The 45,138-nt window shown below is 73.6% G+C and carries 41 protein-coding genes; 17 read left to right on the top strand and 24 right to left on the bottom strand.

What is annotated here, in order from left to right; translation table 11 throughout:
- From PV410_RS17590 to PV410_RS17550, 9 genes are all read right to left on the bottom strand, one after another.
- Positions 1–313: 2-oxoglutarate dehydrogenase E1 subunit family protein (locus PV410_RS17590; protein WP_500325559.1), on the bottom strand; the 313-nt coding region annotated here is incomplete at its 3' end.
- A gap of 204 nt (positions 314–517) precedes the next feature.
- A complete protein-coding gene (locus PV410_RS17585) occupies positions 518–1,615 on the bottom strand; it encodes a HAMP domain-containing sensor histidine kinase (protein ID WP_500325557.1) in 1,098 nt (365 codons plus the stop codon).
- Entirely contained in the window at positions 1,612–2,358 is a 747-nt protein-coding gene (locus PV410_RS17580) for a response regulator transcription factor (RefSeq protein ID WP_500325555.1), read from the bottom strand. Before PV410_RS17580 ends, PV410_RS17585 begins: the two co-directional genes overlap by 4 nt.
- Before the next feature lie 61 nt (positions 2,359–2,419).
- Positions 2,420–3,103, bottom strand: a complete 684-nt coding sequence (locus tag PV410_RS17575; protein ID WP_500325553.1) for a spermidine synthase family protein — start codon at positions 3,101–3,103, stop codon at positions 2,420–2,422.
- 45 nt (positions 3,104–3,148) lie between these two features.
- A complete protein-coding gene (locus PV410_RS17570; protein ID WP_500325551.1) occupies positions 3,149–3,760 on the bottom strand; it encodes a hypothetical protein in 612 nt (203 codons plus the stop codon).
- 31 nt (positions 3,761–3,791) lie between these two features.
- A complete protein-coding gene (locus PV410_RS17565) occupies positions 3,792–5,117 on the bottom strand; it encodes a hypothetical protein (RefSeq protein WP_500325549.1) in 1,326 nt (441 codons plus the stop codon).
- Complete coding sequence (locus PV410_RS17560; protein ID WP_500325547.1) at positions 5,114–5,899, bottom strand: ABC transporter ATP-binding protein; 786 nt, start codon at positions 5,897–5,899, stop codon at positions 5,114–5,116. Before PV410_RS17560 ends, PV410_RS17565 begins: the two co-directional genes overlap by 4 nt.
- A complete protein-coding gene (locus tag PV410_RS17555) occupies positions 5,896–6,786 on the bottom strand; it encodes a zf-HC2 domain-containing protein (protein WP_500325545.1) in 891 nt (296 codons plus the stop codon). Before PV410_RS17555 ends, PV410_RS17560 begins: the two co-directional genes overlap by 4 nt.
- Complete coding sequence (locus PV410_RS17550; protein ID WP_500325543.1) at positions 6,780–7,346, bottom strand: RNA polymerase sigma factor; 567 nt, start codon at positions 7,344–7,346, stop codon at positions 6,780–6,782. Before PV410_RS17550 ends, PV410_RS17555 begins: the two co-directional genes overlap by 7 nt.
- Before the next feature lie 183 nt (positions 7,347–7,529).
- On the opposite strand from PV410_RS17550, the gene lon reads away from it, so the two are divergent.
- Entirely contained in the window at positions 7,530–9,971 is a 2,442-nt protein-coding gene (gene lon, locus PV410_RS17545; protein ID WP_500325541.1) for an endopeptidase La, read from the top strand.
- 284 nt (positions 9,972–10,255) lie between these two features.
- Positions 10,256–10,684: a MarR family winged helix-turn-helix transcriptional regulator gene (locus PV410_RS17540; RefSeq protein ID WP_499516945.1), complete on the top strand. Its 429-nt coding sequence runs from the start codon at positions 10,256–10,258 to the stop codon at positions 10,682–10,684.
- A 40-nt stretch (positions 10,685–10,724) separates the two neighbouring features.
- Here PV410_RS17540 and PV410_RS17535 read toward each other — a convergent pair whose 3' ends face one another.
- Positions 10,725–11,570: a hypothetical protein gene (locus PV410_RS17535; protein WP_500325539.1), complete on the bottom strand. Its 846-nt coding sequence runs from the start codon at positions 11,568–11,570 to the stop codon at positions 10,725–10,727.
- A 357-nt stretch (positions 11,571–11,927) separates the two neighbouring features.
- Between PV410_RS17535 and PV410_RS17530 the strand changes: the two genes are divergently transcribed.
- The 5 genes from PV410_RS17530 (at position 11,928) to PV410_RS17510 (ending at position 17,375) form a co-directional block, all read left to right on the top strand.
- Positions 11,928–14,522: a sensor histidine kinase gene (locus PV410_RS17530; protein WP_500325537.1), complete on the top strand. Its 2,595-nt coding sequence runs from the start codon at positions 11,928–11,930 to the stop codon at positions 14,520–14,522.
- On the top strand, positions 14,522–15,037 hold the full coding sequence (locus PV410_RS17525) for a roadblock/LC7 domain-containing protein (protein WP_500325535.1): 516 nt from the start codon (positions 14,522–14,524) through the stop codon (positions 15,035–15,037). The genes PV410_RS17530 and PV410_RS17525 overlap by 1 nt, the downstream gene beginning before the upstream one ends.
- On the top strand, positions 15,037–15,462 hold the full coding sequence (locus tag PV410_RS17520; RefSeq protein WP_499513934.1) for a DUF742 domain-containing protein: 426 nt from the start codon (positions 15,037–15,039) through the stop codon (positions 15,460–15,462). The genes PV410_RS17525 and PV410_RS17520 overlap by 1 nt, the downstream gene beginning before the upstream one ends.
- A 1-nt stretch (position 15,463) precedes the next feature.
- A complete protein-coding gene (locus PV410_RS17515) occupies positions 15,464–16,066 on the top strand; it encodes a GTP-binding protein (protein ID WP_499513935.1) in 603 nt (200 codons plus the stop codon).
- A gap of 73 nt (positions 16,067–16,139) precedes the next feature.
- Positions 16,140–17,375: a styrene monooxygenase/indole monooxygenase family protein gene (locus PV410_RS17510; protein WP_500325532.1), complete on the top strand. Its 1,236-nt coding sequence runs from the start codon at positions 16,140–16,142 to the stop codon at positions 17,373–17,375.
- Positions 17,376–17,668: 293 nt separating this feature from the next.
- Here PV410_RS17510 and PV410_RS17505 read toward each other — a convergent pair whose 3' ends face one another.
- On the bottom strand, positions 17,669–18,295 hold the full coding sequence (locus PV410_RS17505; protein WP_500325530.1) for a DUF4328 domain-containing protein: 627 nt from the start codon (positions 18,293–18,295) through the stop codon (positions 17,669–17,671).
- A gap of 243 nt (positions 18,296–18,538) precedes the next feature.
- Here PV410_RS17505 and PV410_RS17500 point away from each other — a divergent pair, with 243 nt between their 5' ends.
- Positions 18,539–19,963, top strand: coding sequence for a selenium-binding protein SBP56-related protein (locus PV410_RS17500; protein WP_500325528.1), 1,425 nt, complete (start codon positions 18,539–18,541; stop codon positions 19,961–19,963).
- A 13-nt stretch (positions 19,964–19,976) separates the two neighbouring features.
- Here the strand turns inward: PV410_RS17500 and PV410_RS17495 are convergent, their stop codons facing one another.
- The 7 genes from PV410_RS17495 to PV410_RS17465 all read right to left on the bottom strand — a co-directional run bounded on the left by PV410_RS17495 (position 19,977) and on the right by PV410_RS17465 (position 26,779).
- Complete coding sequence (locus tag PV410_RS17495; protein WP_500325526.1) at positions 19,977–20,996, bottom strand: zinc-dependent alcohol dehydrogenase family protein; 1,020 nt, start codon at positions 20,994–20,996, stop codon at positions 19,977–19,979.
- 88 nt (positions 20,997–21,084) lie between these two features.
- Positions 21,085–21,669: a TetR/AcrR family transcriptional regulator gene (locus PV410_RS17490; RefSeq protein WP_500325524.1), complete on the bottom strand. Its 585-nt coding sequence runs from the start codon at positions 21,667–21,669 to the stop codon at positions 21,085–21,087.
- Between the two features lie 101 nt (positions 21,670–21,770).
- The gene (locus tag PV410_RS17485) at positions 21,771–22,919 is read right to left on the bottom strand and encodes a C40 family peptidase (protein WP_500325522.1); all 1,149 of its coding nucleotides are present in this window, start codon (positions 22,917–22,919) and stop codon (positions 21,771–21,773) included.
- Between the two features lie 126 nt (positions 22,920–23,045).
- Positions 23,046–24,635, bottom strand: a complete 1,590-nt coding sequence (locus PV410_RS17480; RefSeq protein ID WP_500325520.1) for a chitinase — start codon at positions 24,633–24,635, stop codon at positions 23,046–23,048.
- Positions 24,636–24,789: 154 nt separating this feature from the next.
- On the bottom strand, positions 24,790–25,056 hold the full coding sequence (locus tag PV410_RS17475; protein ID WP_500325518.1) for a DUF8847 domain-containing protein: 267 nt from the start codon (positions 25,054–25,056) through the stop codon (positions 24,790–24,792).
- A 34-nt stretch (positions 25,057–25,090) separates the two neighbouring features.
- Positions 25,091–25,846 (bottom strand): TetR/AcrR family transcriptional regulator, encoded by a 756-nt coding sequence (locus tag PV410_RS17470; protein WP_499513944.1) that lies wholly within the window; start codon positions 25,844–25,846, stop codon positions 25,091–25,093.
- 30 nt (positions 25,847–25,876) lie between these two features.
- Positions 25,877–26,779, bottom strand: coding sequence for an AurF N-oxygenase family protein (locus PV410_RS17465; protein ID WP_500325516.1), 903 nt, complete (start codon positions 26,777–26,779; stop codon positions 25,877–25,879).
- A gap of 52 nt (positions 26,780–26,831) precedes the next feature.
- Here PV410_RS17465 and PV410_RS17460 point away from each other — a divergent pair, with 52 nt between their 5' ends.
- On the top strand, positions 26,832–27,914 hold the full coding sequence (locus tag PV410_RS17460; protein WP_500325514.1) for a ferritin-like domain-containing protein: 1,083 nt from the start codon (positions 26,832–26,834) through the stop codon (positions 27,912–27,914).
- Between the two features lie 18 nt (positions 27,915–27,932).
- Here the strand turns inward: PV410_RS17460 and PV410_RS17455 are convergent, their stop codons facing one another.
- Positions 27,933–29,396 (bottom strand): penicillin-binding transpeptidase domain-containing protein, encoded by a 1,464-nt coding sequence (locus tag PV410_RS17455; RefSeq protein ID WP_500325512.1) that lies wholly within the window; start codon positions 29,394–29,396, stop codon positions 27,933–27,935.
- The gene (locus PV410_RS17450) at positions 29,393–30,802 is read right to left on the bottom strand and encodes an FtsW/RodA/SpoVE family cell cycle protein (protein WP_500325510.1); all 1,410 of its coding nucleotides are present in this window, start codon (positions 30,800–30,802) and stop codon (positions 29,393–29,395) included. Before PV410_RS17450 ends, PV410_RS17455 begins: the two co-directional genes overlap by 4 nt.
- A gap of 87 nt (positions 30,803–30,889) precedes the next feature.
- On the opposite strand from PV410_RS17450, the gene PV410_RS17445 reads away from it, so the two are divergent.
- From PV410_RS17445 to PV410_RS17435, 3 genes are all read left to right on the top strand, one after another.
- Entirely contained in the window at positions 30,890–31,585 is a 696-nt protein-coding gene (locus PV410_RS17445) for a pentapeptide repeat-containing protein (RefSeq protein ID WP_500325508.1), read from the top strand.
- Between the two features lie 58 nt (positions 31,586–31,643).
- Positions 31,644–32,231 (top strand): pyridoxamine 5'-phosphate oxidase family protein, encoded by a 588-nt coding sequence (locus PV410_RS17440; RefSeq protein WP_500325506.1) that lies wholly within the window; start codon positions 31,644–31,646, stop codon positions 32,229–32,231.
- A 137-nt stretch (positions 32,232–32,368) separates the two neighbouring features.
- Positions 32,369–33,556, top strand: coding sequence for a transglycosylase family protein (locus tag PV410_RS17435; protein WP_500325504.1), 1,188 nt, complete (start codon positions 32,369–32,371; stop codon positions 33,554–33,556).
- A gap of 296 nt (positions 33,557–33,852) precedes the next feature.
- On the opposite strand, the gene PV410_RS17430 is transcribed toward PV410_RS17435, so the two are convergent.
- Positions 33,853–34,293 carry an SRPBCC family protein gene (locus PV410_RS17430; protein ID WP_499513952.1) on the bottom strand — a complete coding sequence of 147 codons (441 nt, stop codon included), beginning with the start codon at positions 34,291–34,293 and terminating at the stop codon, positions 33,853–33,855.
- A 47-nt stretch (positions 34,294–34,340) separates the two neighbouring features.
- Complete coding sequence (locus PV410_RS17425) at positions 34,341–35,375, bottom strand: ATP-grasp domain-containing protein (RefSeq protein ID WP_500325502.1); 1,035 nt, start codon at positions 35,373–35,375, stop codon at positions 34,341–34,343.
- Between the two features lie 283 nt (positions 35,376–35,658).
- Here PV410_RS17425 and PV410_RS17420 point away from each other — a divergent pair, with 283 nt between their 5' ends.
- Positions 35,659–36,648, top strand: a complete 990-nt coding sequence (locus tag PV410_RS17420; protein ID WP_500325500.1) for an alpha/beta fold hydrolase — start codon at positions 35,659–35,661, stop codon at positions 36,646–36,648.
- A gap of 64 nt (positions 36,649–36,712) precedes the next feature.
- Here PV410_RS17420 and PV410_RS17415 read toward each other — a convergent pair whose 3' ends face one another.
- Entirely contained in the window at positions 36,713–38,251 is a 1,539-nt protein-coding gene (locus PV410_RS17415) for an MFS transporter (protein WP_500325498.1), read from the bottom strand.
- Entirely contained in the window at positions 38,248–38,655 is a 408-nt protein-coding gene (locus tag PV410_RS17410; RefSeq protein WP_500325496.1) for an antibiotic biosynthesis monooxygenase, read from the bottom strand. The genes PV410_RS17415 and PV410_RS17410 overlap by 4 nt, the downstream gene beginning before the upstream one ends.
- Positions 38,656–39,067: 412 nt before the next feature.
- On the opposite strand from PV410_RS17410, the gene PV410_RS17405 reads away from it, so the two are divergent.
- The 4 genes from PV410_RS17405 to PV410_RS17390 form a co-directional block, all read left to right on the top strand.
- Complete coding sequence (locus PV410_RS17405) at positions 39,068–40,360, top strand: NAD(P)/FAD-dependent oxidoreductase (RefSeq protein ID WP_500325494.1); 1,293 nt, start codon at positions 39,068–39,070, stop codon at positions 40,358–40,360.
- A 15-nt stretch (positions 40,361–40,375) separates the two neighbouring features.
- On the top strand, positions 40,376–40,642 hold the full coding sequence (locus PV410_RS17400; protein ID WP_499513958.1) for an acyl carrier protein: 267 nt from the start codon (positions 40,376–40,378) through the stop codon (positions 40,640–40,642).
- Positions 40,626–41,519 carry a thioesterase domain-containing protein gene (locus tag PV410_RS17395; protein WP_500325492.1) on the top strand — a complete coding sequence of 298 codons (894 nt, stop codon included), beginning with the start codon at positions 40,626–40,628 and terminating at the stop codon, positions 41,517–41,519. Before PV410_RS17400 ends, PV410_RS17395 begins: the two co-directional genes overlap by 17 nt.
- 36 nt (positions 41,520–41,555) lie before the next feature.
- Positions 41,556–45,138, top strand: a 3,583-nt coding sequence (locus PV410_RS17390) for a beta-ketoacyl synthase N-terminal-like domain-containing protein (protein WP_500325490.1), incomplete at its 3' end; no start/stop codon positions are given.

The raw sequence follows: 45,138 nt of genomic DNA, 5'->3' as shown, positions 1-45,138 counted from the left end.
GCGCGGCGGCGGGCGTCACGGGCGCCGGGGCCGGAGCGGCCGGTGCGGGGGCAGCGGGCACGGCCGGAGCGGCCGGAGGCGCTGCGGGGGCCGCCTGAGGCTGGCCCGAGGCGACTGCGGAACCCGTATCCGCTCCCGGCTTGTAATCGGCGAAGAAGTCCCACCAGGCTCGGTCCACCGAGTTCGGGTCCTGGAGGTACTGCTGGTAGATCTCATCGACAAGCCACTCGTTAGGCCCGAAGCCCGCGGCAGGGCCCTGGCCCTGCCCATCGGTTTCGGTCGGGACGCTCGAGCTACTGGGGTGTGGCGACACGGCGGCAACCGCCCTCTTCCGCTTCACAAGGTGATGGACAGCGGAAATAAAGGCTACGCCTACCTGAGCGTTTCCCGCAGGCGGGGAGGCCAGTCGTCGCCTAAGTCACATCGGAAAGGCGGTTTCGGGGCGGAGTTTGGCGGGAATGGGGACCTGAATCGACTGGTCCGGTTGCCTCTGGCAACGTCCGCCCTGGCGGGAGCGTCAAGCCGACGCCGTCGCCGACCCTGGGAGGGTGACGCGGATCCGGCAGCCGCGGGGGGACTCGGCCACCGCGATGCGTCCGCCGTGGAGGTCCACCGCCCAGCGCGCGATCGCCAGTCCCAGCCCCGTCCCGCCGTCGCCCGGTCCCGCGGTGCCGCGGTTGAACCGCTCGAAGACACGGGTGCGCTCGGCCTCGGGTATGCCGGGGCCCTCGTCCAGGACCTCCAGGTCGAGGCTGCCCGGACCGGTGCCGCGCCGGGCCCGGACGGTGACCCGGCCGCTGGGCGGGCTGTGCTTGACGGCGTTGTCGATCAGGTTGGCGACCACCTGGTGCAGCCGCTCCGCGTCCGCGTACGCGGTCAGCTCCGGCGGTGAGACGTCCAGGTGGAGGTGGACGTCTTTGCGCGCCCGGCCGCCGTGCGCCCTGGCGTCCTTCAGGCCGAGGCCGGCCGTCTTGATCACGGCCGACAGGTACGGCCAGACCTCGAAGCGCTTGGCGTCCAGCGGCACGATGCCGTTGTCCAGGCGGGAGAGGTCCAGAAGGTGGGCGACGAGCAGGCTCAGCCGCTCCGCCTGCTGCAGCGCGGTGCGCATCGTCTCCGTGTCGGCCTCGGAGACCCCGTCGACGACGTTCTCCAGGACCGCGCGGAGCGCCGCGATCGGGGTGCGCAGCTCGTGTGAGACGTTCGCCACCAGCTCCTTGCGGTGCCGGTCGACGGCCTCCAGGTCGGCGGCCATCCGGTTGAAGGTCTCGGCCAGTTCGCCGACCTCGTCGCGGCGCACCGCGGTGACCCGCCGGCTGTAGTCGCCGCGCACCATGGCGCTGGCGACCGAGGTCATCTCGCGCAGCGGCGCGGTCAGCCCGTGCGCCACCAGCTGCGAGATCAGCAGCGAGGCGATGATCGAGAAGATGGTGATGATCCGGATCTCGGTCGCGGAGTGCATCGCCACGAAGATCAGGCCCGTGGTGATCAGCACGGAGGCGAGCACCAGGTACTGCAGCGCCGCCTTGATCGACCGGAAGGGGTCGTACGGCCTCAGCGCGGCCCAGGCACGTTCCCGCAGCTTCGGCGGGCGCGGCGCGCTGTAGGGGCTCACGGCGTGGGCGTCTCGAGCGCGTAGCCGACGCCGTGCACGGTACGGATGCGCTCCGCCCCGATCTTCCGCCGCAGCGCCTTGACGTGGCTGTCGACGGTGCGGGTGCCGGAGGCGTCCGCCCAGTCCCAGACCTCGGCGAGCAGCTGCTCCCGGGAGAGCACCGCGCGCGGCTGCTGGGCCAGGCAGACCAGCAGGTCGAACTCGGTCGGGGTGAGGTGCACGTCGGCGCCCCGGACCCGGACCCGCCGCTGGGCGTTGTCGATCTCCAGGTCGCCGAGCTGCATGTTGGCGCCGCGCGGGTCGCGGGCGGCGATCGTGGCGCGCTCCACGCGGCGCAGCAGCACGTGCACCCGGGCGACCAGCTCGCGCAGCGAGAAGGGCTTGGTCATGTAGTCGTCGGCGCCCACGCCGAGCCCGACCAGCATGTCGGTCTCGTCGTCGCGGGCGGTCAGCATCAGCACCGGGACCGGCCGCGAGGCCTGCACGCGGCGGCAGACCTCCAGGCCGTCGTACCCGGGGAGCATGACGTCGAGGACGAGGAGGTCGGGCTGCCAGGAGGCGGCGGTCTCCACGGCGGCGGGGCCGTCGCCCGCGGTGCGGACCTGGAAGCCCTCGGCCCGCAGGCGTGCCGCGATGGCGTCGGCGATCGTCGCGTCGTCCTCCACCACCAGCACGCGGCGCTGCGCACCGGGGGTGGCCGCCACCGCTGCGGCGTCGGCGGTCGTCGGCTGTGTGCTGTCCATGTGGGGTCCCCCATGGTCGTTTGCGTTGCGCAGCAGCGTACGGGGCGGGACGGCGACGCGGCTATGCGGGTTTGATTGCCAGGTGCACGACATCCGGAACGCCCCGATTCACCGGGATCTCGATGGTCCGGACCTGCGTGAACTGCGCCGACCTCAAGGCGTCGTCGAACGCGGCGGACGGCTGCGCAGACCATACCGCCAGTACGCCGCCGGGTTCGAGCCGCTCCCTGCAGGCCGCCAGACCCTCCGGTCCGTACAGCCCCCCGTTGCCCTCGGTGACCGTCCAGTCGGGGCCGTTGTCGATGTCCAGGCACAGCGCGTCGTACGTCACGTCCGCCTCCCGCACGTACGCCACCAGATCGCCCTCGACGACGCTCACCCGCGGGTCCTCGAGCGCGTGCTCGGAGAAGTCTGCCAGCGGGCCCGCGTGATGCCAGTCGATCACCGCCCGCTCCCGCTCGGCCACCGCGATCCGCGCCCAGCGCGGCTCGGCCGCCGCCCGCGCGAGCGAGAAGCCCACCCCGAGGCCGCCGATCAGCACCGACAGCTCCGCCCGGTCCGCCGGGAGGGCGTCCAGCGCCGCGTCGACCAGCAGCCGTTCCGAGCGGCCGTCGGAGGTGTCCATCAGGAAGGTGCCGTTGGCGATGATCTCGTAGCGGCCGCCCCTGCGCCGGAGCGCGACCTCCCCGTACGGCCCGTCACGACGGTCGAGCGTGACGGGCCGTTCCTCTTCGTTCGCGTCCATGGACCCAGGGTAATGAGATGACCCCTCCGGGCCGGACGGGGTTTTTCACCCGCAGCCGCCCGGGGCCGTCCCCCGGACGGCCACCAGCGCGACGCCGCCCGCGAAGAGGACGGCGGCGGTTGCCCAGGCCGCGGGCTGGGCGCCCGGCTGCATCGACCAGGCCCACACCGCGGCCGCCCCGCCCGGGGTGCGGGGAGCCGCGAGGTAGACGCTGCCGCCGTAGAGCACGGGCGGCAGCCAGCTCAGCCGGGCACCCAGGACGGCGGCGCCCGCGGCCGCGAGACCGGTGAAGCCGAGGACGCCCCGGACCATCGTCGGGGCACCGAAGCGGTCCGGGTCCCCGGGGACCGCTGCGCCCAGCCAGAGCACCGCAGGCCCGGTGAGGGCGAGCAGGTGCACGGCCCGCCACCGCCACCAGGGCAGCGGGGCGCCACGGTCCACTTCCCCGGAGTGGGTGTGGAGGGAGATCCCGGTGACGGCCGCCGCGAGGACCGGGGCGAGGACGACCACCGGGACGCGGGCGCCGGTGTCGAAGAACGGCCGGCTGACCAGCCAGTCCGCGCCCCAGCGGGAGGCGGCGAAGAGGACGGCCAGCGCGGCGGCGGCGCCGGGCAGACCGCGTGAGCGGACATAGAGGGGCAGAAGGGTTGGCGTCATCGTGAGGGCTCCTCGACGGGTCCGGTGGGGGTCACGGCGCCGGGACCCCGCCGACGTCGCAGGCCCGGACGCCGGCCAGGTAGCGGCCGAACCAGGCACGGCGGTCGGCGGCCGTCATGGCGCGCAGGCGCTGCGCCGCCGCCCGCGCGAGGCGGTTCTCGGCCTGGCCGGCGGGGAAGAGGGGACGCCCGAGGCGCAGCCACTCCTGGGCGGCGTACTCGTTGGCGTAGGCGCGGTCTCCGGCTCGGTCCCCCTCGCATGCGGCCGAGGAGGAGACCGCGTACACGAGGTCCCGGTAGAGCATGCCGTCGTCGCCCAGGCGGCCTCGGAAGACGCCGCCGTACAGCTGGAACCGGACCTCCCCGGGCGGCGCCGTCTCCGACGATCCCCCCTCGCGGTACCGGACGGGCGCCCCCGGGGCGCCGTCCAGCCGGGCGTCGACGCGGTCCACCACCGCGCGCACCGCGGGCAGGGCCGAGCCGTGCGCCGCGCGGACGCACACCGTGGGGGTGCCCCGGTCGCAGACGAGCGCGGACGCGGCGGGGTCGGGCCGCCACAGGTCCGCGCCGCTCCGGTACAGGACGGACGCGGCCGCGACGGCGACGACCAGCGGCAGGACGGCGAGCACCCGCCGCCTGGCGTGACCGGCCAGCAGCGCGGCGGCGGCCGTTCCGGCGAACCACACCGCCGCGAGAGGGGCGGCCCACCACACCGGGGCGTCACCGGAGGGGCCGGCGTACGCGGGGCTGAGTACCGTGGCCCCCGACTCGCCGTAGGCGCCGATGCCGAGCAGCAGATACCCGGCGACCGCGAGCAGCGGTGCCGCGAAGCGCCAGGGCAGTGCCCGCCCCGCCGCGAAGCCGAGCGCGCCCAGGGCCCCGAGCGCCACCGCGTCCGCGGCCGGCCGGTCCCACGCGGGGTGCCCGTGGGACGCGTACGGAAGGACCAGCGCCAGGCACACGCCGACCGCCGCCAGATAGCCCAGCACCGGCCAGGCCATCGACGGCAGGGCCGCGACCAGCGCCCTGCGCAGCGGCGGCCGCGCGGCCGAGGCGAGCAGGTCGCCGGTGCCGCGCCGCCGCTCGCGGCCGCCCTGCCAGCAGCCGGCGGCGAGGGCGAGCGGACCGCCGAGGAGCAGGCCCGCCTCACGCAGCGCGCCGTGGAGCACCGCCCAGTCGTCACCCAGCGAGTACCGCCTGGCCAGGACGGTGACGAGGACGCCGCCGGCCACGGCGGCCCCCGTCCACGCCCCGAAGCCGCGGAGCAGCTCGGTGCGGTGGACACGGTGAACGCGGTGGACACGGGGCGCGGCGGGAGGCGCCGGGGGAGCGGTGGCCAGGGTGCCCGGGGCGCTCATACGGCGGCCTCCCGGACGCCGGAGGCCGCACCGCGGTGACGGCGCAGCGCCGCCGTGTAGCCGCGTTCGATCGGGCTGTCCCCGGCCGCGTCGTCGTCCCCGGCCGCGGCCAGCTCCGCCGCGGTGCCGCGGAAGGCGGTCCGTCCGCCGTCGAGCAGCGTCACCTCCGTGCAGGCGGTGGCCACGTCCTCGACGAGATGGGTGGAGACCAGGACGGTCGCCGTGGCGCCCACTTCCCTGAGCAGGGCGCGGAACTGCACCCGCTGTTCCGGGTCGAGACCGGCGGTCGGCTCGTCGAGCAGCAGCAGGTCGGGGTCGTTGACGATGGCCTGGGCGATACCGACCCGGCGCACCATGCCGCCGGACAGGGTCCTGATCCTCACGTCGGCGCGCCCGGCGACGCCGACCCGCTCCATCGCGCGGTCGACGGCCGCCGGCACCGCGGCCTTGGGCATCTCCTTCAGCCAGGCCACGTACGCCACGAACTCGCGCACCGTGAAGCCCGGGTAGTAGCCGAACTCCTGCGGCAGGTAGCCCAGGCGCCGCCGGATCGCGGTGCGTCCGGCCTGCGTCGCCGGGTCGTGGCCCAGCAGCTCCAGGCGGCCCGACCGGTACCCGGCCACGGTGGCGAGCACCCGGATCAGCGAGGTCTTCCCGGCGCCGTTGGGCCCGAGCAGTCCGTGGACCCCGCGCCCGACGCGCAGGTCGAGGGCGTCCAGGGCGGTGGTCCGGCGATGTCTCACGGTCAGACCGTCGAGGGAGACGGTCGGCTCGGTCGTCATGGGCGCTCCAGGTGGTCGAAAGCGGTACGGCGAAGGGTCAGGAGAAGGGCGCAGGCGGCGCCGGCCGCGGCCCAGGCGGGCTGCGCGGCGGGGGAGAGCAGCAGGGGCGCGGACCCGGTCGGGAGCCCGCAGAGGACGACGGCGCACAGCCAGCCGGCCGTCACCACGGCGGCGGCCCGGTGGCAGCCGGTCCAGCTGCCCAGCGCGAGCGTGGCCCCGGTCAGCACGAGCCCCGGCAGCAGCCACGCCACCGCGGCGCCCGTGCCCGCCAGGACGCCTCCGGCGGCGGTCAGCAGCGGCACGGACACCGCCAGCACGGCTGCGGTGCGCGTGAGCAGCAGCCGCAGCCCCCCGGAGGGCGTCGACGCGGCCAGTTCGTGGGCCGGGTCGCCGTACCTCCCGTACGCGAGGGCCACGCCCACCGGCGGCAGCGCCGGGGCGAGCAGCAGAAGCCAGGGGCGTCCCTGCGGCGCCCCGCCCAGACGCGTCAGGGCCACGGCCACCGCCAGCGTCAGCAGCACCGACGCCACCCAGGCCGGACGCAGCGTGCGCGCGGACCGGACGGCGGCGCGCCAGGGCCGGGCCCCGGCCGCCCGCGCGAGCGGCGGTTCCGGGGCGGGCACGCTGCCCGTGGCCGCGGTGAGCACCGCGGCCCGGACCCCGGAGAGGACCGCTCCGCCCTCGCCCGCCCTGGCCAGCGAGGAGATCCGGGCGGCGCAGGCCGCACAGGACTCCAGGTGCTTGTCCACCGACCAGGCGGCGGGGTCGGCGAGCGTGCCGTCGGCGTAGGCGGCGGCCGTGCCGTCCGGCACGTGCCAGCCGGTCCGGTCCGCCTGCGGGGTTCCGGGGGTGCGCCACGCGAGGCGTCCCCGGGCGGGGGTCAGCATGCGGCTCCTCCTGCGGTGCCGAGGGCGGCGAGGGCGGCGCGCAGTTCGCGGCGCGCCCGCGAGGCCCGGGTCTTGACGGTGCCTTCGGGTATCCCGAGCAGGCGCGCGGCCTCCCGCGTGGTGAGGCCGTCGATCACGGTCGCCCGCAGGACGGCCCGCAGTTCGGGGGAGATCCGGTCGAGCGCGGCGCCGACGTCGCCGTACTCCAGGCCGGCGAGGACGTGCTCCTCGGCGGAGGGGGTGGTGCCGGCCTCCTCCGCGGCCAGGAGGTCGCGGGTGCCGGCCCGCACCGCGGCGCGGCGGGCGTCCGCCAGCCGCCGGGCGGCGATCACCCACAACCAGCCGCCCGCGGCTCCGCCGCCGTGGGTGCCCGCCGAGCGCCAGGCCGCCATGAAGGTGTCCTGCAGCACCTCCCGGACGGTCTCCGGGTCCGGGCAGCGCCGCGTGAGCCGGGCGTGCAGCCATCCGGAATGGCGGTCGTACAGATCGGCGAGGGCCTGGGTGTCGCCCCGGGCGATCGCGCGCATCAGCGCGTCGTCCCCGGGCGGCTCATGGCTCATGGGGCGGAAGAGTCTCACGCCCCTCTATCGCCGCCGCCCCCGCGAACGGTTCTCGGGGGCGGCGGAGGAGGCGCGCACCGTGCGGCGCGGCCGATCGCTCAGAGCGAACACGGCTCGGGGAACACCAGGGGCATCAGATGCATTGAGTCTGCATAGCTCAACTTGATTGCTTAGGGAGAGATAATGGCTCAATCGTCTTCGTCGGCGTTCGCGCCGCTCACCCTGCCCGTGCTGCCCCTCGACGACTCGGTGGTCCTGCCCGGCATGGTCGTGCCGGTGGACCTGACCGACGCCGAGGCGCGCGCCGCGGTCGAGGCGGCGCAGGCCGCCCAGCGGTCCGGTCGGCCCGGACTCGGCAACAAGCCGCGGGTGCTGCTCGTTCCCCGGGTGGACGGGGACTACGCGGGCGTGGGCACGCTGGGCACCGTCGAGCAGGTGGGACGCCTGTCGGACGGCGATCCCGGTGCCGTGATCCGCGCGGTGAGCCGCGTGCGCATCGGCGCCGGCACGACCGGCCCCGGCGGCGCCCTGTGGGTGGAGGGCACCGAGCTCTCCGAGACCGCACCGGCCGAGGCCCCGGGCACCGTCGCGGAGCTCATGAAGGAGTACAAGGCCCTGGCCACCAGCTGGCTGCGCAAGCGCGGCGCCTGGCAGGTCGTGGACCGCGTCCAGCAGATCGAGGACGTCTCGCAGCTCGCGGACAACGCCGGCTACTCCGGCTTCCTCACCACCAGCCAGCGCATCGAGCTGCTGGAGACCCTGGATCCGGTCGCCCGGCTGAAGCTGGCCACGCAGTGGCTGCGTGACCACCTGGCCGAGCAGGACGTCGCGGAGACCATCCGCAAGGACGTCCAGGAGGGCATGGAGAAGCAGCAGCGCGAGTTCCTGCTGCGGCAGCAGCTGCAGGCCGTCCGCAAGGAGCTGGCCGAGCTGAACGGCGACCCTGAGGACGAGGCGGACGACTACCGTTCCCGCGTCGAGGCCGCCGACCTGCCCGAGAAGGTGCGCGAGGCCGCCCTGAAGGAGGTCGAGAAGCTGGAGCGGTCCAGCGACGCGTCCCCCGAGGGCAGCTGGATCCGCACCTGGCTCGACACCGTCCTGGAGCTGCCGTGGAACACCACGACCCAGGACGCCTACGACATCCCCGGCGCGCGGGCGGTGCTGGACGCCGACCACGCGGGCCTGGAGGACGTGAAGGAGCGCATCACCGAGTACCTGGCCGTGCGCAAGCGGCGCAACGACCGCGGTCTCGGGGTCGTCGGCGGCCGCCGCGGAGGCGCGGTGCTGGCCCTGGTGGGCCCGCCCGGCGTCGGCAAGACCTCGCTCGGCGAGTCCGTGGCCCGCGCCATGGGGCGGAAGTTCGTGCGGGTCTCGCTCGGCGGCGTCCGCGACGAGGCGGAGATCCGCGGCCACCGGCGCACCTACGTCGGCGCGCTGCCCGGCCGCCTGGTGCGCGCCATCAAGGAGGCCGGGTCCATGAACCCGGTGGTCCTGCTGGACGAGATCGACAAGGTGGGCTCCGACTACCGCGGCGACCCGGCCGCGGCCCTGCTGGAGGTCCTGGACCCGGCCCAGAACCACACCTTCCGGGACCACTACCTGGAGGTCGAGCTGGACCTGAGCGACGTGGTGTTCCTCGCCACCGCCAACGTCCTGGAGGCCATCCCCGAGCCGCTGCTGGACCGCATGGAACTGGTGCGGCTGGACGGCTACACCGAGGACGAGAAGGTCGTCATCGCCCGTGACCACCTGCTGCCGCGCCAGCGCGAGCTGGCCGGGCTCGGCGAGGACGAGGTGACGGTCGACGACGCGGCCCTGCGCAAGCTGGCCGGGGAGTACACCCGCGAGGCGGGCGTGCGCACCCTGGAGCGTTCGATCGCCCGCATCCTGCGGAAGGTCGCGGCCAAGCACGAACTCGGCGAGCGCGAGCTGCCGTTCACGGTGACCCCGCAGGACCTGCGCGACCTCATCGGGCGGCCGCACCACGTGCCGGAGTCGGCGCAGGACCCGCAGGAGCGGCGCACGGCGGTGCCCGGCGTGTCCACCGGCCTGGCGGTGACCGGCGCGGGCGGCGACGTCCTCTACATCGAGGCGTCGCTGGCCGACCCGGAGACCGGCGGCAGCGGGCTGCAGCTCACCGGGCAGCTGGGCGACGTGATGAAGGAGTCCGCGCAGATCGCGCTCTCCTTCCTGCGCTCGCACGGCGCCGAACTGGAGCTGCCGGTCGGCGACCTGAAGGAGCGCGGCGTCCACCTCCACGTCCCCGCGGGCGCGGTCCCCAAGGACGGCCCGAGCGCGGGTGTCACCATGACCACCGCGCTGGCCTCGCTCCTGTCGGGGCGGCGGGTCCGCACCGACGTGGCGATGACCGGCGAGGTGTCGCTGACCGGGCGCGTGCTGCCGATCGGCGGCGTCAAGCAGAAGCTGCTGGCGGCGCACCGCGCCGGGATCACCACCGTGGTGATCCCCAAGAGGAACGAGGCGGACCTGGACGACGTCCCCGCCGAGGTCCTGGAGAAGCTGGAGGTCCACGCGGTCTCGGACGTCCGGCACGTGCTCAAGCTGGCCCTGGAGCCCGCCGTCACCGGCGCGGACTCCGGGCTGGAAGCCCCCGTCGCGGCCTGAGTCAGGCCCTGACCGGGTGAATGGAGAGCGGCCCCTCCCACGGCCTGAGGAGGGGCCGCTCCCGTGCGTGCGGCAGCCGGCCCACGCGGCGGCGTCCGCGCGGCCGGGCCGTGCGGGGCGGGGACACCAAGCGGGGAAGGGCCCCTGGTCACGCCGTGCGTCGGCGTCTGCGAAATACTGGGGACGCTGTGTACACGGCGGCCGGATACGACAGGTTTTCACGACGGAAAGCGGGTGACGAGGTGGCCGGAACCGCCGGCTCCCCCGGGGAGGCGGACCCCGTGATGGAGGCCCTCGAACGCGAGCTCACCGTCCTGTTGCGGCGCGCCCGCGCCTCCTCCGGCGAGATGGCCCGCGAGGTCCATCCGGACCTGGAGCCCGCGGCGTACGGGATCCTCGCCAGGCTCGCCGAGACCGGTCCCGAGCGGGCCACCGTGCTCGCCGGCTACTTCGGCGTCGGCAAGGCCACGATGAGCCGTCAACTGCGCGCCCTGGAGGTGCTCGGGCTCATCCGGCGCGAACCCGACCCCGCCGACGGCCGGGCCTACCTGGTGCAGCTCACCACGGGGGGCGCCGAGCGCTTCTCACGCGTCCGCACGGCGCGCCGGGCGCGCTACGTCAGCCGGCTCAGCGGCTGGGACCGGGACGAACTGCGCGAACTGGCCCGGCTGCTGGGCCAGCTGAACGACTCGCAGGAGCAGGACGGCGCCTGATCCGCGCGGTCCTCCGCCCCGGCGCGCGGCCACGCCGCCGTCACCACTGCGCGAACACCGCGGTCGCGTCGTCGCGCGCCTTGCCGCGGGGGAAGCGGGTGCCGTCCGGGTCGGCGGACTCCGCGGCGCGCACGCGCCGCAGGAGCTCCTCGGGGCCGGCCTTGCGCAGCAGTGCGAACGTGCCCTGCCAGTCCTGCTCGTGGAAGACCTCGACCAGCCGGGCGGCGCCGTCCGTCAGGGCCGCGACCGCGCGGACCCGCGAGCGCGGCCGGGTGCCCGTGACGGCGCGCTCGGCGACCGCGGGGTCCGCCGCAGCGGTGAAGAAGCCGCCCTCGGCGTTGCGCAGGGCCTCCACCGCCCGCCCGTACTCCGCGGCGGCCTCGGCACGGGCGGCCGTGCCGCGCGGCAGGGCACGCACCGCGGCGCGCAGCGCGGGCACCGGACCGGGCAGCCGGCCCAGCCGGTCGTCGCGCACGGCACCGACGTGACCTGTGGTGTCCTCGATGAGCAACACCGAGTCGGATAGCACCAGATGCTCCACGGTGTCCGCATTCCACCGGACCGCCACCACGGTCGCCTGCGGGGTGCGGCGGTGAGAAAGGTCACAGGTGCCGCGGTGCGCGTCGGCGGTGCGCAGGACGGATTCCGCGAGACACTGCGCCAGGCTCGGGGCCGCGGGCGAAACGGACAGTTCGATCATGAATCCGCCCAGCTCGGCGACGTACCAGGGGACGTCGTGACGGCATCCCGTGGGGCCGTCGGGAGGGGTGACGCCGTCCAGCAGGACCAGTGAACCGCCGCCGCCTGACGCGGGCATGGCCACCACGACGAAGTCCTCGTTGGGGCGTCCGGGGCTGCCGGGCTCGGTCGCCGTCTCGATGCGCATGCGGCCAGTCTGCAGCAGCCGCCCGGGAGAGCTGTTCGAACCCCGGGGGCGCTCGCCGGGGGTTACCGGCCAGTGAAGGTGCGCATCCTGCCAGGGCGGCGGCTCCGATGCCAGTTCCGGTCCCGGACGGCCGGGGGGCGTGCGCGTAACGATCCAGCCGGGGAGTTGAACGTCAACTTGTCGTTGCGATTCACTCGTTCGAGTGTCGGGGCGGGGGACGCACATCTGCATTCCGGGTCGGCCTGAGAAGGTCGGGACGATGCCGGGATGAGGCCAGACGTTGCCGTGCTCGGCGCTCGGCCGATGTGTCGTCATCTCGGGACCAGTGGACCAGGCGAGACGGGATAGCGAGCACCGGTGCGAACACGACGTAACCCGCGGACCAAGCGCGTACGGCAGAGACTGCTGGGCGCCCTGCTGATCTGCGCCGTCACGGTCCTGGCCGCCTCTGCCCCGGGCGTGGCCACGGGCGTGCGCGATCTGGCCGAGTCCCAGCGGCTGGTCGGCATGGCGCGACTGGAGGCCCAGGCGGTCTCGTTGTCCCACGCCCTGGCCGACGAACGCGACGGCATGACCGTCTTCGTGGCCGGCGGCCGCTCCACCGAGGGCGGCACGGGCGTCTCCGAGGCCCAGCGGGAGCGGGTCGACCGCCAGGTCCAGGAGGTGCTGACGACGGCGGCCGACACCGACACCGACGACGCCCCGGCCTTCGCCGACGCGACCGCCGAGGTCGTCCGGCAGCTCGGGGAACTCCCCGCCGTCCGGCAGAAGGTGCTCTCCGGCCCCGGCTCCGGCGAGGCGGCCGTCGCGGCCTACGACCCGGCGATCCGGGCGCTGAACGGGGTCGGCGCCGCCGTCGCCCGCTCGCTGCCCGCCCGCGGCGCCTCCGCCGACACCACCGCGCTGCCCGGACTCGCCCGCGCCGTCGACCAGGCTTCCGTCCAGCGCGGCCTGCTGGTCGGCGCGCTCACCGCGGGCGGCGAGGAGTCCGCCCTGGTCACTGCCGCGCAGACCGCCGCCGTCAGCGAGCGGTCCGCGCTCGCCGACTTCCGCGGCGGGGCCTCGCAGGCCGCGGTCGAGCAGTACGACCAGACGGTCACCGGCTCCGACGTCAACCAGGCCGACAAGCGCCTGAACCAGCTGCTGAACAGCTCCTCGCTGTCCGCCGCCGACCGCGCGCTCAAGCCGCGAGCGGTCCAGGCGGCGCTCTCCGCGCGGATCGACATGATGCGCGGCGTCGAGTCCTCGCTCGCCGCCGCCGCCGCCGACCGGCTCGCCGCGCTGCGGGACGACGACGTGACGGCCCTCGAACTCCACGTCGCCCTCGCCTCCGTGTGCTTCCTGCTCGTCCTCGGCGTCGGCGTCTCCACGGCCCGCTCCATCACTCGGCCGGCCGCCGCGCTGGGCCGCTTCGCCCGCGGGGACGTCCCCGCGGGCGAGCAGGTCAGGATCGTCGGCTCCGACGAGTTCGCGGCGACGGCCCGGGCGGTCAACGCGCTCCGCGCCGAGGTCGCCGGGCTGCGCGAGCGCGTCGCCGCGCAGGACGCCGAACACACCAAGCTCCAGGGCGTACGGGACGCCCTCGCCGCGGAACGCGACCTGCTGCACGGCCGGCAGGAAGCGCTCACCACGCGCCTGGGCGACCTGCAGGGCAACGTCCACGGCACCTACGTCAACCTGACGCTGCGCACCCTCGGTCTGGTCGAGCGCCAGCTCACGCTGATCGAGCGGCTGGAGGAACTGGTCCACGACCCGGACGAGCTCGCCCAGCTGTTCAAGCTGGACCACCTGGCCACCCGCATGCGCCGCAACAGCGAGAACCTGCTGCTGCTCGCCGGAGCCGAACACGGTCACGCGCAGCCCAAGCCCGTCCCGCTGGTCGACGTGGCGCGCGCCGCGGTCTCCGAGATCGACAAGTACGAGCGCGTCCGCATCCAGCAGCTGCCCGCGGGACGCATCGCCGGCTTCGCCTCCGACGACCTGAGCCACCTGGTCGCCGAGCTCCTGGAGAACGCGGCCGCGTTCTCCCCGCCGGAGACCGAGGTGGAGCTGTCCGGCTGGATGCTGGAGAGCGGCGAGCTGATGCTGTCGGTCGAGGACCAGGGCATCGGCATCCCCACGGCCCGGCTGGACGAGCTCAACGCGCTGCTGACGCAGGCCGATCCCGCGGAGCAGGCCTCCGGCGGCGAGGCCACCGGCATGGGCGTCTACGTCGTCGCCCGGCTCGCCGCCCGGCACGGCATCCGCGTCCAGCTCCGCGACGCCAAGCGCGGCGGCACCACCGCCGTGGTGGTCGTCCCCGCGGCGCTCACCGCCCCGGCGGAGGACCCGGACGGCCCGCAGACCCCCGTGGAGGCGGCCGTCGCGGGCGAGCCGTGGCAGCCGGGCACGGCGCTGCGGAGCGCACGCGACGAGCAGGCCGGGAAGGCGGAGCGGACGGCACCGGCGGCCGTGGAGCCCGTGGCGGAGCCGTCGCCCGATGAGGCGCCCGGTCCCGGGGGCGACGCCATCGAGCACGCCCGCGCCGACCAGCCCGCCCCCGCCCCGACACCGGCCCCGGAAACCGCGTCGGCACCGGGCGGAGCCGCCGAGGCGCCCGCTGCGCCGCCCGCGGCACCGGCTCCGGTCTCCGTGGAGATGCCGGACGGCGTGGCGCTGACCGCCAAGGGGCTCCCGCAGCGGGTGCCGCGGTCCACGGGGCTGTCGGGTGAACCGCAGCTCCGTGGGCGGGCCCGGCAGGGCGGCGGGGTGGACCCGGAGGAGCTGCGGCGCAAGCTCGGCGGCTTCGCCCGGGGCCTGCGCGACGGCCGGGCGGAGGCCGAGGCCGAGACGCAGGAGATCCGGCGCGGCGTGCCCGCGCCGAGGACGGCCGCGGACGCGGCCGCGGCAGAAGGCAGTTCGGGGGGACACCAACAAGTCGAAGCCGAAGGCGTCGAGGAGGCACGCGGTTGATGTCGGCCGGTACGGACACCCAGAGTGAACGGGGCCTGAGCCACGAGGCACGTAGCCTCCAGTGGCTGCTGAGCAATTTCGTGGAGGACGTGCCCGGGGTCCGCTCCGTGGCCGTCGTGTCCTCGGACGGACTGCTGCTGCTGACCTCGGAGCCCGAGGACGAGGCCGACGCGGCTGACGAAGGCGCGGAGGACGGCGCGGCCGGACGCCCCAAGGGCCCGGCGGGCACCTCCGCCGACCTGGCCACGGTGGTCTCCGGCATCGCCTCGCTGACCGACGGCGCCGCGCGCCTGATGGACGGTGGCGGCGTGCGCCAGACGGGGGTGGCGATGGAGAACGGCAGCGTGTTCGTGATGACGATCGGGGACGGTTCGCTGCTCGGCGTCCACGCGGACGCCGAGTGCGACATGAGCGTGGTGGCCTACCACATGGCCCTGTTCGTGGGCCGGGCCGGCCACGTGCTCACCCCGGCGCTCCGCACGGAGCTGCGCCAGGCGATCGAGGGGGGCCGCTGATGCGCCGTCCGGTGATCGCCGCGGCCCGGGCGGCCGCCGTCCTCCCCGTACGGGGTGCCGGGCGCAGGGCCGCCCGGGTACGCCCGTACGCGCTGACCGGCGGCCGTACGTCCTTCGGCCACGTGCTGCTGGTGGAGACCTTCGTCGCGACGATCGACGCCTCCACCGAACGCAGGGAGCTGACCTCGGGCAGCTGGGCCGAGCGCGTTATGCCGGAGATGCGGGCCATCGTGGAGCTGTGCCGCCGGATGCGCTCGGTGGCGGAGATCTCGGCGCTGCTGCGCATGCCGCTCGGCGTCGTCCGGGTGCTGCTCAGCGACCTGGCCGATCAGGGAAGGATCCGCGTGTACGGGACCGGGCACGGGCCCGGCGCCCCCGATCGCGCACTGCTGGAGAGGGTTCTCGGTGGACTTCGCAGGCTCTGACATGTCGTCCCTCGCGGAAGAAGACGGCCTGCAGGAGTGGCAGCTGGACGTGAGCCAGGCCCCCACCTCGACCAAGATCGTGGTGGCGGGCGGCTTCGGCGTGGGCAAGACCACCTTCGTCGGCACGGTCTCGGAGATCACCCCGCTCACCACCGAGGCGGTGATGACCAGTGCCAGTGAGGACATCGACGACCTCGGGTCCACCCCGGACAAGACCACCACCACGGTGGCGATGGACTTCGGCCGGATCACCCTCGACCGGGAGCTCGTGCTCTACCTGTTCGGCACCCCCGGCCAGCAGCGTTTCTGGTTCATGTGGGACGACCTGGTGCGCGGGGCGATCGGCGCCGTCGTCCTCGCCGACACCCGCCGCCTGGCCGACGCCTTCCCGGCACTGGACTACTTCGAGAGCAGCGGCCTGCCCTACGCCGTGGCGGTCAACCGCTTCGAGGGCACCACCGCCTACGACGAGATCGACGTCCGCGAGGCGCTCGCCGTGCCGGACGAGATCCCGGTGGTGATATGCGACGCCCGCGACCGCCAGTCGGTGATCCAGGTACTGCTGGCCCTGGTCAAGCAGGCCCTCGTCGCCCAGCCGGAGTAGCAGTCTTCCGGCGGGGTCGTGGGGACGCCCGCCGGACGCATCCCAGCCGCACCGTACGAGAGAGCATGCCGCCTTGCGCAAGATACTGATCGTGGGAGCCGGCCAGTCCGGGCTCCAACTGGCCCTGGGCCTGCAGTCCCGGGGATACGAGGTCACCGTCATGTCCAACCGCACGGCGGACGAGATACGCCAGGGGCGTGTCATGTCCACCCAGTGCATGTTCGGCACGGCGCTGGGCCACGAGCGCGACCTCGGCCTCGGCTTCTGGGAGGACCAGACCCCGCGGATCGAGGGCCTGGGGGTCTCCGTCGCCGCCCCCGACGGATCACGGCCCGTCGACTGGGTGGGACGGCTCGACGCGTACGCGCAGTCCGTCGACCAGCGGGTGAAGATGGCCGGCTGGCTGGAGACCTTCGTCGAGCGCGGCGGCAAGCTGGTCGTGCACGGCGTGACCGTCGGCGACCTGGACTACTTCTCCCGCGCCTACGACCTGGTGATGGTCGCGGCGGGCAAGGGCGAGCTGGTCTCCATGTTCGGCCGGGACGCCGAGCGTTCCCCGTACGACAGCCCGCAGCGTGCGCTGGCCGTCGCCTACGTGCACGGCCTCGGCCCGCGTCCGGAGCACCCCGACTTCCACGCGGTGCGGCTCAACATGGTGCCCGGCGCCGGCGAACTGATCGTGATCCCGGCGTTCACCACCTCCGGCCCCTGCGACATCCTCTTCTGGGAGGGGCTCCCGGGCGGTCCGCTCGACGTCTTCGGCGGCGTCAAGGACCCGCAGGAACACCTGCGCATCACCCTGGAGCTGATGGAGCGCCACCTGCCGTGGGAGCACGACCGCGCCCGTGACGTCGAGCTGACGGACGCCGGCGGCACCCTGGCCGGGCGTTTCGCGCCGGTGGTCCGGCACCCCGTCGCGGAACTGCCCTCCGGCGGGCTGGTGCTGGGCGTCGCCGACGTCGTTGTGGCCAACGACCCGATCACCGGGCAGGGCTCCAACAGCGCCTCCAAGTGCGCGGCCGCCTACCTCGACGCCATCGTCGAGCACGGCGACAAGCCCTTCGACCGGGACTGGATGGAGTCCGCCTTCGCCCGCTTCTGGGCCACCGCCGAGCCGGTGACCAAGTGGACCAACGCCCTCCTCGGCCCGCCGCCGGAGCACATTCTGGGCCTGATCGGTGCCGCCGGGCAACTGCCGGCGGTCGCGAACCGCTTCGCCAACGGCTTCGACGATCCGTCGGACTACGAGTCGTACTTCTACGACCCCGGGGCCACCTCCGCCTACCTGGCCTCGGCCGCCGGGGCCTGACGGCCTAGGGCCCGTCGTCACATTGCCGCCTGCCCCGCGCCGCTCCCCCAGCCGGCGCTGGGAGGTGCCCCCAGGCACGGCACTCCCCCCAGCCTTCGGCCAGGGGGAGTTGTCGAGTCGTCCGAGTAGCCCACTACGAGGACGACTCTCCGCCTTGCACCGCACTTGGGGGTACCTCCCAGCGGAGCTGGGGGAACCGCGGGGCCCGCCCTCCGGGCGGCCGACGTCAATGTGACGGCAGGCCCCAGGGGCGCCGGCGGTGCACGCCGCCGGCGCCGGACGGCCCGCCGCCCTCAGCCCCGCAGGCGCGTTCGCTGCATCGCGGCGAGCCGCAGCACCATGGCGATGCACAGCGCCCCGGCCAGGACGTAGAGCGCGGCGCCGGCCGTCTGCACCGCGGACGGGCCCGTGGTGGCGGAGGGGGAGGCGAGGAGCTGCGCCGCCACGAAGAGCAGCCACCACGAGGTCAGCAGCACACTGGTGCGCCGGGGGCGTCCGGGCGGGGAACTGGCGGCCCAGATGTCGTTGATGATCCGCTTGGGCAGGACGAAACCGACCAGCGGTATCAGCCACGCGCCCGTGGTCCAGCCGCGTCGCATCCGGTGGCCGCCGGGCGCCAGCGCCTCGGCGTTCACCCGCATCTGCCACAGCCAGCGCAGGAAGACGACTCCGGTGAGCACGAAGGCGAGATGGCTCAGACCGGTGAGGGTGACGACCTCGTCGCCACGCGCAAGGGCGGCGGCCGAGCCGCCGGCGGCGCGGTCGAGGAGCAACCGGGCGACGAGCAGCGCGGCGTTCACCAGTACGCAGGCCCCGAGCGCGGCCACGACGAGGACGGTCGTCGCCTTCGGGACGAAGACCGGCTCGCCCTCGGCTGGCCGCACGGGCGGGGACATGACGGTGGCGTCGTCGTGGGTCACGAGGCCGCAACCTATTGCCGGCCCCGCCATCCGGTCCAGTGCCGCCCGCGTCCCGGCAACCGGGCCCGGCGCGGGGCGGCCGTCCGGGCGCCCGGGGTCCCGCCTTGGCACCTCTGCGGGGCTGTGAAACGCTCGTCGTACGGGACATCTGTCCGGCGTCCGCACACAGATCCCGCACGGCCGGGCCTGGTCGTCCGCCGCAAGGCCCCTGGTCCGGGCTCCCGTACGGGAGAGGGAACAGCCATGACGACGACCGAGCACGACCGCGACGGCCACCGTGACCCCACCCTGTACCGCACCCCGGCGGACGCCGTCGCCGCGCCCGCCGAGAAGCTCGCCTACGTCGTCGGTTTCGACCCGGCCGGGGAGCGCCCGGACGCGCTGTTCACCGTCGTCACCGATCCGGGATCACCGGTGTACGGCCAGGTGGCCGCCCATGTGGAGATGCCCGACCGGGGCAACGAACTGCACCACTTCGGCTGGAACGCGTGCTCGAGCGCGCTGGCCCACGCCGGCCACCACCACGCGGCGCGGCGCTACCTGATCGTCCCGGGTCTGCGCTCCTCCCGGCTGCACGTCCTCGACACCTGCCCCGATCCCACCCGCCCGCGCCTGGTCAAGGTGGTCGAGGCCGGGGAGCTCGCCGCCGGGGCCGGTTACTCGCGGCCGCACACCCTCCACTGCGGCCCCGACGGGGTGTTCCTGTCCTGCCTCGGCGGCGCGGACGGCGCGGACGGGCCCGGCGGCGTCGCACTGCTGGACCACGAGACCTTCGGCGTGCTGCGGGCCTGGGAGAGCGAGCGCGGACCGCAGTCGCTCGCCTACGACGTCTGGTGGCACCTGCGCGAGAACATCGCCGTGACCAGCGAGTGGGGCAGCCCCTCGATGATCGAGGACGGGCTCGTGCCCGAACTGCTGCTGGACCGCCGCTACGGGCACGCGGTGCACTTCTGGGACCTGGACACGGGCCGGCACCTGCAGCGCGTCGATCTGGGGGACGAGAACCAGATGGTGCTGGAGCTGCGTCCCTCGCACGACCCCGAAGCCACCTGGGGGTTCGTGAACACCGTCGTCGACGTCGAGGACCTGTCGGCGTCGGTGTGGCTGTGGACCCGGGAGGGCGGCGACTTCACGGTCCGCAAGGTGATCACCCTGCCCGCCGAGCCCGCCCGCGCGGAGGACCTGCCCCCCGCGCTGCGGCCGTTCGGCGCCGTGCCCCCGTTGATCACCGACATCGACCTGTCGGTGGACGACCGCTGGCTGTACGTCTCCGCGTGGGGGACCGGTGACCTCCACCAGTACGACGTGGGCGACCCGCTCCGGCCGAGGCGGACCGCGTCCGTGCGGCTGGGCGGCATCACCGGCCGGCAGACGCACCCCGCCGAGCCGGACGTCCCGCTGACCGGCGGAGCGCAGATGGTCGAGCTCAGCCGCGACGGACGGCGGGTGTACGTGACGAACTCCCTCTACGCTGCCTGGGACGCGCAGTTCTACCCCGAGGGCATCGACCCGTGGATGGTCAAGCTCGACGCCGACACCTCACGCGGCGGGCTCCGCGTCGACAGCGGCTTCTTCCCGCACGGCCCGGACTTCCGGGGACTGCGGGTGCACCAGACGCGCCTGGAAGGCGGCGACGCCTCCTCGGACTCGTACTGCTACCGCCGCTGACCGCCGGGCACCGTCACCCGGCGACGTCCACGACGACCTTGCCCCGGCCCTCGCCGCGCTCGACCACGCCGTGCGCCTCGGCGGCCGTGGCCAGGGTGAAGCGGCGCGGGTCGACCAGCGGCCGCAGCGCCCCGGCCTCGGCGAGGGCGGCGGCCTCGCGCAGGATCTCGCCGTGGTGCTCGCGCCCGCGGCCGGTGAGCATCGGCAGCAGTGTGAAGACCCCGGAGTAGCTGGCACCGCGGAAGGACAGCGGCGCGAGGCTGTGGCTGCCCCAGCCGAGGGCGCTCACCACATGACCGGTGTAGGTGCGCACCGCGGTGAAGGAGGCGTCGAGCGTCTCCCCGCCGACGGTGTCGACGACGACGTCGAAGCCCTCGCCGCCGGTGTGCTCGGCGACGTAGGCGTCGACCGGGGTCGCGGTGCGGTCGATCGGGGTCGCCCCGAGGGCGGCGATGGTCTCCAGGCTGCGCGGCGAGCCGGTGGCGAAGACCTCGGCGCCGCGGGCCCGGGCGAGCTGGACGGCCACGTGCCCGATGCCGCCGGCCCCGCCGTGGACGAGCACCTTCTGTCCGCCGTGCACGCCCGCCCGGTCCACCAGCCCCTCCCAGGCGGTGATGAAGACCAGCGGGAGCGCCGCTGCCTGACGCATCGTCAGCGCGGCGGGCTTGCGGGCCAGCAGCCGGGCGTCCACGGCCGCGTACTCGGCCAGTGACCCCTGGAGGTCGCCGACCCCGCCGGTCATGCCGAAGACCTCGTCCCCGGGTGCGAGGCCGGTGACGTCCGCCCCGACCTCCTCGACGACACCGGCCAGGTCGAGGCCGAGCACGGCGGGCGGCCGGATGCGGGCGTGGGCGGCCTTCCCGGCACTGATCTTGGTGTCCAGGGGGTTCACCCCGGAGGCCGCGATCCGGACCAGCGCCTGGCCGGGGCCGGGTGCGGGGGTGCGGATCGCGCCGAGGACGAGGGGGCTGCCGAACTCTTCCAGCAGGACCGCGCGCATGGTGGTGGCCACCGGGGGGCGGGAGGAGGTCATCGGATGTCCTTTCGAACGGACAGGTCTGTTTGATTCGGGTCGAAGGAACGCCCTCGTCCTCATGGTGCGGACGAGGGCGGGGCCGGGATCAGACGGTGGGCGGGCAGGCCCGCTCGACCGCGGCCCGCGCCGCGGCCTTGGCTGCGGCCGGCATCGCCGGGTCCTGTTCGAGCTTGCCCGCGGCCAGGGTGCCGTCGACGAGCAGGGTCAGCTGCAGTGCCAGCTCGTCGGGGTCCGCGGCGCCGGCCGCCTCGGCCAGCCCGCGCACCCATGCCCGCACGGCCTGCTTGTGCGTCAAGGTCACCTCGTGCGGCAGGCTGCCCGGCTCGCTCTCCGCGGCGGCGTTGATGAAGGGGCAGCCGTGGAAGCCGTGGCGCTCGTACGAGGCGGAGACGGCGTCGAACAGGCCCACCAGTTGCTCGCGGGGATCGTCCCCGGCCGCCAGCGCGGCGGCGCGCAGCCTGCCCCGCCAGGAGTCGTCGACCCTGCGCAGGTACGCGGCGGCCAGTTCGTCCTTGGAGGGGAAGTGGACGTAGAGCGTGGACTTGGCCACGTCCGACTCGGCGATGATCCGGTCGATCCCCACGCCGCGCAGGCCGTGCGCGGCGAACAGTGCCTCGGCCGTGGTCAGTATGCGCTCGCGCGCCGGGGGGCGCTTCGCCGTCGTGGGCATGGTGCTCACCGTGGTCCTCGCCGGGGCCCGGCGGGCCCCTCACGGCAAAACTAACAGACAGGTCTGTCCGATGCCGCTGAGGTCCTGGTCACACCGCGGCCTCAGGAGTTCGAGGCGCCGCCGAGCGGGGTCGGGTCGTGGGCCGACTTGGGGGCGACGGGGGAGACGTAGTGCTTCATCGACGGGTCGTCGGAGTCCGGCCGGACGGCGCCGAGGACCGGGTTGGCGGCGATCGGGGAGATCTTGACGAAGCCACCCGGGCGAGGGGCCTGGATGACCATGCCGTTGCCGATGTACATCGCCACGTGGGTGGCGCCGGGGAAGTAGACCACCAGGTCGCCGGGGCGCAGCAGGTTCAGCGGGACGTGCGGCAGCTGCTTCCACTGCTCCTGGCTGGTGCGCGGGATGGTGGTGCCCGCGTGCTCCCAGGCCTGTGAGGTCAGGCCCGAGCAGTCGTACGCCTTCGGGCCCTCGGCACCCCAGACGTAGGGCTTGCCGATCTGGGCGTAGGCGAAGCTCAGCGCCCGGTTGCCGGCCTTCGACGGCGCGAGTGCCGTGCTGCCGAGCCGGCCGGACCGCAGGAAGGCCGCCTGCGCCTGGTCGATGCCCTGCTGCTCCAGCTGCTGGAGGTCCTCGATCTGGGCGCCGGTCAGTCCGGCGAGGATCCGTTCGACGTCGGCCAGCTGCCGCTCGATGTCCTCCTTGGCCTCGCGCTGCTTCTCCTCCAGCTGCTCCGAGCCGTCCAGCGCGTGCTGCTGGGCCCGGTTGAGCGCGGCGATCCGCTTCTCGCCGTTCTCCAGCTGGGCGACGAGCTCGGCCTGGCTGCCGGCGGCGCGGTCGAGCATGTGCCCCTGGGTGAAGGCGTCCTGCGGGTCGTTGCTGAGCAGCAGGTTGAGGTACGGGGAGACGCCACCGGACTTGTACTGTTCCCGCGCCAGCTGCCCGGCCAGGGCGCGGGCGTCACTGAGCGCGGTGCGCTCCTCGGCGAGCTGGTGGTCGAGGCGGTCGGCCTTGCTCTGGTTCTCCTCGAGCTCGGCCTTGGCCTGGTCGTAGGTCTCGGTGGCCTGCTCGGCCTTGTGGTAGAGGTCCTGCAGCTGCTCCAGCAGCACGACGAGCGTCCGGTCGTCCGGCGCCGGATCGTCGGGAGCGGCGTAGGCCTGGGCGGGGATCCCGAGCGCCGCGGCGGCCAGCAGCGTCCCGCAGACGAGTGCCCTGCGCACCCACTCCTTGGGCCGGTGTGCTGCTGACATCCCGTCACCTCCGCCTGTTCCACCGATACCTGCGGGTAGATCCTTACATGATCGGGTCGGCTACGACAGAGGGACGGGCCGGAACGGGCGGCTCCGCCGGTCGCGGAGCCACCCGTTCGTCCGGCGTCATCCGAAATAGGTGTCGAAGTTCCGCTGGAATTCCCAGTTGCTGTACTTGTCCCAGTTCACGGACCAGGTCATCAGGCCGCGCAGCGCGGGCCAGGTGCCGTGTGTGGCGTAGCCGCCGCAGTTGACCTGCCGGGTAAGGCAGTCGAGCGCCTTGTTCACCTCGGCCGGGGTGGTCCAGCCGTTGCCCGCGTTGCTGCTGGCGGGCAGGCCGACGGCCACCTGCGACGGGGAGAGCGGCGGGAACACCCGGGAGGTGTTGCCCGCGACCGGGAAGCCGGTGAGCAGCATGTCGGTCATGGCGATGTGGAAATCGGCGCCGCCCATCTGGTGGTACTGGTTGTCCAGTCCCATGATCGGCCCGGAGTTGTAGTCCTGGACGTGAAGGAGCGTCAGGTCGCCGCGCAGGGCGTGGATCACCGGCAGGTACGCGCCGGCCCGCGGGTCCTGGGCGCCGTTCGGGCCGGGGCCGTAGAACTGGTACCCGAGCTGGACGAAGAAGGTCTCGGGGGCCATGGTCAGCACGAAGGCGCCGCCGTACCTGGCCTTGAGGGTCTTCAGCGCGGAGATCAGGTTGACCACGACCGGGGTCGTCGGGTTCCTGAAGTCGGTGTCACCGGCGTTGAGGGAGAGCGAGTGGCCCTCGAAGTCGATGTCGAGGCCGTCCAGTCCCCAGGTGTCGATGATCTTGCCGACGGAGCTGACGAAGGCGTCGCGGGCGGCGGTGGTGGTGAGCTGGACCTGGCCGTTCTGGCCGCCGATGGAGATCAGCACCTTCTTGCCCTGCGCCTGCTTGGCCTTGATCGCGGCCTTGAACTCCGCGTCGGACTCCACGTTCGGGCACTCGGCGACCGGGCAGCGGTTGAAGCGGATGTCGCCGGAGGTGGTGGAGGTGGGCTCGCCGAAGGCGAGGTCGATGTAGTCCCAGCTCGCGGGGACGTCTGCCATGCGGACGTAGCCGGAGCCGTTGGCGAAGCTGGAGTGCAGGTAGCCCACGAGGGCGTGGGAGGACGGCGTCGGATCGGTCGGGGTGGGGGTCGGCGTGGGGGTGGGAGTGGGCGTGGGGGTCGGCGTCGGGTCGGTGGGGGTCGGGCTGGGCGTCGGGCCGCCGGGCCCGGTCAGCGACAGGTCGTCGGCGTAGTACGTGGGCTGCGCGTACCAGCCGTGGACGTAGACCGTCGCGCTGGTCTGGGTCGGGCCGGTGGTGAAGCTGACGTTCAGTTGCTGGTAGGCACCGCCGGTGCCCGGGGTCCAGGTGCTGGTGCCGCCGTCCACGCCGATGTAGACGTAACTCCCCTTGACCTGCGCCGAGAAGGTGTACGCCGTGTTCGGGGCGACGCCCACCGTCTGCTTGCACTGCGCGGTCCCGGTGCCGCTCGGGGTGCCGGCGAGGGCGCGACTGCCGCTCTTCGCCTGCCCGGTCACCACCTGGGTGGTGCCGGAGTCGCAGCTCCAGCCGGACAGGTTGCCCGACTCGAAGCCTCCGTTGACCAGGAACTCACCGGCGTGCGCCGTGGGGGCGAGGGCGACCAGCCCGCCGAGGACGGCGGTGCAGGCGAGGGTCGCCGTCGCGGCGACGAGGTGTCTCATGGGGGGCCGCTCCTTCGGGGGCGAGAAGAAGTGAGCATGACAACTCGCAGCAAACAGGTCTGGACCAATCCTGTCAATGGTCCGGACCATCCCCGTGGCCGGTCACCCGGATCACCCGTCCGGCGGCGGTCCGCCCCGCGACCGCCCCGGCGGCTCACGTCCGCGGTTTCGACCAGGGCCAGCGCGGCTTCTCCGGCCGGTTCCCCTCCGGGTCGTAGACGAAGACCCAGCGCGTACGGCGCTGCGCGCGCGGGCCGGGACTGGGCTCGCGATGATAGACGTGCACGACGGGGGGTGCGCCGTCCTCCTGCGGCACCGGTACCTCGTACACCTTCGGGGGCTGCCCGGTGACGCCGGTCAGCACCCCCAGCACCCGGCCGTCCAGCGGCCCTCCGACGAATTCCGTGTCCTCATGCCTCACGGGGTCAGGGTAGGCCCTGGGGAGGGGGCCACGTTCAGGAAACGGCAGGTGGGAGCAGATGTGCGACTGCCTGGGCCAGCGGGGTCACCCGGCGGGCCAGGTCCCCGGCGGGGCTGCCCGCGCTCTCCCGCTCCAGGGCCGCCAGTGCGACCTCGGCGGTCTCCTGGTCGGTGGTGGAGCTGACCAGCAGGAGCGCGATGAAGTGGTCCACCAGCCACCGCCGCAGCTCCTGGGCGGGGGGCTGCTTGCCCTCGTCCAGCCAGGTCAGCGAGACGGCCTCGACGCTGGCGATCCAGGAGCGCACCATCATCGCCAGCCGCGGTCCGGGGTGCGGCGCGCCCAGGTGCATCAGGATCTGCTCGGCCGCGCCGCGCCGGACACCGTCCACGATGGCGTCGGTCCGGCTGGTCTCCGCGACGCTGCCGCCGCGCAGCAGGGCGGAGTACGCCGCGTCGTGCTCGTCCACGTAGGAGAGGTAGCGGTCCAGCGCGTTGGACAGACGCTGGGTCATCTCGCCCTCCGCGGGCTCCACGAAGCAGGTCCGCAGTTCCTCGGCGGCGTTGCGCATGGCGGCCTCGTACAGCTGCTGCTTCCCGCCGGGGAAGTAGCGGTAGACCAGGGGACGCGAGACCCCGGCGGCCGCGGCCACGTCGTCGACCGAGACGTCCTCGGGCCTGCGGTGCCCGAACAGGTCCACGGCGGCGGCGAGCAACTGGGTACGGCGCTGCTCGACGCTCAGCCGGCGGTAGGCGGGGGCGGCGGCGGGCGCCGGCGTCGAACTGCCGTTCATGAACGCCAGCGTATCCGCCCGCGCGCCGTGCTACCCGAGAAGTCCCGAGCTGCGCCACATGCGCCGTACGCCCGGACCCTCGAACATGCCGATCTCCTCCAGGAAGTCCATCAGCTTCCGCGCCGCCTGCCGCATCACGTCGCGGCGGTGCGGGCTGGTGCGGGCCAGCTCGGCGGCGTGCCGGGGGTCGAGCCCGACCGAGGCGTACACCTGGGGGCTGATCAGCGACCGGGCGATCACCCGTGCGGCCTCGGCGGAGGAGATCCGGGTGAAGGCGATCTCCCAGCGCGGAGCCGAGCTCATCTGGCGGCGCAGCTCCTCACGGGCGTAGCGGATGTGCCGGGCCTCCTCGACCACGTGGATGCGGGTGACGCCACGGGTCAGCGGCTGCACGCGCTCGTCCGGGAAGGTCAGCCGCTGCATCCAGTCGAGGATCTCCTCGGCGAGCAGGGTGCCCGTGAAGGAACCGGGTGTGGTGGAGACGGTCTTCAGCACCCGCCCGAGGTTGTGGTCCGTGCGCGAGGGCTTGTAGACGGGTGTGCCGAGCCGGGTCACCAGCCGCGCGAACATCTTCGAGTGGCGGCACTCGTCGGCGATCTCGGTGAGCGCGTAGCGGACGTGCCCGCTGGTGGGGTCCAGGTCGTAGGAGTGCCGCAGCAGCAGCTGCATGAGGATGATCTCGAACCAGATGCCGATCGAGGCCAGCGACGCCGCCTCGTGCCGGCTCAGCTCGATCCGCTGTTCCTGCGACATGTGCTTCCACAGCGGGGTGTCGTACAGGGAGCACAGCTCGGGCGGCCAGAACCACGTGCCGTCCTCGAACGGGGCGTCCCAGTCCAGCTCGGTGTCGGGGTCGAAGGAGTGCTTCGCGGAGGCGTCGAGCAGCCGCTCCGCCACTTTTTCACGCGTTGCAAGAGGGGTGCCAGCGGTCATGCTCTTATGAGACTGTGTGTCAGCAAGCCCGTCAAGAGTCGAGGAGACGCCAATGCCGTCGCAGGACAACCTGTGGGAGATCCCGGCTTCCGGAGCCGCCCGCTTCTCCTGGGAGTACGACGACGGGCGCGACCGGCTGCTCGCCCTCTACCAGAAGGGCAAGGACAAGCAGTGGGACGCGGTCACCCGCATCGACTGGGACATCGAGGTCGACCCGTACGACCCGCTCGGCGTGCCGGACCAGAACATGACCGTCTACGGCACCCCCTACTGGGACAAGATGTCCGAGCGGAACAAGCGCGACATGCGCCGTGCCTACGCCTCCTGGCAGTTCAGCCAGTTCCTCCACGGGGAACAGGGCGCCATGGTCTGCGCCGCCCGCATCGTGGAGTCGGTGCCCGACCTCGACGCCAAGTTCTACTCCGCGACCCAGACCATGGACGAGGCCCGGCACGCCGAGATCTACTCCCGCTTCCTGCGCGAGAAGGTCGGCATGGTCTACCCGATCAACGACTCGCTGCAGGCCCTGCTCGGCGACACCCTGCGCGACTCCCGCTGGGACATGCCGTACCTGGGGATGCAGGTGCTCATCGAGGGGCTGGCGCTGGCCGCCTTCGGCATGCTGCGCGACACCACCGACAAGCCGCTGCCCAAGCAGATCCTCGCCTACGTCATGCAGGACGAGGCCCGGCACGTCGCCTTCGGGCGGATGGCGCTGCGCGACCACTACAGGCAGCTGTCCGACGCCGAACTGCGCGAGCGCGAGGAGTTCGTCATCGAGGGCTGTTACCTCATGCGCGACCGGCTGCGCGGCGCCGAGGTGCTGGAGGACTTCGGCATCCCGCGGCAGGAGGCCGAGGAGCTGAGCGAGCGCTCGGAGTACCTGCAGCTCTTCCGCAGGCTGCTGTTCAGCCGCATCGTTCCGTGCGTGAAGGACATCGGGCTGTGGGGCGAGCGGCTGCAGCGCGCCTACGTCGACATGGGCGTCCTGGAGATGGGCGACTCCAACCTCGACCTGCTGATGGCGCAGGACGAGGAGATCGCCGAGAAGCTCGACGCCGAGCGCTTCGCCCAGGAGGAGACCGAGCGGGCCGCCGAGGTCGAGCAGGCCATCGCGCTGGGCGCCCAGGACTGACCGCGGCCGGCCACGGGATCAGCGTCCCAGCACCGCGCGCATCACGGCGCGGGCGACCGGGGCCGCCTTGCCGCCGCCGCTGATGTCGGCGCGGTCCGCGGCGGCGTCCTCCACGACGACGGCGACGGCGACCTTCGCCGGGGCCCCCCGGCCCTCCTTCGCCCAGGAGATGAACCAGGCGAACGGGTTCCCGCGGTTGTCCTCGCCGTGCTGCGCCGTGCCCGTCTTGCCGCCCACCACCGCGCCGGGCAGGGCGGCGTTGCGGCCCGTGCCGTGCCGCACCACGGCGACCATCATGTCCTGCATCACGAAGGCCACGGTCGCGTCCATCACCTGCCGGTAGGCCCGTTCACCGGTGATCTCCAGCGGGAGGCCGGCGCCGTCGGTGGTCCGGTCCACCAGGTGCGGGTACATCAGCGTGCCGTCGTTGGCCACGGCCGCAGCGACCATCGCCATCTGCAGCGGGGTGGCCCGGGTGTCGTACTGCCCGATGGACGACAGCGCCAGCTGCGCCCGGTCCATGCGGCGGTCGAAGACGCTGACCGCGGGGTGCGACGGGACCCCGATGGAGGGGTCGTTGAAGCCGAAGGCCTCGGCCGTCTCGCGCATCGCCCGCAGCCCCACGTCGTCGCCGAGCTTGCCGAAGACGGTGTTGCAGGAGACGACGTACGCGTGGAGCAGCGGCGCGTCCTCACAGCCCGCCGACGCCGACTCGTTGCCCAGCGTCGTCGTCGTGCCCGGCAGGCGATAGGGGTCCGGGGAGTCGGTGGGCTTCCCGACGTCGGTGACCACCCCGGAGGCGAGCGCCGCGACCGCCGTCACCGTCTTGAAGGTCGAACCCGGGGGGTACGTCTGGCGCAGCGCCCGGTTGAGCATCGGCTGGTCCTCGGCGGTGACGAGCCGGTGCCAGGCGCCGAGCGCCTCCGGGCCGGTGCCGGCGATCGTCGCGGGGTCGTAGGAGGGCGTGCTGACCAGCGCCAGGATCCGGCCGGTCGCCGGATCGAGGGCGGCGACCGCGCCCTTCTTGCCGCCCAGCGCCTTGTACGCGGCCTGCTGGGCGGCCGGGTCGATGGTGGTGCGGACGTCGCCCGGGCGCTGCGGCGCCCTGCTGACCGCGTTCCACAGCGGGAGCGCCGACAGCCCGGGGGAGGAGCCGGACAGGACGTCGTCCGCGGCGGCCTCCAGCAGGGCCGTGCCGTACGTCTGGGAGGAGAAGCCGGTCACGGGCGCGTAGAGCGGGCCGTCGGCGTAGGTGCGGACCCAGTCCAGCTGGGCGCCGGTGGACCGGGAGCCGGTCACGGGCCGGCTGCCGACGAGGATGTCGCCGCGCGGCTGCGCGTAACGGTCGATCGGCACCCGCCGGTTGGCGGGGTTGGCGTCGTACGCGGGGGCCCGCACCACCTGGACCCGGATGGCGTTCACCAGCAGGGCGACGAGGAGCAGCAGGCACAGTGCCGCGGCCCGGCGGGCGTACGGGGTCACGCCGCGGCCGACCCGCCGCTGGTGGCCCGGCCGGCGGTCCGGCCGGTGTCCGGGCCGGGCGGCGGGCGTCGGGCGGTGTCGCTGAGCAGGATCAGCAGCGCGACGATCACCCAGTTGGTGACGACCGACGAACCGCCCTGCGCCAGGAACGGCATCGCCATCCCGGTCAGCGGGATCAGGTCCGTCACCCCGCCCGCGATCACGAAGACCTGCAGCGCGACGATCGAGGCCAGCCCCACGGCCAGCAGTCTGCCGAACGGCTCGCGGACCGCCAGCCCCGTCCGGTAGCCCCGGGCCACCAGCAGTCCGTACAGCAGGAACAGCGCGGTCAGCCCCGTCAGTCCCAGCTCCTCGCCCGCCGTGGCCAGGATGAAGTCGGACTTGGCCGCGAAGCCGATCAGGATCGAGTGCCCCTCGCCCAGGCCCGTGCCGAGCAGCCCTCCGGCGGAGAACGCGAACAGCGACTGCGCCAGCTGCCCCGGCCCCTGCCCGGCCTCGATGCTGGCGAAGGGGTGCAGCCAGTCCGCTACCCGGGAGTGCACGTGCGGTTCGAGCGAGCCGACGAGGAAGGCACCCGCCGCCGACAGCAGCAGCCCGATCGCGATCCAGCCGGTGCGGCCGGAGGCGACGTAGAGCAGGATCACGAAGAGGCCGAAGAACAACAGCGAGGTCCCCAGGTCGCGTTCCACCACCAGCACGCCGAGGCTGATCGTCCAGACCGCCAGCACCGGGCCCAGCACCCGGCCGGTCGGCAGTTGCAGCCGGCGGAACCGCCGGACCTGCCGGCCGGCGTACGCGAGCGCGGCGCGGTTGTCCGCGAGGTACGCCGCGAAGAAGACCGCCAGCAGCACCTTCGCGAACTCGCCGGGCTGGAAGGAGAAGCCCGCGACCCGGATCCAGATCCTGGCGCCGTTCACAGCGGGGAAGAGGCTCGGCACGATCATCAGCACCAGGGCCGCCACGACGCCCAGGTACGCGTACCCGGCCAGGGCGCGGTAGTCGCGCAGCAGCAGGACGACCGCGATGAACAGGGCGACGCCCAGCCCGGACCAGACCAGCTGCGCCGGGGCGGCGGCGTCGGGGGTCTCCAGGTCGAGGCGGTAGATCAGGACCAGGCCGAGTCCGTTGAGCAGCACCCCGATCGGCAGCAGCAGCGGGTCCGCGTACGGGGCGCGCAGGCGCACCGCCAGATGGGCCACCAGCGCCAGCCCGCCGAGCGCCGCGCCGTAGCCGGCCGCCCCCTGCGGTACGGCGCCGTCGTGCGCGAGGCCCACGGCGCAGTAGCCGTACACCGGGATCAGCACCGCGCCGACCAGCAGCGCCAGCTCGACGCCACGGCGCCGGGGCAGCCGGACGGCGGGCACGGCGAGGGCCGGTGGCGAGGTCCCGGGGGCGGGGGCGGTCATGGGACGCAACGTAGCAAGACATCCCGGACAAATCGTTCATATTCGTGGGAGGTGGCGTTGTCACAGGGGGCCACTAGCGTGGCCGCCATGACCTTCAAGGCGCCGCAGTCCCTGTCCGAGCTGCCGTACGCGCAGGCACTGGAGCCGTTCGACGAGCCCGGGCTGGGCGTCGAGGAGCGGTACGACACCGTGCACTTCGACGGCCTCACCTTCGGCGAACAGGACGCCGGCGGCGCCGTCTTCCTGGAGTGCGCGGTCACCGACACCGTCTTCGAGGGCGGCAGCCTGCGCCGGGCGCGCTTCAACGAGGTCTGGCTGCAGGGCGACCGCTTCGTCGGTACCTCGGCGGCCGAGACGAACTGGATGGACGCGACCGCCGACTCCTGCGTGCTCGCCGGTGTCGAGGCCTTCGGCGCGGTGCTGCGGCGGGTGGTCTTCCGGCGCTGCAAGTTCGACTCCGTCAACCTGCGCTCGGCCCGGCTGCACGAGGTCGTCTTCGAGGACTGCGTGCTGCGCGACGTCGACCTCGGCGGCGCCCGCCTGAAGGACGTCTCCTTCCCCGGCACCGCCCTGGAACGCCTGCGGCTCGGCCGTGCCGAGCTCGACGCCACCGACCTGCGCGGCGCTACCCGCCTCGACCTCGCCGACGGGCACGACTCGTTGCGCGGCGCCGTCATCGGCAGCGCCCAGTTGCTCGACCTGGCCCCGGCGCTGGCCGCCGCGCTGGGCATCGTCGTCCGGGACGGAGCGGACGACGGCCCCCGCCGTCCCCGGCGGCGCTGACCCGTCCACGGCCGAAAAGGTGCGGCGGAAGCCGGGCCGCCGCCGCAGAATCACAGGCATGGGAAAGACGTACGAACGCATCGACGGGCGCCTGCGCGCGTTCATCGAGGAGCAGAAGGTCTTCTTCACCGCCACCGCGCCCCTGTCCGGCGACGGGCACGTCAACGTGTCGCCCAAGGGCCTCGACGGTTCCTTCGCCCTCCTCGACGACCGCACCTTCGCCTACGCCGACCTCGGCGGCAGCGGCGCCGAGACCATCGCCCACCTGCGGGAGAACGGCCGCATCACCCTGATGTGGTGCGCCTTCACCGGGCCCCCGACCATCGTGCGGGTGCACGGGCGCGGCGAGCCCGTCTTCCGCGACGACCCGCGCTGGGACGACCTGCTCCCGCACTTCTCCGACGACATCCGGGCGCGCACCGACCTGCGCGCCGTCATCCTCGTCACCGCCGAACGCATCAGCGACAGCTGCGGATTCGCCGTCCCCTTCATGGACTTCCGGGAGGAACGGCCCCTGCACACCCAGCGCTTCTCCCGCGAGACCGAGGAGTCCTTCAGCGACTACTGCGTGGGCAAGCCGTACGTCGCGGTCAGTCTCGACGGGCTGCCGGGCCTGCCGCTCCCGCTGCCGCCCCGCACGTCCTGACGGGGGCGCCACCGCGCCAACCCGGTTCCGGGCCGCACGATTTGGGACGACAGAGTCTCAAAAGCACCCTTGCGGCGACAAGATCCCTCTGTCGTACTTGTACGGCCGTGTGTCCGGAGCCGAGAGGTGGTCCCCCCATGCCCGTACGGCCCGTGCGCGGTCGCCACCGCAGACCCCAGCCGCCGAGCCGGCTCTCGCCGGTGTCGGTCGCCGTCACCGCCGCCTCCGGAGCGGGACTCGCGCTGCCGCTGGTCGCGGCCACGGGCGCGGGCGCGGCCACGACCGGCACGTGGGACAAGGTCGCCCAGTGCGAGAGCAGCGGCCGCTGGCACATCAACACCGGCAACGGCTACTACGGCGGGCTGCAGTTCGCCCAGTCGACGTGGAAGGCCTACGGCGGTGGGAAGTTCGCCGCCCGGGCCGACCTGGCGACCAGGTCCGAGCAGATCGCGATAGCCGAACGGGTCCTGGACGGGCAGGGTCCCGGGGCGTGGCCCGTCTGCTCGCAGCGCGCCGGGCTCACCCGGGGCGGACCGCAGGCGCAGGACCCGCCGCGACGTGCGGCGGCCCCGGCGAAGAAGACCGAACGCCAGGAGAAGCCCGGGACGGACCGTGCCCCCGCGGCGCGGGACGACTCCTACACGGTCGTCAGCGGGGACACGCTCTCCGGGATCGCCGACGAGCAGGACGTCCACGGCGGCTGGCAGCGGCTCTACGCCGTGAACCGCCGGGTCGTCGGAGCCGACCCCGACCTCATCCTCCCCGGACAGGAACTGTCCGTGCCGGGAGCGGAGCCCGCGAAGGACCCCAAGCCGGCCAAGGCATCCAAGCCCGCCAAGCCCGCCAAGCCCGGCAAGCCCGCCAAGCCCGCGAAGACCGCCAAGCCCGCCGAGCGGCACGCCGCGCCCGCCTCCGCCGCGCGGACCTTCGTCGCACCGGTCGGCGGAGCGCTCGGCACCCCGTACCACCGCAGCGGATCCCACTGGGCCAGCGGTTACCACACCGGCCAGGACTTCGCCGTGCCCACCGGCACCTCCGTCAAGGCGGTCGCCGCGGGCACGGTCGTCGAGGCCGGCTGGGGCGGCGCCTACGGCTACCAGGTCGTGATCCGGCACCACGACGGCATGTACACCCAGTACGGCCACCTGTCCTCGCTGACCGTACGGACCGGCCAGACCGTGGCCGCCGGCCGCCAGGTCGGCCGCTCGGGCTCCACGGGCAACACCACCGGCCCGCACCTGCACTTCGAGGTGCGCACCGGCGAGGGCTACGGCTCCGACGTCAACCCGGTCGCCTACCTGCGGCGGCACGGGGTCCGCCTCTAGGTCGTGTCGTCACACCGGCTCCGCTGGGAGGTGCCCCCAGGTGCGGTGCATCGCAAGGCGGAGAGTCGTCCTCGTAGTGGGCTACTCGGACGATTCGACGACTCCCCCGGGCCGAAGGCTGGGGGAGTGCCGTGCCTGGGGCACCTCCCAGCGCCGGCTGGGGGAGCGTCGCGGGGTGGGGCCACCCCCGGGCCGAAGGTTGGGGGAGGGCATGTGACGACACGGCCCAGCGGCACACGCTTGCGGCCCGTCGCGGTCCGTGCGCGGCGGGCCGCACGGACCGCGCGCAGTGCCGGCTAGTGCTCGCGCTCGACGAGGTCCTTGAAGCGTTCGAGGTCGTCACGGACCGTGCGCTCGATCGCGCTGACCTGGGCGAAGCCCTTGGGGCCGCCGAAGGCGTCGCGGATCTCGGCGGGGTCGTACTCCATGCGCACCTGGACGCGGCTGTGCTGCTCGTCGATCGGGAGGACCGAGCACGTCCCGGTGATCTCGGCACCGCCGCTGGTGCGCCAGGTCATCTCCCGGGTGTCGCTCCGGGCCTTGGTGCGGTCGGAGAACTCCGCGTCGAGCAAGCCGCCACCGGTCCCCGACACGCCGAGCCGGGCCTTGCCGTCCCCGGTGGCGCCGGCCTCCCGGACACCCGCGACGAACTGCGGGTACTCCTCCAGGCGGTGCAGGTGCTGCCACGCCACCTCGGTCGGCACGTTCAGGTCGATCTGCTCTTCGAGTCTGCTCATGAGCTGCCACCTGCCTTCCTCCCTCCAGCGTGCCCCCCGGCCCCGGCTCACGCCACGTTGACCTCCGGGACGTCTGGGAGGCGAGGGACGTTTGGGACCTCGGTGACCGCTTCCGTTACGGCGACGCGGCCGCCGAGGCGGGGGGCGGCGCGGAGCCCGGCGTCGCCCTGGGTGAGTAGGCGGACGGCGGCCCAGGGCAGGTTCACGCCGGTGAAGGCGGTCTGGAAGATCCCGGCGGAGGGGCGCGGGTTCGCCTCCAGGAGCACGGGCTCGCCCTTGCGGTGGCGCAGCTGCACATTGGAGAGGTAGGCGAGGCCGAAGTGCCTGACGAGGCGACGGGCGATCTCCGTGATGGCGGGGTCGTCCAGCAGGAGCCGGTAGCGGCCCTCCTTGGCCCGGGGGATCGCGGCGAGCAGTTCCCCGCCCGGGGCGGACAGGCAGTCGACGCTGACCTCGGGGCCCTCCAGGTACGGCATGACGATCATGCTGGGCACGTGCTCGCCCTCGTCGGCGGCCCGCTTCATCGCCTGGGCGACCGCCTCGACCGAGGCCATCGGCCTGGCGGGGGCGAGCAGGTCACGGATGTCCATCGGCCGGTCTTCCAGGATGCGGAAGCCGAAGGCCGAGTACTCGCCGGCGGGCTTGATGCAGACGGTCTCGCCGGTCGCGGCGAGCTCGTCCACCGCGTCCCGCAGGCCGTCGGCGTCCCGGACCACCCGCCACGGCGGCACGGGGATGCCGGCGGCGAGCGCCTCCTGGTACGTACGGCTCTTGCTGGTCAGCACCTTGACCGAGGCCGGTGGCGAGCACATCAGCCGGGTCCCCGCGGCGGCGAAGTCGCCGGCCCGCCCGGCGAGCGCGGTCAGCCGGCGCGGCGGGACGAGGACGTCGATGCCGTGCCTGCGGCAGAAGTCGAGGGCGAATTCGGCGTACGCGTCGTCGCCGACGTGGCGGGGCTCCACCTCGGCCACGTCGCAGGCGGCCAGGGCGGGTGCCGAGGGATCGACATTGCTCCCGTAGACGCGGACGTCCACGGAGTCGGGGTTGCCGCGCAGCATCCGCATCACCTGGGTGGTGGCCACCCCCGCGCTGCTGAGCCATATTCGGAGGGCTATCGGACGCTCCCCTCATGCATGCGGCGCGGCAGGAAGGCATGCGGGAGCGCACCTTTTCCGGCCGTCCGGGATCTTGTGTGAGGCGGATCATATCCGTGTTCGATGACGCCGGTGTTTCACGTCCGCGGAGCCCACGCGAAGGGCGGACGACCCGCCGTCACTCGTCCGTCCCCCGGGAACGAGCGGGACGGCCGCGGCGGGCCAAGGCTGGGAGGCGACAGCAGCCCCTCCGGCCGGAAGAGAGAACAGCATGGCTGGGCCGTCCTCCCCCGCTCCGCTGCACCGACGCCACATAGCCCGCGCGGGAGCGCTCGTCGCGGCCCTCGCCTCGACGGCGCTCGCCGCCGCCCCCGCCCTCGCCTCGTCGGTCGCCGACGGCGCCGCCGCGGGCCGCGGTGCCCGGCCGACCGTGGTGCTGGTGCACGGCGCCTTCGCCGACGCGTCGAGCTGGAGCCCGGTCGTCGAGCGCCTCGAGAACGCCGGCTACAAGGTCGTCGCCCCCGCCAACCCGCTACGGGGCCTGGTCGGCGACTCCACCTACGTGGCCAGTGTGCTGAAGAGCATCGACGGCCCGATCGTGCTCGCGGGCCACTCCTACGGCGGCGCGGTGATCAGCGGTGCCGCGGCGGGCAACCCGAACGTCAAGGCACTGGTCTACGTCTCGGCGTTCATGCCGGACGCGGGGGAGACCCTGGGCGCGCTCTCGGCCAAGTTCGCACCGAGCGACCTCGCCTCGGCGCAGCGTCCCGTGCCGTACCGGGACGGGTCGGGCAGCGGCACGGACATCTACATCCGCGACTCCGTCTTCCGCAAGGTCTTCGCCGCGGACCTGCCCGTGGCGGCGACCCGGCTGATGTCCGCCGAGCAACGGCCCATCGCCCTGCGGGCGTTCACCGACAAGGCGCCCGGCGCAGCGTGGCGGACCATCCCCTCGTGGGCGCTGGTCGCCTCCGCCGACCACGCCATCAACCCGGCCCTCGAACGCTTCGAGGCCAAGCGCGCGGGCTCGCACACCGTCGAGGTCGACTCCTCGCACGTCGCGATGCTCTCCCACCCCGACGCCGTCGTGCGCATGATCCGCGAGGCCGCCGACAGCACCGCGTCCGGTTCCGAAGGCGGTCCCGCACTCGCCGACACCGGCCCCCGGGACGAGGTCCTCACCAGCGTGGGCGGCGTCGCGAGCGTCGCCCTCGTGGCCGGCGCGGTGCTCGTCGCGGCGGTGCGGCGCTTCCGCCGCTGACCGGCGGCGCGGTGGGGGCGCCGCCCCCACCGCGCCGTGTGCCGTCAGCGGGCCCGGGTCCGCGCTACGCCGCGGCCGGCTTGCGGGCCAGGAACACCGCGGCCAGCACGGCCGCCGCGAAGGACACCCCGGCGACGACCCACAGGCCGGTGTGGATGCCGACCGTGAAGGACGCGCCGATCGCGTCCGTCACCGCGGGTGTGGAGCGGCCGCTGCCGCTTCCGCCGCTGCGCGCCACCGCCACGACCGCGTCGGCGACCGGCGGCGGCACATGGGCGGCCGTCAGCCGCTCCGGGAGCGCACCGATGAAACGGACCGCCAGGACGGCACCGAGCACCGAGGTCGCCAGCACCGAACCGATCTGCCGGAACGCGGTCACGGCGTTCGACGCGGCACCCATCTGCGCGGGCTGCACCACCGCGAAGGCGGCCGCCGTCGACGGCGCGACGACCAGCCCGCTGCCCAGACCGGCCAGGGCCAGGCCCACCGCCGTGATCGCGTACGCGCTGTCCGGCTGCTGCCGCACCAGCACCACGGCGGCGGCGGCCGTCACCAGCGAACCGGCCGCCAGCAGCCGGGCGGCGCCGACCCGCCCGGCGATCCGCTGGGCGACCAGGGTGGACAGCACGAAGAAGACCATCGCGGGCAGCAGCCGCACGCCCGTGGCCATCGGCGCCACGGCCTGCACCCGCTGCAGGAACAGCACCTGCAGGAAGATGACGCCGACGAACGCGAACAGCGCCGCCGCGGCCACCACCAGCGCCGCCGACACCCGCACCGAGCCCATCATGCGCACGTCCAGCATCGGCACGTCCGTACGGCGCTCCACCAGCACCAGCGCCACCAGCGACACGACGCCCACCGCGAGCGCCGCCACCACCACCGGGTCGTCGTACCCGGCGCGGCCGCCGACCGCGATCCCGTACACCAGCGTGCCCAGGCCCAGCACGGACAGGCCCTGGCCGGGCAGGTCCAGCGGCCGGTCGGGCACCTTCGACTCGCGCACCGCGTACAGCGTGACGGCCACCGTGACCACCGCCAGCGGGGTGTTGACCAGGTAGACCGCGGGCCAGTCGAAGCGGTCGAGCAGGGCGCCGCCGAGCAGCGGCCCGAGGGCCAGGCCGAGTCCGGACACCGACACCCACACCGTGATGGAGCGCAGCATGCGCGGCAGGTCGACGAAGAAGGTGGTGGTGATGATCGCCAGCGAGGTGGGCAGCACCAGCGCCCCGCCGACACCGCTGACCGCCCGCCCCACCAGCACCTGCGGGAAGCCGCCGGCGGTGGCCACGACCAGCGAGCCGGCCGCCAGCGCGACCACGCCGGTCAGGAACACCCGCCGCCGCCCGTAGCGTTCGCCGAGCGCGCCGCCCGACAGCACGCACGCGGCCACCACCAGGGTGTAGGTGCTGGACACCCAGCTCAGGTCGGCGGGGGCGACCTGCATGTCGACCTGCAAGGCGCGCAGCGTGGAGATCGCCGCCGTCACCTCGATGAACGACATGAACAGCCCGAGGCAGGCGGCGAGCAGCACCAGCCGGCCGCGCGGGATCACCGGCTTCTGCGGCGCCTGCGCGGACGCTGCGCCCGTCACGGTGCTCACTGGGCGCGCTCCTTCTCCGCCAGGCGCCGGGTGGCGTCGTCCCAGGCGACGGGCAGGGCGTCGCGGGCGGTGGGGTAGAAGACGAACACCGAGCGGTCCATCACCTTCCGCAGCCGCGCCACGATCCGCGCGTGCGGGTCGGTGCGGGCGAAGGCGTCCAGCGCCTCCTGGTCCCGCCACGCCGACAGCGTCCAGAAGGTCCTCTTCAGCGGCTCCGCCCGCAGCGAGGCACCGACCACGCCGGGCGCCGACCGCACCTGCTTCCACACCACCAGCGACAGCAGGAAGAAACGGGGCACGCTCAGCAGCGACTTCACTTGGAGCTTGGAGGCCATGACCACGGCCTCACCGGAGCCGGCGGACTCCTTGGCGGCGGCCCCGGGCATCCAGGGAATGGTGGGCATGGCAGCTCTCTCCTCTTCGGTACGGGTGCGCGGCCGGTGCGCGCCGTCACGGCGGGAACCCCCGCCACCCACATGAGTCCCTCCCGCGGGCCTTCCGGACACCTCCGGGAGGCCGATAGGCCGGTCCGCGCGGCAGTTGGCCTGTTCGCGCCCCCGGTGCCCCCCGGGCACCGATCCGGACACCCGGGACGGGGCGCATCGGCGGCCCCGATGGGCCGGAAACCGTCGATGATGCGGTGTTTGACCCTCCGGCCCGGGCCGCCCTACGTTCCCAGTGCGCCGCCCGCCGCGCCGATCCGCGCGGGACACGGACGACTTCACGCCTTCAGAGGTCCCAGCCCTCTGCGCTCCAGCCGCCGTCGCCCAACGCGACCGGTTCCTGAGAACTGCTCGAGCCGAGGGGCTGCCTGTCATGACCACCCGTGTCGCTGTCGTCGGGGCCGGCATATCCGGCCTGTCCGCCGCGTACCACCTGCCCGACGACGTCGAAGTCACCGTCTACGAGAAGGAGGACCGGCCCGGCGGCCACGCCCTGACCGTCGAGGTGGAGGAGGACGGCCGCACCATCGGGATCGACACCGCCTTCGTGGTCTTCAACTCCCGGACGTACCCGCAGCTGAGCGCCTTCTTCCAGGAGATCGGCGCCACGGCCCTGGACCACACCGGCGGCTTCGACTTCTTCGACCTCGACCGCGGACTCGACTACGGCACTGCCGAGTTCGAGCTCACCGAGGAGGAGATCGCGCGGCGCTACCCGGCTGACTTCCTGCCGCTGTGGCGGGACGCCGAGCGCTTCCACCGCGAGGCCCCCCGCGACTTCCTGCGCAAGCGCACCGACATGGCCCTCGGCGAGTACCTGGACCGGGGCGGCTACTCCGACGCCTTCAAGTACGGCTACGTGGTGCTGCTCGCCACCGCCGTCTGGTCGGTGCCGGCCGAGCTCATCTGGGAGATGCCGGCCACCACCGTCATCGCCTTCTTCATGTCGCACGACCCGGGCGGCCTCGGCGGCCGCTCGGTGGCGTGGAAGACCGTCTCCGGTGGCAGCGTCGAGTACGTCCGCCGGGTCGTCGCCGCGGTCAACGGCACGGTCCGCACCGGCAGCCCGGTCACCAGGGTCCGGGAGGAGGCGGGCCCGGACGGCGGCGTCGTCATCGGCACCGCCGACGGCGAGGAGCGCTACGACTACGCGGTGCTCGCCTCGCACGCCGACCAGACCCTGGCGATGCTGGAGCGGCCGACCGCGCTGCAGGCCGACATCCTCGGCAAGGTCCGGTACAGCTCCACCCGGGCCGTCCTGCACACCGACCCGTCGGGCATGCCGCCGGAGCGCGCCCGCTGGCAGAGCTGGAACTACGGCCTGAAGACCGTCGACGGCCGCACCCGCACCTGGGTCGCGTACTACATGAACTCCCTGCAGGGCTTCACCGCCCGCGAGGACTACTTCGTCACCCTCGACTGCCCGGTCGTCCCCCGCGACGAACTGGTCATCCGCGAGCTGCCGTTCACCCACCCGGTGATCGACCTGGACGTGCGCTCCATGCAGCGCACCATCTACGCCGTCAACGACACCGGCCGGATCAAGCTCGCCGGCTCGTACTTCCACTCGCCCAGGATCGGCCACGACCTGATCGGCTCCCACGAGGCCGGGTACGTCTCCGGGCTCAAGGCCGCCGAGTCCATCGCCCGCGACATCAAGAAGTGAAGTGAGGGAATCCCCATGCAGCGTGTCACCGCCGAGGAAGCGCAGGCCTGGCTGGTCGAGAAGCTCGCGGTCCGGCTGGAGGTCGAGCCGGCCCAGATCGACGTCGACCGCTACTTCGACGAGTTCGACCTCGACTCCACCGAGGCGCTGATCCTCGCCGGCGAGCTGGAGAAGTGGCTCGGCTTCGAGCTGGAGGCGACCGCGCTCTGGTACCACCCCACCATCGCCGCGCTGTCGGAGCACATCGCCGAGGAGAACGCCCGCCATGTCGCAGCGGCCTGACCGTACCGCCCCCCGCCCGGTCCTCACGCCGCTGCGCGAACCGGCCGGCGGGGCGGCCCGCCGGCTCTACGCCGTCCACCCGGGTGCACTGGCGCCCACGGCGTGGCAGCCGCTCGCCGACCGGCTGCCCGCGGACACCGCGCTGTGGCTGCTCGACCTCGGCACCATCCCGGAGTTCTTCGCCGCCGCCCTCGACCCGGACGCGGCCGCGGACACGGTCTCCATCGCCGGCCTGGCGGAGCGCTGCCTGTCCGAACTCACCGCCTCCGCGCCCGCGGACGCGGCGTTCTCCCTGGTCGGCTGGTCCTTCGGCGGCGTCGTCGGGTTCGAGATCGCCGCCCGGCTCGACGCCGCGGGACAGGGCGCCCGGCTGGAGGAACTCGTCCTGCTCGACAGCATCGCCCCCGTCCCCGCCTTCAAGCGCGCCGACGAACTGCTGGACCCCGCGATGCTCCTCGACTGGTTCGCCATGTACCTCGGCGCCAAGCGCGGCCGCCCGGTCGTCCTGCGCGTCCCGCCGGTCGCCGACACCGACGAGGGCCTGCCCGCGCTGCTTGCCGCGGCCACCGCCCAGGGCGTACTGCCCCCAGGCACCGAACTGGCCGGGCTGCGCAAGCTCTACGCCGCGTACCACGGTGGGCTGCTGCGCAACAACCGCTGCACCGCACCGTACGAACCCGCTCCGCTCGACCGCACGGTCACCCTCGTCAAGCCGGAGCGCTCCCTGCTCCCGGACCGCGGTGACCTCGGCTGGAGCCGGCTCAGCACCCGCCCCGTGCGGCAGCTGGGCGTCCCCGGCGACCACTACACGATGCTCGGGGAACCCACCGCCGTCGCCGTGCTCGCCGGACTGCTGGCCGACCCGGCCGTCGCCTGAGCACTCGTGGATCCGCGCCCCCGCCACCCGGCGCCCATGACCGAGAGGACCGTCGTGCATCACTCACGTCTGGCCGAGACACCGATCGCCATCGTCGGGTTGGCCGGCCTGTTCCCCAAGTCGCGCGACCTGCGCGAGTTCTGGCACAACATCGTGGACGCCCGCGACTGCATCGAGGACGTCCCCGCGAGCCACTGGAACGTGGACGACCACTACGACCCGGACCCCGCCGCCGAGGACAAGACCTACGCCCGGCGCGGCGGTTTCCTGCCGGAGGTCGCCTTCAACCCCATGGAGTTCGGCCTGCCCCCGAACACCCTGGAGGTCACCGACATCCTGCAGCTGCTGTCGCTGACCGTCGCGCGCGACGTGCTGCGCGACGCGGGCACGGACGGCGCGGACTGGTACGACGCGAGCCGGACCGGCGTCATCCTCGGCGTCACCGGCGCCAACTCCCTCACCCAGCCGCTCTCCGCGCGCCTGCAGACGCCCGTGCTGAAGGAGGTCGTGCGCAGCGTCGGACTGAGCGAGGCCGACGCCGAGGAGATCGCCCGCCGCTTCAAGAAGGCGTACGTCCCGTGGGAGGAGAACTCCTTCCCCGGCATGCTCGGCAACGTCGTCGCCGGGCGCATCGCCAACCGCTTCGACCTCGGCGGCACCAACTGCACCGTCGACGCCGCCTGCGCCAGCTCGCTGGCCGCCGTCAAGCTCGCCGTCAGCGAGCTGATCGAGGGCCGCGCCGACCTGATGATCACCGGCGGCTGCGACGCCGAGAACACGATCCTCATGTACATGTGCTTCAGCAAGACCCCGGCATTCTCCAAGAGCCAGGTCATCAAGCCGTTCGACGAGTCCGCCGACGGCACGCTGATCGGCGAGGGCATCGGCATGCTCGCCCTCAAGCGGCTCGCCGACGCCGAGCGCGACGGCGACCGGGTCTACGCCGTGCTGCGCGGCATCGGCACCTCCAGCGACGGCCGCTTCAAGTCCATCTACGCCCCGCGCGCCGAGGGCCAGCAGCTCGCGCTGCGGCGCGCCTACGAGGACGCGGCCGTGCCCGCCGGCTCCGTGGAGCTCTTCGAGGCCCACGGCACCGGCACGGCGGTGGGCGACCACACCGAGCTGTCCGCCCTCGGGTCGTTCGTCACGGAGCAGCCCGGCTCCGGTCAGCTCGGCTACGCCGCCATCGGCAGCGTCAAGTCCCAGATCGGGCACACCAAGGCCGCCGCGGGCGCGGCGGGCCTCATCAAGCTGGCGCTCTCCCTGCACCAGAAGGTGCTGCCGCCCACCATCAACGTCGACCGGCCCAGCGATGCCGTCGACCCCGTGCGCACCCCCTTCTACGTCAGCCCCCAGGCACGCCCCTGGGTCCTGGACCCCTCACGCGACAAGCGGCGCGCCGCGGTCTCCTCCTTCGGCTTCGGCGGCACCAACTTCCACATGGTGCTGGAGGAGCACGACCCCGCCGCGGCCCGCACGGTGCTCGGCCCGGTGGCCCGCACCGGCCTGTGGCACGCCGCCGACCCCGAGGCGCTCGCCCGCCGCCTGGAGCAGGGCGCCGCCCCCGACCCGGCCGGCCGGGTGCCCACGGGCGACGCGCGGCTCGGCATCGTCGCCCGCGACGACGCCCAGTTCGAGGAACTGCGGGCCGCGGCCGTGGAGCTGCTGCGCGCCAAGCCCGAGGCGTCCTCCTGGCAGCACCCCAAGGGCATCACCTACCGCCGCGCCGGGCTCCCGTCCGGGACGAAGACGGCCGCCGTCTTCGCCGGGCAGGGCAGCCAGTACGTCGGCATGGGCCGCCGGGCCGCCCTCGCCCTGCCGCCCGTCCTCGCCGCGTACGACAGGGCCAACCGCATCAGCACCGGCCCGCAGACCCTCGGCCGGGTCGTCTTCCCGCCGCCCGCCTTCGACGACGCCACGCGTGCGGCCCAGGAGGAGGCGCTGCGCCGCACCGACTTCGCGCAGCCCGCCATCGGCGCCCTGTCGGCCGGGCAGTTCGCCTGGTTCCGCGAGCTCGGATTCGCCCCCGACGGGGCCGTCGGCCACTCCTTCGGCGAGCTCACCGCCCTGTGGGCGGCCGGCGCCCTCGACGACGACGGCTTCGCCGAACTGGCCCGCGCCCGCGGCCTGGCCATGGCCCCGCCACGCGCGGCCGCCGCCGACTTCGACCCGGGCGCCATGGCCGCGATACGCGCCGAACTCGGTGAGGTGCAGGGGCTCGTCGCCACCTACCGCAGTGTCGCCATCTGCAACATCAACGCTCCCGGCCAGGTCGTCGTCGGCGGCCCCACCGCCGAGATCGACCGCCTCGTCGCCGATGTCGCCGCCCGCAAGATCCCCGCCAAGCGGCTCCCGGTCTCCGCCGCCTTCCACACCCGCTTCGTCGCCCACGCCGCCGAGGCCTTCCGCGAGGCCGTCGACCGCGTCGGCCTCGGGGCGCCGAGCATCCCCGTCTACGCCAACACCCCGGGCGCCGCGTACGGCACGGACGCCGACGCCAACCGCGACACGCTCGTCGAGCAGTTGCTGCAGCCCGTCGCGTTCCAGACCCGCATCGAGGAGATGTACGCCGACGGCTACCGCGTCTTCGTCGAGTTCGGGCCCAAACGCGTGCTGTCCGACCTCATCGACCGCATCCTCGACGGGCGCGGCGACGTGGTCTGCGTCGCGGTCGACGGCGGGCCCAGCAAGGACGGCGAGATCTCGCTGAAGCGGGCCGCCGTCGAACTGGCCGTCCTCGGCCTCCCGGTCACCGGCATCGACGACCACGCCGAGCCGCTCCCGGACGCACCCGTCCGCAAGGGGCTCACGATCCCGCTGCGCGGCGTCAACTACGTCTCCGACGCACGGCGCGAGGCGTACGCGAAGGCCCTGTCGGAGCCGGGTGTCACCGTCGCGCCGCGCAGGGCGGAGCCCGCCGCGGCTCCGGAGGCGACGCCGTCCGACGCGCTGGGCGACGTCGTCCGTGAGGGCCTGGGGCTCCAGGCCGAGATCCTGGACGCCCACGTCGCGACCGTCCGCGAGGCGATCACGTCCCTGGAACGGACCGTCCGCGCGGGCGGCCACCCCGACACGGACGCCGCACTGCGGCTCATCGAGCAGCACGGCAGCTCCATCACCACCGCCCACGAGCGCGCGACGCGCCTGCTGATCGACACCCTCCGCGGCGACGCCGCGCCCGCGCCGGCCGCGCCCGCGCCCCAGACCGTGCCCGAGGTCACCCCTGTGGAGACCGTTGCGCCCGCGCCTGCTCCTGTTGTTGCCGACACTGCGGTGTTGGAGGCGTTGCTTGAGGTGGTGGCGGAGAAGACGGGTTATCCGGCGGAGATGCTGGAGCCGGGGATGGATCTGGAAGCCGATCTGGGCATTGACTCGATCAAGCGGGTGCAGATCATGGGGGCGCTGCAGGAGCGTTTCCCGGTGTCGGGGGACATCGATCCGGAGCGGCTGGGTGAGCTGCGGACGTTGGACGACATCGCCGGGTTCCTCGGTGGTGTCGCTGCGCCGGCACCCGTGGAAGCCCCTGCCCCTGCCCCTGCCCCTGCCCCTGCCTCTGAGGCTGCTCCCGCTGTTGCCGATACTGCGGTGTTGGTGGCGTTGCTTGAGGTGGTGGCGGAGA

It is taken from the genome of Streptomyces sp. PA03-5A, assembly GCF_033792725.1.
Lineage (GTDB): Bacteria > Actinomycetota > Actinomycetes > Streptomycetales > Streptomycetaceae > Actinacidiphila.
This window is presented reverse-complemented; position numbering and strand designations above follow the sequence as displayed.

Bases quoted from the DNA above. Each gene is read 5' to 3' on its own strand.
- PV410_RS17580 (WP_500325555.1), bottom strand. From the start codon at position 2,358: ATGGACAGCACACAGCCGACGACCGCCGACGCCGCAGCGGTGGCGGCC.
- PV410_RS17575 (WP_500325553.1), bottom strand. From the start codon at position 3,103: ATGGACGCGAACGAAGAGGAACGGCCCGTCACGCTCGACCGTCGTGAC.
- PV410_RS17570 (WP_500325551.1), bottom strand. From the start codon at position 3,760: ATGACGCCAACCCTTCTGCCCCTCTATGTCCGCTCACGCGGTCTGCCC.
- PV410_RS17565 (WP_500325549.1), bottom strand. From the start codon at position 5,117: ATGAGCGCCCCGGGCACCCTGGCCACCGCTCCCCCGGCGCCTCCCGCC.
- PV410_RS17560 (WP_500325547.1), bottom strand. From the start codon at position 5,899: ATGACGACCGAGCCGACCGTCTCCCTCGACGGTCTGACCGTGAGACAT.
- PV410_RS17555 (WP_500325545.1), bottom strand. From the start codon at position 6,786: ATGCTGACCCCCGCCCGGGGACGCCTCGCGTGGCGCACCCCCGGAACC.
- PV410_RS17550 (WP_500325543.1), bottom strand. From the start codon at position 7,346: ATGAGCCATGAGCCGCCCGGGGACGACGCGCTGATGCGCGCGATCGCC.
- lon (WP_500325541.1), top strand. From the start codon at position 7,530: ATGGCTCAATCGTCTTCGTCGGCGTTCGCGCCGCTCACCCTGCCCGTG.
- PV410_RS17540 (WP_499516945.1), top strand. From the start codon at position 10,256: ATGGAGGCCCTCGAACGCGAGCTCACCGTCCTGTTGCGGCGCGCCCGC.
- PV410_RS17535 (WP_500325539.1), bottom strand. From the start codon at position 11,570: ATGCGCATCGAGACGGCGACCGAGCCCGGCAGCCCCGGACGCCCCAAC.
- PV410_RS17525 (WP_500325535.1), top strand. From the start codon at position 14,522: ATGTCGGCCGGTACGGACACCCAGAGTGAACGGGGCCTGAGCCACGAG.
- PV410_RS17520 (WP_499513934.1), top strand. From the start codon at position 15,037: ATGCGCCGTCCGGTGATCGCCGCGGCCCGGGCGGCCGCCGTCCTCCCC.
- PV410_RS17515 (WP_499513935.1), top strand. From the start codon at position 15,464: ATGTCGTCCCTCGCGGAAGAAGACGGCCTGCAGGAGTGGCAGCTGGAC.
- PV410_RS17500 (WP_500325528.1), top strand. From the start codon at position 18,539: ATGACGACGACCGAGCACGACCGCGACGGCCACCGTGACCCCACCCTG.
- PV410_RS17495 (WP_500325526.1), bottom strand. From the start codon at position 20,996: ATGACCTCCTCCCGCCCCCCGGTGGCCACCACCATGCGCGCGGTCCTG.
- PV410_RS17490 (WP_500325524.1), bottom strand. From the start codon at position 21,669: ATGCCCACGACGGCGAAGCGCCCCCCGGCGCGCGAGCGCATACTGACC.
- PV410_RS17485 (WP_500325522.1), bottom strand. From the start codon at position 22,919: ATGTCAGCAGCACACCGGCCCAAGGAGTGGGTGCGCAGGGCACTCGTC.
- PV410_RS17480 (WP_500325520.1), bottom strand. From the start codon at position 24,635: ATGAGACACCTCGTCGCCGCGACGGCGACCCTCGCCTGCACCGCCGTC.
- PV410_RS17470 (WP_499513944.1), bottom strand. From the start codon at position 25,846: ATGAACGGCAGTTCGACGCCGGCGCCCGCCGCCGCCCCCGCCTACCGC.
- PV410_RS17465 (WP_500325516.1), bottom strand. From the start codon at position 26,779: ATGACCGCTGGCACCCCTCTTGCAACGCGTGAAAAAGTGGCGGAGCGG.
- PV410_RS17460 (WP_500325514.1), top strand. From the start codon at position 26,832: ATGCCGTCGCAGGACAACCTGTGGGAGATCCCGGCTTCCGGAGCCGCC.
- PV410_RS17450 (WP_500325510.1), bottom strand. From the start codon at position 30,802: ATGACCGCCCCCGCCCCCGGGACCTCGCCACCGGCCCTCGCCGTGCCC.
- PV410_RS17445 (WP_500325508.1), top strand. From the start codon at position 30,890: ATGACCTTCAAGGCGCCGCAGTCCCTGTCCGAGCTGCCGTACGCGCAG.
- PV410_RS17440 (WP_500325506.1), top strand. From the start codon at position 31,644: ATGGGAAAGACGTACGAACGCATCGACGGGCGCCTGCGCGCGTTCATC.
- PV410_RS17435 (WP_500325504.1), top strand. From the start codon at position 32,369: ATGCCCGTACGGCCCGTGCGCGGTCGCCACCGCAGACCCCAGCCGCCG.
- PV410_RS17430 (WP_499513952.1), bottom strand. From the start codon at position 34,293: ATGAGCAGACTCGAAGAGCAGATCGACCTGAACGTGCCGACCGAGGTG.
- PV410_RS17420 (WP_500325500.1), top strand. From the start codon at position 35,659: ATGGCTGGGCCGTCCTCCCCCGCTCCGCTGCACCGACGCCACATAGCC.
- PV410_RS17410 (WP_500325496.1), bottom strand. From the start codon at position 38,655: ATGCCCACCATTCCCTGGATGCCCGGGGCCGCCGCCAAGGAGTCCGCC.
- PV410_RS17405 (WP_500325494.1), top strand. From the start codon at position 39,068: ATGACCACCCGTGTCGCTGTCGTCGGGGCCGGCATATCCGGCCTGTCC.
- PV410_RS17400 (WP_499513958.1), top strand. From the start codon at position 40,376: ATGCAGCGTGTCACCGCCGAGGAAGCGCAGGCCTGGCTGGTCGAGAAG.
- PV410_RS17395 (WP_500325492.1), top strand. From the start codon at position 40,626: ATGTCGCAGCGGCCTGACCGTACCGCCCCCCGCCCGGTCCTCACGCCG.